The 56,829-nt window shown below is 64.5% G+C and carries 53 protein-coding genes and 1 riboswitch (2 of these 54 cut by a window edge); of the genes, 36 read left to right on the top strand and 17 right to left on the bottom strand.

The genetic code is table 11. The features are described from left to right. The 18 genes from mshE to tldD form a co-directional block, all read left to right on the top strand. Window positions 1-1,672 carry the 3' portion of an MSHA fimbrial ATPase MshE gene (gene mshE / locus BN1120_RS06970; protein ID WP_042015316.1) on the top strand. Its footprint begins 41 nt before the window's first position, so the window shows 1,672 of its 1,713 coding nt (coding positions 42-1,713); its start codon lies beyond the left edge, outside the window; its stop codon occupies window positions 1,670-1,672. A 47-nt stretch (window positions 1,673-1,719) separates the two neighbouring features. Further along, entirely contained in the window at window positions 1,720-2,943 is a 1,224-nt protein-coding gene (locus BN1120_RS06975) for a type II secretion system F family protein (RefSeq protein ID WP_042015317.1), read from the top strand. Between the two features lie 75 nt (window positions 2,944-3,018). Then, a complete protein-coding gene (locus BN1120_RS06980) occupies window positions 3,019-3,480 on the top strand; it encodes a hypothetical protein (protein WP_042015319.1) in 462 nt (153 codons plus the stop codon). A 77-nt stretch (window positions 3,481-3,557) separates the two neighbouring features. Next, a complete protein-coding gene (locus BN1120_RS06985) occupies window positions 3,558-4,217 on the top strand; it encodes a type II secretion system protein (RefSeq protein ID WP_042015320.1) in 660 nt (219 codons plus the stop codon). Between the two features lie 18 nt (window positions 4,218-4,235). Then, window positions 4,236-4,697, top strand: a complete 462-nt coding sequence (locus tag BN1120_RS06990; RefSeq protein WP_010672628.1) for a prepilin-type N-terminal cleavage/methylation domain-containing protein — start codon at window positions 4,236-4,238, stop codon at window positions 4,695-4,697. 65 nt (window positions 4,698-4,762) lie between these two features. Further along, window positions 4,763-5,245, top strand: a complete 483-nt coding sequence (locus BN1120_RS06995) for a pilus assembly FimT family protein (RefSeq protein ID WP_010672629.1) — start codon at window positions 4,763-4,765, stop codon at window positions 5,243-5,245. Beyond that, entirely contained in the window at window positions 5,232-5,807 is a 576-nt protein-coding gene (locus tag BN1120_RS07000; RefSeq protein ID WP_042015321.1) for a prepilin-type N-terminal cleavage/methylation domain-containing protein, read from the top strand. Before BN1120_RS06995 ends, BN1120_RS07000 begins: the two co-directional genes overlap by 14 nt. After that, on the top strand, window positions 5,807-6,679 hold the full coding sequence (locus BN1120_RS07005; protein ID WP_080767927.1) for a PilW family protein: 873 nt from the start codon (window positions 5,807-5,809) through the stop codon (window positions 6,677-6,679). The genes BN1120_RS07000 and BN1120_RS07005 overlap by 1 nt, the downstream gene beginning before the upstream one ends. Continuing rightward, the gene (locus tag BN1120_RS07010; protein ID WP_042015323.1) at window positions 6,669-7,136 is read left to right on the top strand and encodes an MSHA biogenesis protein MshP; all 468 of its coding nucleotides are present in this window, start codon (window positions 6,669-6,671) and stop codon (window positions 7,134-7,136) included. Before BN1120_RS07005 ends, BN1120_RS07010 begins: the two co-directional genes overlap by 11 nt. A gap of 25 nt (window positions 7,137-7,161) precedes the next feature. Continuing rightward, entirely contained in the window at window positions 7,162-11,520 is a 4,359-nt protein-coding gene (locus BN1120_RS07015) for a DUF6701 domain-containing protein (RefSeq protein WP_042015324.1), read from the top strand. A 216-nt stretch (window positions 11,521-11,736) separates the two neighbouring features. Continuing rightward, window positions 11,737-12,777, top strand: coding sequence for a rod shape-determining protein (locus BN1120_RS07020; RefSeq protein ID WP_005308111.1), 1,041 nt, complete (start codon window positions 11,737-11,739; stop codon window positions 12,775-12,777). A gap of 41 nt (window positions 12,778-12,818) precedes the next feature. Beyond that, entirely contained in the window at window positions 12,819-13,727 is a 909-nt protein-coding gene (mreC, locus tag BN1120_RS07025; protein ID WP_029313545.1) for a rod shape-determining protein MreC, read from the top strand. Beyond that, window positions 13,727-14,212: a rod shape-determining protein MreD gene (gene mreD / locus BN1120_RS07030; protein WP_010672635.1), complete on the top strand. Its 486-nt coding sequence runs from the start codon at window positions 13,727-13,729 to the stop codon at window positions 14,210-14,212. The genes mreC and mreD overlap by 1 nt, the downstream gene beginning before the upstream one ends. Window positions 14,213-14,264: 52 nt before the next feature. Beyond that, a complete protein-coding gene (locus tag BN1120_RS07035; RefSeq protein ID WP_010672636.1) occupies window positions 14,265-14,852 on the top strand; it encodes a Maf family protein in 588 nt (195 codons plus the stop codon). A 79-nt stretch (window positions 14,853-14,931) separates the two neighbouring features. Then, entirely contained in the window at window positions 14,932-16,401 is a 1,470-nt protein-coding gene (gene rng, locus BN1120_RS07040) for a ribonuclease G (protein ID WP_010672637.1), read from the top strand. Next, window positions 16,402-20,304 carry a YhdP family protein gene (locus BN1120_RS07045; RefSeq protein ID WP_042015326.1) on the top strand — a complete coding sequence of 1,301 codons (3,903 nt, stop codon included), beginning with the start codon at window positions 16,402-16,404 and terminating at the stop codon, window positions 20,302-20,304. It abuts the gene before it with no gap. Between the two features lie 192 nt (window positions 20,305-20,496). Next, a complete protein-coding gene (locus tag BN1120_RS07050) occupies window positions 20,497-21,303 on the top strand; it encodes a carbon-nitrogen hydrolase family protein (RefSeq protein WP_042015328.1) in 807 nt (268 codons plus the stop codon). Window positions 21,304-21,360: 57 nt separating this feature from the next. Continuing rightward, window positions 21,361-22,809, top strand: a complete 1,449-nt coding sequence (gene tldD, locus BN1120_RS07055) for a metalloprotease TldD (protein ID WP_042015330.1) — start codon at window positions 21,361-21,363, stop codon at window positions 22,807-22,809. A 103-nt stretch (window positions 22,810-22,912) separates the two neighbouring features. On the opposite strand, the gene BN1120_RS07060 is transcribed toward tldD, so the two are convergent. From BN1120_RS07060 to BN1120_RS07070, 3 genes are all read right to left on the bottom strand, one after another. Then, window positions 22,913-23,116 carry a hypothetical protein gene (locus BN1120_RS07060; protein WP_041212219.1) on the bottom strand — a complete coding sequence of 68 codons (204 nt, stop codon included), beginning with the start codon at window positions 23,114-23,116 and terminating at the stop codon, window positions 22,913-22,915. Window positions 23,117-23,281: 165 nt separating this feature from the next. Further along, window positions 23,282-23,998: a MarC family NAAT transporter gene (locus BN1120_RS07065; protein ID WP_042015331.1), complete on the bottom strand. Its 717-nt coding sequence runs from the start codon at window positions 23,996-23,998 to the stop codon at window positions 23,282-23,284. A 120-nt stretch (window positions 23,999-24,118) separates the two neighbouring features. After that, window positions 24,119-25,435 (bottom strand): MFS transporter, encoded by a 1,317-nt coding sequence (locus tag BN1120_RS07070; protein ID WP_039040437.1) that lies wholly within the window; start codon window positions 25,433-25,435, stop codon window positions 24,119-24,121. A 154-nt stretch (window positions 25,436-25,589) separates the two neighbouring features. Here BN1120_RS07070 and BN1120_RS07075 point away from each other — a divergent pair, with 154 nt between their 5' ends. After that, window positions 25,590-26,267: a Dph6-related ATP pyrophosphatase gene (locus BN1120_RS07075; protein WP_042015332.1), complete on the top strand. Its 678-nt coding sequence runs from the start codon at window positions 25,590-25,592 to the stop codon at window positions 26,265-26,267. A 73-nt stretch (window positions 26,268-26,340) separates the two neighbouring features. Here BN1120_RS07075 and ypfJ read toward each other — a convergent pair whose 3' ends face one another. Further along, entirely contained in the window at window positions 26,341-27,195 is an 855-nt protein-coding gene (gene ypfJ, locus BN1120_RS07080) for a KPN_02809 family neutral zinc metallopeptidase (RefSeq protein WP_042015333.1), read from the bottom strand. A gap of 74 nt (window positions 27,196-27,269) precedes the next feature. Continuing rightward, on the bottom strand, window positions 27,270-27,533 hold the full coding sequence (locus BN1120_RS07085; protein WP_039040440.1) for a hypothetical protein: 264 nt from the start codon (window positions 27,531-27,533) through the stop codon (window positions 27,270-27,272). Window positions 27,534-27,674: 141 nt separating this feature from the next. Here BN1120_RS07085 and BN1120_RS07090 point away from each other — a divergent pair, with 141 nt between their 5' ends. Then, window positions 27,675-28,196 carry a GNAT family N-acetyltransferase gene (locus BN1120_RS07090; protein WP_042015334.1) on the top strand — a complete coding sequence of 174 codons (522 nt, stop codon included), beginning with the start codon at window positions 27,675-27,677 and terminating at the stop codon, window positions 28,194-28,196. Between the two features lie 103 nt (window positions 28,197-28,299). Here BN1120_RS07090 and BN1120_RS21540 read toward each other — a convergent pair whose 3' ends face one another. Continuing rightward, window positions 28,300-28,476: a hypothetical protein gene (locus BN1120_RS21540; RefSeq protein ID WP_010672653.1), complete on the bottom strand. Its 177-nt coding sequence runs from the start codon at window positions 28,474-28,476 to the stop codon at window positions 28,300-28,302. A gap of 471 nt (window positions 28,477-28,947) precedes the next feature. Continuing rightward, entirely contained in the window at window positions 28,948-30,225 is a 1,278-nt protein-coding gene (locus BN1120_RS07095; protein WP_041214319.1) for a cation:proton antiporter, read from the bottom strand. Between the two features lie 204 nt (window positions 30,226-30,429). On the opposite strand from BN1120_RS07095, the gene metH reads away from it, so the two are divergent. The 3 genes from metH to rimK all read left to right on the top strand — a co-directional run bounded on the left by metH (window position 30,430) and on the right by rimK (window position 36,348). Next, window positions 30,430-34,125 carry a methionine synthase gene (metH, locus tag BN1120_RS07100; protein ID WP_042015336.1) on the top strand — a complete coding sequence of 1,232 codons (3,696 nt, stop codon included), beginning with the start codon at window positions 30,430-30,432 and terminating at the stop codon, window positions 34,123-34,125. Window positions 34,126-34,192: 67 nt separating this feature from the next. Then, on the top strand, window positions 34,193-35,260 hold the full coding sequence (locus BN1120_RS07105) for a Gfo/Idh/MocA family oxidoreductase (protein ID WP_042015338.1): 1,068 nt from the start codon (window positions 34,193-34,195) through the stop codon (window positions 35,258-35,260). 191 nt (window positions 35,261-35,451) lie between these two features. Further along, entirely contained in the window at window positions 35,452-36,348 is an 897-nt protein-coding gene (gene rimK / locus BN1120_RS07110; RefSeq protein WP_010672657.1) for a 30S ribosomal protein S6--L-glutamate ligase, read from the top strand. 154 nt (window positions 36,349-36,502) lie between these two features. Here the strand turns inward: rimK and BN1120_RS07115 are convergent, their stop codons facing one another. Together BN1120_RS07115 and BN1120_RS07120 are read right to left on the bottom strand one after the other, a co-directional pair. Then, window positions 36,503-37,759, bottom strand: a complete 1,257-nt coding sequence (locus tag BN1120_RS07115; protein WP_042015339.1) for a sensor histidine kinase — start codon at window positions 37,757-37,759, stop codon at window positions 36,503-36,505. Continuing rightward, window positions 37,756-38,424 (bottom strand): response regulator transcription factor, encoded by a 669-nt coding sequence (locus BN1120_RS07120; protein ID WP_042015340.1) that lies wholly within the window; start codon window positions 38,422-38,424, stop codon window positions 37,756-37,758. The genes BN1120_RS07115 and BN1120_RS07120 overlap by 4 nt, the downstream gene beginning before the upstream one ends. 90 nt (window positions 38,425-38,514) lie before the next feature. On the opposite strand from BN1120_RS07120, the gene BN1120_RS07125 reads away from it, so the two are divergent. The 8 genes from BN1120_RS07125 (at window position 38,515) to thiH (ending at window position 46,638) form a co-directional block, all read left to right on the top strand. Further along, window positions 38,515-38,943 (top strand): hypothetical protein, encoded by a 429-nt coding sequence (locus BN1120_RS07125; protein ID WP_039040447.1) that lies wholly within the window; start codon window positions 38,515-38,517, stop codon window positions 38,941-38,943. Between the two features lie 78 nt (window positions 38,944-39,021). Continuing rightward, window positions 39,022-39,510, top strand: a complete 489-nt coding sequence (locus BN1120_RS07130; protein WP_042015341.1) for a hypothetical protein — start codon at window positions 39,022-39,024, stop codon at window positions 39,508-39,510. 62 nt (window positions 39,511-39,572) lie between these two features. Beyond that, a riboswitch (TPP riboswitch) is annotated at window positions 39,573-39,686 on the top strand. A gap of 263 nt (window positions 39,687-39,949) precedes the next feature. Next, the gene (gene thiC, locus BN1120_RS07135; protein WP_042015342.1) at window positions 39,950-41,941 is read left to right on the top strand and encodes a phosphomethylpyrimidine synthase ThiC; all 1,992 of its coding nucleotides are present in this window, start codon (window positions 39,950-39,952) and stop codon (window positions 41,939-41,941) included. Continuing rightward, window positions 41,938-43,545, top strand: coding sequence for a thiamine phosphate synthase (thiE, locus tag BN1120_RS07140; protein WP_042015344.1), 1,608 nt, complete (start codon window positions 41,938-41,940; stop codon window positions 43,543-43,545). Before thiC ends, thiE begins: the two co-directional genes overlap by 4 nt. Further along, window positions 43,535-44,314, top strand: coding sequence for a HesA/MoeB/ThiF family protein (locus BN1120_RS07145; protein ID WP_042015345.1), 780 nt, complete (start codon window positions 43,535-43,537; stop codon window positions 44,312-44,314). Before thiE ends, BN1120_RS07145 begins: the two co-directional genes overlap by 11 nt. 2 nt (window positions 44,315-44,316) lie before the next feature. Then, entirely contained in the window at window positions 44,317-44,517 is a 201-nt protein-coding gene (thiS, locus tag BN1120_RS07150; RefSeq protein WP_010672666.1) for a sulfur carrier protein ThiS, read from the top strand. Window positions 44,518-44,602: 85 nt separating this feature from the next. Further along, the gene (locus BN1120_RS07155; protein WP_042015346.1) at window positions 44,603-45,370 is read left to right on the top strand and encodes a thiazole synthase; all 768 of its coding nucleotides are present in this window, start codon (window positions 44,603-44,605) and stop codon (window positions 45,368-45,370) included. Then, entirely contained in the window at window positions 45,367-46,638 is a 1,272-nt protein-coding gene (gene thiH, locus BN1120_RS07160; protein ID WP_042015348.1) for a 2-iminoacetate synthase ThiH, read from the top strand. The genes BN1120_RS07155 and thiH overlap by 4 nt, the downstream gene beginning before the upstream one ends. A gap of 644 nt (window positions 46,639-47,282) precedes the next feature. Here the strand turns inward: thiH and BN1120_RS07165 are convergent. The 3 genes from BN1120_RS07165 to BN1120_RS07175 are packed head-to-tail and all read right to left on the bottom strand — an operon-like array spanning window position 47,283 to window position 48,868. Next, on the bottom strand, window positions 47,283-47,786 hold the full coding sequence (locus BN1120_RS07165) for a hypothetical protein (protein ID WP_231959402.1): 504 nt from the start codon (window positions 47,784-47,786) through the stop codon (window positions 47,283-47,285). Between the two features lie 4 nt (window positions 47,787-47,790). After that, the gene (locus BN1120_RS07170; RefSeq protein ID WP_042015349.1) at window positions 47,791-48,204 is read right to left on the bottom strand and encodes a GNAT family N-acetyltransferase; all 414 of its coding nucleotides are present in this window, start codon (window positions 48,202-48,204) and stop codon (window positions 47,791-47,793) included. A gap of 28 nt (window positions 48,205-48,232) precedes the next feature. Further along, the gene (locus BN1120_RS07175) at window positions 48,233-48,868 is read right to left on the bottom strand and encodes a Vat family streptogramin A O-acetyltransferase (protein WP_042015351.1); all 636 of its coding nucleotides are present in this window, start codon (window positions 48,866-48,868) and stop codon (window positions 48,233-48,235) included. Between the two features lie 222 nt (window positions 48,869-49,090). Here BN1120_RS07175 and BN1120_RS07180 point away from each other — a divergent pair, with 222 nt between their 5' ends. Beyond that, complete coding sequence (locus tag BN1120_RS07180; protein ID WP_010672673.1) at window positions 49,091-49,675, top strand: hypothetical protein; 585 nt, start codon at window positions 49,091-49,093, stop codon at window positions 49,673-49,675. A 327-nt stretch (window positions 49,676-50,002) separates the two neighbouring features. Beyond that, entirely contained in the window at window positions 50,003-50,893 is an 891-nt protein-coding gene (locus BN1120_RS07185; protein ID WP_042015352.1) for a sensor domain-containing diguanylate cyclase, read from the top strand. Between the two features lie 71 nt (window positions 50,894-50,964). On the opposite strand, the gene BN1120_RS07190 is transcribed toward BN1120_RS07185, so the two are convergent. After that, window positions 50,965-51,603, bottom strand: a complete 639-nt coding sequence (locus BN1120_RS07190; RefSeq protein ID WP_010672675.1) for an exopolysaccharide biosynthesis protein — start codon at window positions 51,601-51,603, stop codon at window positions 50,965-50,967. Window positions 51,604-51,803: 200 nt separating this feature from the next. Between BN1120_RS07190 and BN1120_RS07195 the strand changes: the two genes are divergently transcribed. Together BN1120_RS07195 and BN1120_RS07200 are read left to right on the top strand one after the other, a co-directional pair. After that, window positions 51,804-52,418 carry an outer membrane beta-barrel protein gene (locus tag BN1120_RS07195; RefSeq protein ID WP_029313562.1) on the top strand — a complete coding sequence of 205 codons (615 nt, stop codon included), beginning with the start codon at window positions 51,804-51,806 and terminating at the stop codon, window positions 52,416-52,418. Between the two features lie 45 nt (window positions 52,419-52,463). Beyond that, the gene (locus tag BN1120_RS07200) at window positions 52,464-52,994 is read left to right on the top strand and encodes a GNAT family N-acetyltransferase (protein ID WP_042015354.1); all 531 of its coding nucleotides are present in this window, start codon (window positions 52,464-52,466) and stop codon (window positions 52,992-52,994) included. Here the strand turns inward: BN1120_RS07200 and BN1120_RS07205 are convergent. After that, a complete protein-coding gene (locus tag BN1120_RS07205; RefSeq protein ID WP_042015445.1) occupies window positions 52,975-53,280 on the bottom strand; it encodes a monooxygenase in 306 nt (101 codons plus the stop codon). The two genes, BN1120_RS07200 and BN1120_RS07205, sit on opposite strands and share 20 nt — an antisense overlap. A gap of 121 nt (window positions 53,281-53,401) precedes the next feature. Here BN1120_RS07205 and BN1120_RS07210 point away from each other — a divergent pair, with 121 nt between their 5' ends. Continuing rightward, complete coding sequence (locus tag BN1120_RS07210) at window positions 53,402-53,758, top strand: winged helix-turn-helix transcriptional regulator (RefSeq protein ID WP_042015355.1); 357 nt, start codon at window positions 53,402-53,404, stop codon at window positions 53,756-53,758. On the opposite strand, the gene BN1120_RS07215 is transcribed toward BN1120_RS07210, so the two are convergent. The 3 genes from BN1120_RS07215 to BN1120_RS07225 form a co-directional block, all read right to left on the bottom strand. Further along, a complete protein-coding gene (locus BN1120_RS07215) occupies window positions 53,730-54,767 on the bottom strand; it encodes an acyltransferase (RefSeq protein ID WP_042015356.1) in 1,038 nt (345 codons plus the stop codon). The genes BN1120_RS07210 and BN1120_RS07215 overlap by 29 nt on opposite strands. Before the next feature lie 176 nt (window positions 54,768-54,943). Further along, window positions 54,944-55,564, bottom strand: a complete 621-nt coding sequence (locus BN1120_RS07220; RefSeq protein WP_042015357.1) for a PepSY-associated TM helix domain-containing protein — start codon at window positions 55,562-55,564, stop codon at window positions 54,944-54,946. Between the two features lie 65 nt (window positions 55,565-55,629). Next, window positions 55,630-56,829, bottom strand: partial view of a TonB-dependent receptor gene (locus BN1120_RS07225; protein ID WP_042015362.1) — the 3' portion only. The gene runs 843 nt beyond the window's last position; 1,200 of the gene's 2,043 nt are visible here — the last part of the coding sequence; its start codon lies off the right edge, out of view — the gene reads right to left on this strand; it ends in the stop codon at window positions 55,630-55,632.

Consider the following 56,829-nt stretch of genomic DNA (forward strand, 5'->3'; position numbering starts at 1 on the left):
GGTACAGGAACAGATCATCTCGGATGATCAGCTGCAGCTCGCCCTGCAGCAGCAGCGCCAGACCGGCCGCAAGCTGGGGACCACCCTCATCGATCTCGGCTTCATCAGCGAGGTGCAACTGCTGACCTTCCTCGCCCGTCAGCTGGATGTGCCTTTCTTCGATCTCAACAACCTCACCATCGACGTCTCGGCCGTGGCGCTGTTGCCCGAGGTGCAGGCGCGTCGCTACCGGGCGCTGGCCGTCAACCTGAGCGACGACAAGGTCACCGTGGTGATGTCGGATCCGGCGGATCTGAGCGCCCTCGACGCCATCGCTGCCCTGCTCAGCCCGCGGGAGCTGGTGCTGGCCGTGGCCCGTGAAGGCCAGCTGCTGGAGTATTTCGACCGCCTCTATCGCCGCACCCGGGAGATAGAGAACTTCGCGGTGCAACTGCACGAAGAGCACCAGGAGACCGGCTTCGAGCTGGGGGCCGGCAGCCTCAATGCCGCAACCGACGAGGGGGAGGCGACGGTGGCCAAGCTGCTGCGCTCCCTGTTCGAGGACGCGGTACAGGTGGGTGCCTCCGACATCCATATCGAACCGGACGAGAAGGTGCTGCGCATTCGCCAGCGTATCGACGGCGTGCTGCACGAAAACATCCTGAGCGAGGTGCGCATCGCCCAGGCGCTGGTGCTGCGCCTCAAGCTGGTGGCCGGGCTCGACATCTCGGAGAAGCGTCTGCCCCAGGATGGCCGCTTCAATATGAAGGTGCGCGGCCGCGATGTGGATGTGCGGATGTCCACCATGCCGGTGCAGTACGGCGAGTCCGTGGTGATGCGGCTGCTGGATCAATCCTCCGGCATCTTGTCGCTCGCCGAGACCGGGATGCCCCCCGCCATCCTGACCCGCTTCCGTCGTCAGCTCAAACGCCCTCACGGCATGATCCTGGTGACGGGGCCGACCGGTAGCGGCAAGACCACGACGCTCTACGGCGCCCTCTCCGAGCTCAACCAGGCCAGCCACAAGATCATCACGGTGGAAGACCCGGTGGAGTACCGTCTGCCCCGCATCAGCCAGGTGCAGGTCAATCCCAAGATAGGGCTCACCTTCTCCCAGGTGCTGCGCTCCACCCTGCGCCAGGATCCGGACATCCTGCTGGTGGGGGAGATGCGGGACAACGAGACGGTGGAGATCGGCCTGCGCGGCGCCATCACGGGCCACCTGGTGCTGACCACCTTGCACACCAACGACGCCGTGACCAGCGCCCTGCGTCTCATCGACATGGGGGCGCCCGGCTATCTGGTGGCGAGCGCCCTGCGGGCCGTGGTGGCCCAGCGCCTGGTGCGGCGGGTGTGTGAACACTGCGCCTGCGAGACGGCGCCGGACGAGGGGCAGGCCACCTGGCTCTCGGTGCTCTCCGGTGAAGCGCCGGGGCAGCATCGCTATCGCAAGGGACGAGGCTGCCAGAGCTGCAACTTCACCGGCTATGCGGGCCGGATCGGGGTGTACGAGCTGCTGGAGCTGGATCAACCCATGATGGATGCCCTGCGCCGCAACGATGCCGAGGGGTTTGCCCGGGCGGCACGGGCGCACGAGCACTACCGTCCCCTGGCCCTGACGGCGCTCGACTATGCCCGCGAGGGGATCACCTCGGTGGACGAGGTGCTTCGGCTGGCCGAGGACCTGGGGTAACGCATGAGGCATCTGGATCGTACTGAATCACTCTGCCGGGGTCGCCCATGAACCGTTTTGCCTACAAGGGGCGTGACAGCCAGGGCCAGGCCGTCAGCGGCGTGGTGGAAGCGGTCAGCGAGCAGGCCGCCGCCGAGCAGCTGATGCGCCGCGGGGTGATGCCCACCGAGCTGAAGGCCGGCAAGGCCAGGTCTGCCAGCATCGACTGGTCGCTGCTGCTGGAAGGGAGCGTCAAGCTGGAGGAGCTGGTGGTCTTCAGCCGCCAGATGTATGCCCTGACCCGTGCAGGCATCCCTATCCTGCGCGCCATCGCGGGGCTGGAGGAGAGCGCCCACAGCAAGCCCCTCAAGCGGGCGCTTCACGCTCTGGGGGAGGATCTGGCCAACGGCCGGCCGCTGTCGAGCGCGATGCAGTCGCACCCGAAGGTGTTCAGCAGCCTCTTCGTGGCCATCATCCACGTGGGGGAGAACACGGGTCAGCTGGAGGAGGCCTTCCTGCAGCTCGCCAACTATTTCGATCTGGAGCTGGAGACCCGCAAGCGGATCAAGACCGCCATGCGCTACCCCACCTTCGTGCTGATTGCCATCGCCGTCGCCATGGTGATCCTCAACATCATGGTGATCCCCGTCTTTGCCGGGATGTTTGCCAAGTTCGGGGTGGAGCTGCCGCTGGCGACCCGTATCCTGCTGGCCACCTCCCACTTCTTCGTTCACTACTGGTGGCTGCTGCTCGCCATCCTGGTGGGCGCCGTCGTCGGCTGGCGACGCTGGGTCGCCACCACCAAAGGCAGGCTGGCCTGGCACAGATGGCAGCTGCGGCTGCCCATCGTCGGCTCCATCATAGAGCGCTCCCTGCTTGCCCGTTTTGCCCGCAGCTTCTCCATGATGCTCAAGGCCGGCGTGCCGCTCAACACGGCGCTGACCCTGGTGGCCGATGCGGTGGACAACGCCTGGATGGCGGGGCAGATCCGCGACATGCGGGGCGGCATCGAGCGCGGCGAGAGCCTGCTGCGCACCGCCGGCGCCAGCGGCCTGTTCACTCCCCTGGTGATGCAGATGATCGCGGTGGGGGAAGAGACCGGCCAGGTGGACGAGCTGCTGCACGAGGCGGCCGAATACTACGAGCGGGAGGTGGATTACGACCTCAAGAGCCTCACCGCCCGCATCGAACCCATCCTGATCGGCATAGTGGCCGTCATGGTGCTGGTGCTGGCGCTCGGCATCTTTACGCCCATGTGGGACATGATGCGGGCCGTGCGGGGTCAGTCGTGAGTTATCTGTGCAACCAGCATCTTCACTCTCCCAATGGCGGGGAGATGATGCGGGCCGTGCGGGGCAAGTGATGCGATGAGCAGACAGTCCGAGCAGGATGAGCGCTGGCTGGGAGGCTACAGGCGGTTGATCGCCTGCATCCTGCTGCTGGTCATCCTTGCCACCCTGGCCCTGAGCTATCGCAGCCACAGGGAAGAGGCGCTGGCGGTCAGCCTGACCCTGCTGGGGGAGCAGTTTGCCGAGCGGGTCCAGCGGCTGCACGGGCGCTGGCTCGATGAGCGGCGCCCCGCCGTGCTCCATGCAGAGGGGCGGGCCTGGCAGTTCGATGGGCGAGGCTGGCCGCTGGCGGTGTTGCCGCTACAGTCACCGTCCGAGAACTGCCGCGGGCTCTGGTCGGCCTTGCTCGGCCAGGAGGCGCTGTCGATGCCCACCCTGCAGGTGCTGGCTAGCCCGGATGGGGAGGGATGCGAATTTGGTTGGGAGGCTAACTGGTTGATCTATCGCTTCGCCGACGGCAGTTTGCTGAACAAATCTTGAACAGTATCGTTCTAGCGTCTCGGCGACATGATTTTTTTCTATCTGCATGAAATAATGCGGAACATTACGGAGGCAGCATGGCAACAAAGAGAGTGATACCCGGCCAGGGGCCCGGTCAGATGGCCGGTTTTTCCCTGATTGAGCTGGTGATCGTCATCGTGATCCTGGGGATCCTGGCCGTCACCGCCTTGCCCCGTTTTCTCGATGTGACCGACGAGGCGAAGAAGGCGAGCGTGGAAGGGGTGTCCGGCGGTTTCGCCACCGGGGTGTCCCTGGTGCGGGCCCAGTGGGAGGCCGAGGGGCGTGCCAGGCAGGATGGACTCAACACAGTGCTCTACGACGGCTCGCGTTTCTATCTGACCACGCCGACCGACAGTCAGGTCAGCAATGGCGAGCTCTCTCCCGGGTATCCCATGGACACGGCGGCGAGCGGCGCTCCCGATGTGGACCCGGCCAATCTGACGGCGGCCCGCTGCCTCAATATTTGGGAGGGGTTGTTGCAGAATCCTCCCAAGGCTACTGCCCGTTTTGACGAGGTGCGCGGTAGCGGCAATGACCTGAAGTTCTATGCCACGGTGAGCAACAATGGACTGGATTCGGTCTGCCGTTACTATCTGGTCAACAGCCTGAGCAAGGGAAGTGATGGACGTTATCAGGACCCGCAAGGGAGCACGGATGCGTTCATGAGTTTCAGTTATCGCCCGGCCTCCGGCCAGGTGACTACCAATATCAATTGATAAACAGAGGAAAACGTAATGAAGAAGCAAGCGGGTTTTACCCTGATCGAACTGGTGATTGTCATCATCATCCTGGGCATTCTGGCGGTCACCGCCGCGCCCAAGTTCCTGAACCTGCAGGATGATGCGCGTACTTCCACCCTGAAGGGGGTTGAAGGTTCCCTGAACTCTGCCGGTGCCATGGTGTATAGCAAGGCCGTTATCGCTGGTAAAGACACTACAGCTTCCGATACGTTGGATATCGGTAATGGTGTCGATGTCGGTATTGCCTTCGGGTATCCCAAGGCGACCAAGGATGATCTGGAGAAAGTATTGCAGCTGAGCACTAATGATTGGAGCTTTGGTACTCCTGCATCTAGCAGCATCAAGATCTTCCCGGCTGGTGTTTCCGCCAGTACTGCCACCGACTGTTATGTCACCTATACGCAAGCTATTACTTCTGGCTCTCAGCCAACAGCAGCAGTCACTGCTTGTAAGTAAATCTTATAAATGAACAAGATAGAGAGAGGCTGTCCTCTCTCTATTTCTTTCAAGGGTTGCTCATCATGACTGAACGGGACGAAGGTTTCACCCTGATTGAACTGGTGATCGTGATCCTGTTGCTCGGGATTCTGGCCGCCTTTGCCGTGCCCAAGTGGCTGGGCAAAGGCGGCTTTGAAACCCATACCCTGCGCGATGAGCTGGTGGCCCGGTTGCGGCTGGTGCAGACCATGAACATGCAGGAAGGGGAGGCGCGTTGCACCCAGCTGGTGCTGGAGCCGAGCCGCTTCGGTCATCTGACCCTGCTTGGCAGCTGTACCCCCAAGCCCATCTCCGGCTGGAGTGCGGACGAGCAGAGCCGGGGGCGAGTCATCACCGCCTCCGGCGGCCTCTCCCTGCCTCAAGGCAGCTTTTCTTTCGACAAGCGCAGCGGCCGTCCGCTCTCACCCTCAACCTGCGTCAATGGCTGCAATCTGGTGGTGAGCAGCGGGCAGGAGAGCGCCCGGCTGCGCATCGAGCCGGAAGGTTATATCCATGCCCTCCCTTAAGGCCCGGCGCGGCTTCACCCTGATCGAGTTCGTGGTCGGCATTGTGCTGCTGGCTATCGCCCTGACCGGCATCCTGGGGCTTCTCATCAATCAGGCACCCCAGGCGGTGGATCCGGTGCAGCAGGTACGGGCCGCCCAGCTGGCCCAGCGGATCTTAAGCGAGGTGCTGCAAAAATCCTTCGATGAGCACTCGGATCACAACGGCGGCCGTTTTCGCTGCGGTGAGACCGTCGGCACCCCTGCGGTGACCTATCCCCCCTGCACCGCCAGCGCCGACTACGGCCCGGAGGGGGGCGAGACCCGCCCCTATGCCTTCAACGACGTGGACGATTTCGACACCGGGGGTCACTGGGTGGACGCCAACCTGTTTACCCAGACGGATGCCGAGGGCGTCAGCGACCAGGAGTATCGCCACTATCAGATCAGGATCGCCGTCACCCCGGATACCCTGTTTGGCAGCACCGGGCCAGGGGCCGAGTCTATCGGCAAGCGCGTCGCCCTGACAGTGCGTCTGCCGGATGAGAGCGAGCTGGCGTTTGCCCTCTATCGGGGGAACTACTGATGGACCAGCCGCACTCCCGTTATGCCGCGTCCGATGACGCAGCTGTGACCATACCCCGTTACCGCGTCCGATCAGGCTTCGCTCATCGAGCCTGCGCCCAACCTGGGCGGGGGCGGGGCTTCACCCTGGTGGAGCTGGTGATGGTGATCCTGCTGCTCGGGGTGATGGCGACCTTCTCCAGCCAGTTTATCGGCATCGGCACCCAGATTTACGGGGATGCCAGCCGCCGCGAGCAGCTGATGAGCGATGCCCGCTTCGCCCTGGAGCGGCTCAACCGCGAGCTGCGCGATGCGGTCCCCGGCTCGGTGCGCATCGAGGATGAGGCGGGCAAGGGGGCGGATCAGGGGACCTGCCTGCGCTTCTGGCCCATCGCCACCGCCAGCCGCTATCTGGGCTCAGTGGCCAGCGCCGGGCTCAACATAGTGGTGCCGGACGCGCTGCCGCGAGAGAAGGACCAGGCCATCGTCTATCCTCTCGCCGATCCGGCACTCGGCCTGGATCAGGGGTGTCTCCATGGCAACTGCGTGGCCGCCGTCACCTCGGTGGGGAGCCCGATCTCGGGGGCCTTGCCGCTGACGGTGGATGGCACCTTCGCCAAGGAGTCCCCCGGGCAGCGCATCTATTTTGCCCGTCAGCAGGTGCGTTACTGCGTGACGAATGCCGCCCTGACCCGGGTCAGCGCCGCCATCGGTGCTGACATCAGCCTGGGCACCTCGGCCCTCATGGCCGAGCATATCCGCCCCGCGTCCTATTACTTCTACCGGGAGCCCGCCGCCTTCAACCAGAGCGAGGTGGGGCTGCGGCTGGAGTTCGAGCAGCGCGACGAGCGCGTCGTCTTCCACCACAAGCTGGAGACCCTCAATGTGCCCTGACACTCCCACCATGGTGAGGTCCCAGCGGGGCAGCTCCATCCTGATCGCGCTCTTTGTCATCGTCATCATGGCCCTGCTGGCGGCGGCCATGGGGCGTTTCCTGGTGGACAGCAGCGAGAAGCATACGGTGGAGGTGCGCGGCGTGCGTGCCCTGATGGCGGCCCAGAGCGGGCTCGAAGTTGCACTGTACCGGCTCTATCCCAATGGGGAGTGGCAGGGGCAGGCCAGCCGGTGCGTCCCCATAGCGCTCGACTTCACCGAGCCCGGGCTTGCCGGGTGTCAGGCCAGCATCACCTGCAACAGGGTGACGGTGAGTGCGGCCGGAGGGACCCAGACCGGATACCGATTCAGCAGCGAAGGGCGCTGTGGCCAGCCCGATGCCGGCAGCGGCCCGAACCCCGATTTTGCCGTCAGCCGCACCCTGGTGGCGGAAGCCTTTGATGGAGCGACGCCATGAGCCCCCTGCCAAGGAGCCAGACCCCATGAAGTCCAGCCAGCCTCTTCGCGGCGCCCTGTTGTGGATCTTGCTGGGATCCACCTCGGTGCAGGCCGCCAGCCAGTGTACCGAAGCCTTCCTCTTCCCGGTGCAGAGCCACGCCTCCCCCGGCGTGCTGAGCATGAACAATGAAAGCAAGATCATCAGCACCACTGTGGGGGCCAGTTACCCCTTCCTGACCAAAAACATCCAGCCCAACGCCAACTGCAACAACGGTGGTTTCTGGAACAACGGCACCTGGGTCTCCAATTGCAACGTCAGCGGCACCCTTGCCAGTGTGCTCAAGGATGTGACCTTCATCAGCGATCCCGACGCGTTTCCGGCCAACCCGGGGGGCTTCCCCTCCTACAGCGGGAAAAATGATCTCGCTTGCGACGGGACCACCTCTCCTGCTGCCGGTGACTACAAGAACGCCTCGTGGGGGGGCAACAGCTGCGTGGCGACCCTGAAATCGGGCCAGACCTATCGCTTCGATACCTTGTCTATCAGCGAAGGGGCGATGCTCAACCTCAACGGTGCGACCGTCTATGCCCAGAAGATGACCATCAAGAATGGTTACAACAGTGGCGTCACCGGGTCGGGAGATCTTCATGTGAACGATCTGACGGTGACGGGTCAGGGCAAGCTCAATGACGCCAGGGTCACCGTCTACAGCACCCTTGAGGTCTCGGGCAATGGCAATACCGGGACTGCCGTCTTCCAGCCGCACTACCTGGACAAGGTCACCATGGAGGTCTCTGCCAGTGGCCAGAGCGTGCTCATGGGGGCAGGGGACTGGTTTATCAAAAGCCTGGGGATGAAGAGCAACAGTGCCATGACCTTCCAGGGGCAGAGCTCCCTCGCCGTCTATGGGCTCAAGATGGAAAACGAGAGCCGGATCTCCGCTGCGGGGAGTCGCAGCGACCTGACGCTCCAGCTTCACCAGACCCTGGAGGTGAGTGGCAACGGCACCATCAACGGATATCTGCAGGCCCGCTACCTCAAGACGTTCAAACACCAGAGCACCTCCAACATCAATTTCTACTTTCGTGGCGGCAACCACTGGATAGACAAGATGGAGCTCGGTCAGAACGACAAGCTGATCTTTGACAGCGGCAGTGCCGCGAGGTTGTACATCAAGAGCGATCTGGCCCTGAGCGACCAGATGGAGGTCAATGCCGGGGGCAAGGCCAACGACCTGATGATGTATCACTTCGGCAAGGTCACCATGAGCGGCAACACCAAACTCAACGCCATTCTCTATGTGAACACCGGGGATCTGGCCATGAGTGGTCAGGCCGTGCTGACCGGTGCCGTGTCGGCGGTGAACGTCTCCATGACCAACAACAGCAAGGTGATCCACGAGCCCTTCAACGGCGACTGGCCGGGCATGTGTGAAGACCCACTGACCTGTTTCAGCGACGACTTCTCCGCCAGCACCCTTGGCAGCGACTGGGTGGTGGCTCAACGCAATGGCAGCACCTTGCCCTCTTTGCAAAACGGTCGCCTGCGGCTGACCCAGAATACGACCAACCAGGCCACCTCTGCGACCTTCCAGCGCCTCTTCCCGGGGGCCAGCAATCTGGTGACTATCGAGTTCGATCAGTATGCCTACAAGACCTCCGGCTCGAGCGGGGCGGACGGGATGGCGGTGGTGCTCTCCGATGCGACGATCACGCCCCAGCCCGGCGCCTTCGGTGGCCCGCTGGGTTATGGCTTCAAGACCGGGATCAGCGGTTTTGCCGGTGGCTGGATGGGGGTCGGTATCGACGAATACGGCAACTATGCCAACGAGGGGGGCTCCTATAATCCCGGGTCTCGTCCTCAGGCCGTTTCCATTCGTGGCTCCGGTGCCAGCTCGGGGACCTCGGGCTATCGCTATCTGGCGGGAACGGCGAGCAACCTGAGCCCGGCAGTGGACAGCGGAACCAATGGCAACCGCCCCCATCGTTACCGCATCACCATTGACTCGCGCACTGCCGGCAGTTCACTTGCGTCGGTTGAGCGGAACACGGGCTCGGGCTACACCATGCTGGTGGGGCCCATCAATATGGTGAACCAGACGGGGCAGGCGGCGGTGCCCGCCAACTTCCTGCTGTCGCTCACCGGCTCCACCGGTTCTGTGACGAACTACCATGAGCTCGACAACGTCCGGATCTGCGCCCTCAAATCCAATCCGGTGGGCACCCAGATCGATCACTTCGAGTTCGATCACTCCGGTCAGGCCCTGACCTGCAACCCGGAGACCCTCGTCATACGGGCCTGCGCCAACGCCAGTTGCAGCCAACTGTTCACGGACCCGGTGAGCGCCATCCTGACCCCCCTCAAGAATGGCAGCAACGGCTGGATAGCCGACAGCCAGGTGAGCTACAACGGCAACACGGCCACCGTGAATTTCAGCGGCGGCACGACCACCTTGCAGCTACGCAACAATCTGGCGACGGCCATCACAGTGGGGGTGAGCGGCTCGACGCCGTCCACCAAACCCCTGAGCACCACCCTGTGCCGCGCCGGCAGTGGTGCCCTGAGCGCCGCCGCCTGTACCTTGAGCTTTGCCGACAGCGGCTTCCTGTTCAATGTGCCGGATACCCTGGCCAACAGGCCCCAAGATGTAGTGATCAGTGCCGTCAAAAAGGACAATGCGACCCAGCAGTGTGTCCCCGGTTTTACCGGTGAGCGTTCGGTCGGCTTCTGGGGAACGTATGTCACCCCGAATGACAATTCTGCCGGGAGTCAGATGGCGATAGATGGCAAGACGATTTCGACTTATGCCGCCAATGTAGTCTCGCCAGCGGCGACAACCCTCAATTTGACCTTCGATGGTCAAGGCAAGGCGACGTTGAAGAGTGTTCGCTATCCGGATGCAGGCCAGATGCGGCTTAATGCCCGCCACGATGGCAGCGGGGATACCGCAGGGCTGGTGATGACGGGCTCGGATCTGTTCGTGAGCCGCCCGGTAGGGCTCTGCATCACGCCCACCCAGGGGACCTGTGCGGCAGGGGATATCACCTGCCCTGTGTTCAAGAGGACGGGAGACAGCTTCTCGCTCAATATCCAGGCCATGGCGTGGCAGAGCGACAGCGATGGGGATATCTGCATCGGCAATGGCACCACCCCCAACTTCGTGTTGTCCGACATCGCCCTGACCAGCGAGCTGGTGGCCCCTCAGGGTGGTGTGGCCGCCCAGGTCACCCCGACCAGGTACAGCCATGTTGCAGCCAGTGCCAGCCTCAATACACCCGCCCTCAGCCTCAATGAGGTCGGGGTCTTCAGGATCAAGGCAACGCCACCGGTGGCAACGTCGCCAGAGGGAAGCACAGTATCAACGGGCTATTTCGGTTACTCCATCCCTCCCGCCACCAGCGTGCCGCTGGGGCGCTTCGTACCCTGGGACTTCAACATGACGAGCGGTACCGTCACCCCGGCCTGCGGTGGTTTCAGTTATATGAGCCAGCCATTCGGGGTACAGACCGTGGTGGAGGCGCGCAACAAGGAAGGGAGTGTCACGAGGAACTACCGTGATGCCTTTGCCAGAGGGGCCCTCACCCTGGTGGCCGCCAACAATCAGGACGGGGTGGACAGATCCAATCGGCTGGCGCCGCTGGCCGCCAGCTGGACCGAAGGAACAGGCAAGCAGTCAGGTCAAACCCGCTTTATGCGGCTGCGCGAACTGACCCCTAGCCTGACCGCACCGGAAGAGCCCTTGCCGCTCCTGCGACTAGGGCTCAGAGTAACGGACGGTGAGACTCCTGAGACCAGCTTCCTCAGCGGTCGGAACATGAATCCAGCCGTCAGCGGCACTTGCCAGAGCGGGGTGAACTGCACCGCCAAACAGCTCTCCATTCCGAAGGGATCGGACGATACCATGATCGCCTACTACGGCCGGCTGCTCGCCAGCACCCGTCAGGGGGTCGATAGCGCCCCGCTGGCGCTGCCCCTGCAGGTGCAATATTTCGAAGGGGGCCTGTGGCGAGCCAATTCGCAAGATAGGCGAGCCAATTCGCAAGATATCTGTACCCAGATCTCCCTAGCGGGAGGTGGTATCGTCTTTACCGATGCGGAGCAACGCTATGACTCCGCGACGGGGGATCTGATCCTCAAAGACGGTACCCGCATTCGCCTTGGTCTCGGCAATGTGGCTCCGGGCGGTACTCAGGTCGGTTTCGACGCAGGCGAGACCCGGTTCCACTTCGCGCCGCCCAATCAGGCGGTGCGCATTCCCTATCGGATCGTGCTGGAGCAACAGCCATCCCAACCCGTCTGGTTGGCGGATCCCGCCACGACGGGTCATCTGCAGGGGGAGGCAATTTTTGGTCGGGATCGGGGCAATGATCGGATTATTTATCGCCGCGAAGTGATGCCCTGACACCCGGGCTGACACGGGGAGATAGACGCATTGCTGTACAGCGGCGTCTTATCTCCTTGTTTCGTAGTGTTTGTCGGCCTGAGCGGGTGAGTGATGACTCGCATTTTTGTCGCGCCTGATTGATTGGCGACAGTTTGAGCGCTTGCCCATTGGGGTGGGCATTGGTAAAGTTAGCCGGTTTTCTGCACCTCCAAATTCTTAGGATTTCCCGTAGCCATGTTCAAAAAGCTCAGAGGCGTCTTTTCCAACGATCTGTCGATCGACTTGGGAACTGCCAACACCCTGATCTATGTAAAAGATCAAGGGATCGTCCTTAACGAACCCTCAGTTGTCGCCATTCGCCAAGAGCGCGGGAACGCCAAATCGGTCGCTGCTGTCGGTCATGCCGCCAAGCAGATGCTGGGTCGTACCCCTGGTAACATCTCCGCCATTCGCCCGATGAAAGACGGCGTGATCGCCGATTTCTACGTGACCGAGAAGATGCTGCAGCACTTCATCAAACAGGTTCACGACAACAACTATTTCCGCCCCAGCCCGCGCGTGCTGGTGTGCGTGCCCTGCGGCTCCACCCAGGTGGAACGTCGCGCCATCAAGGAATCCGCTCTGGGCGCCGGCGCCCGCGAGGTTTACCTGATCGATGAACCCATGGCTGCCGCCATCGGTGCCGGCCTGCCGGTCTCCGAAGCGACCGGTTCCATGGTGGTGGACATCGGTGGCGGTACCACCGAAGTGGCCATCATCTCCCTGAACGGCGTGGTCTACTCCCAGTCCGTCCGTATCGGTGGCGACAAGTTCGACGAAGCCATCATCAGCTACGTCCGTCGCAACTACGGCAGCCTGATCGGGGAAGCCACCGCCGAGCGCATCAAGCACGAGATCGGCTCCGCCTATCCGGGCGAAGAGGTGCGCGAGATCGAAGTGCGCGGTCGCAACCTGGCCGAGGGTGTGCCCCGCAGCTTCACCCTGAACTCCAACGAGATCCTGGAAGCGCTGCAAGAGCCACTCTCCGGCATCGTCTCCGCCGTCATGGTGGCCCTGGAGCAATCCCCGCCCGAGCTGGCGTCCGACATCTCCGAGCGCGGCATGGTGCTGACCGGTGGTGGTGCTCTGCTCAAGGACATCGACCGTCTGCTGATGGAAGAGACCGGCATCCCGGTCGTCGTGGCTGAAGATCCCCTCACCTGTGTCGCCCGTGGCGGTGGCAAGGCGTTGGAGCTGATCGATATGCACGGTGGCGATCTGTTCCACTACGAATAAGACCCAAAGCCGGCCGAGCGCCGGCTCTTTTTTGACGACTCATGAAACCCATCTTCGGTAGAGGCCCTTCGCTTCAGTTACGGTTGTTTCTCGCCGTCATCATCTCCGTCGCTGCCATCGTCGCGGATTCCCGCTTCGGTGTGTTCAGCCATGTCCGCGTTTATCTGAGCTCCCTGGTGAGCCCGCTGCAATACATCGCCAACGCCCCCGGCACCCTGCTCGACACCATGTCGACCCAGGTGCAGACCCGCGCCGATCTCATCGAGCAGACCAAGCAGCAGGAGCAGCAACTGTTCACCCTGCGCTCGCGCCTGCTCAAGATGGATCAGCTGGAGCACGAGAACCAGCGTCTGCGCGAGCTGCTGGGGTCGCCGGTACACAAGGAGTCCCGCAAGATGGTGGCCGAGCTGCTGTCGGTGGATTCCGACCCCTTCAGCCATCAGGTGCTGATCAACAAGGGGGCGCTGGACGGCGTCTACAACGGCCAGCCGGTGATCAACGATCAGGGGGTGGTCGGTCAGGTGCTCCACGTGGGCTCCACCACCAGTCGCGTCCTGCTCATCACCGACTCCAGCCACGGCATCCCGGTGCGGGTGCTGCGCAACGACCTGCGCGCCATCGCCTCCGGCAGCGGCGAGCTGGACAAGCTGGAGCTGCGCAACCTGCCCCGCAACACCGACGTCCAGGTCGGCGATCTGCTGGTGACCTCGGGCCTCGGCGGCCGCTTCCCGGAAGGCTATCCGGTGGCGACCGTGACCCGCTCCGACTACGTAGAGGGCAAGCCCTTCGCCCAGATCGAGGCCAAGCCGCTGGTGGCGCTGGACCGTCTGCGCTACCTGCTGCTGCTGTGGACCGACAAGAAACCGGAAGTACACGACAAGGATGCCCTTGAGCCTGCGGCAAGCGCCTCGGCGGCCACGGCAACCTCGGCGGCGGGGGCGACGCGCTGATGCTGCAACCCGCCAGCGGCAGGATCTGGATCTGGTGTTCGATCCTGCTGGCCCTGTGCCTCTCCATCCTGCCGCTTCCCTTTCAATTCGAACCCTTCCGTCCGGACTGGCTCGCCATGGTGCTCATCTACTGGGCGCTGGCGCTGCCGCACCGGACCAACGTCGGCACCGCCTGGGTGGCGGGCCTGCTGCTGGACGTGCTGCTCGGCAGCACCCTCGGCGTGCGGGCCATGGCCATGGCCATCACCACCTACCTGGCGGCCTTCCAGTTCCAGAAGATCCGCAACTTCTCCCTCTGGCAGCAGGCGCTGATCATCGGTCTGCTCTCCCTGGTGGGGAAGATCACCGTGTTCTGGGCGGAACATCTGTTCAGCCGGGCCAGCCTCAACTTCGCCTACTTTTGGTCGACGTTGACGACGATGTTAATATGGCCCTGGATTTTTATGGTCTTGCGCAAGGTGCGGCGTCGCTTCAATATCAAGTGAATGTGAATAAAAACAACGCATTGTAACTGCGCATCGTCTCATTGAGTGAAGTATGAACAAGCACAACGAACTGCAACTCTATCTCGCCTCGGGCTCCCCCCGCCGGCACGAGCTTCTGACCCGCCTGGGCTACCGTTTCGAGGTCCTCAAGCTGGATGTGCCGGAGCTGCGCAACGACGGTGAGAAGCCCCAGGATTACGTCTGCCGGCTGGCCCGCGACAAGGCGATGGCCGGTGTGGCCGCGGCGCCCACGGCGCTGCCTGTGCTGGGGGCCGACACCATAGTGGTGCTGGGGGAGCGGGTGCTGGAGAAACCCTCCGACCTGCTGGACGCCAAGGACATGCTGGAAGCCCTCTCCGGGCGGGTACACCAGGTGATGACGGCGGTGGCCCTGGCCACCCCGGAGCGGTGCGATGTGCGGCTGGTCACCACCAACGTGGCGTTTCGCAAGCTGGACGAGGCCGAGATCGAAGCCTACTGGCGCACCGGTGAGCCGTGCGACAAGGCGGGCGCCTATGCTATCCAGGGCATTGCCGGCAAATTCGTCAGTCGCCTCGAGGGGAGCTACAGTGCCGTGGTCGGCCTGCCCCTGCTGGAGACGGACCTGTTGATCAAGCAGCACCTCGAGCAGACCCGGTAATCCTCTCGTCAGCAGTGCGCTGCTGAGTTACCCGTTGTTCGTCGTGCCAGAATTCAAAACTAGAAAGGCAAGGTAACTTATGTCGGTAGAACTGCTGGTAAACGTCACCCCCTCCGAAACCCGGGTCGCCCTGGTCGAGAACGGTCTGCTGCAGGAAGTGCATGTGGAGCGTCAGGCCAAGCGCGGCATCGTGGGCAACATCTACAAGGGCAAGATCAGCCGCGTGCTGCCCGGCATGCAGGCCGCCTTCGTCGACATCGGCATGGACAAGGCCGCCTTCCTGCACGCCTCCGACATCGTCCCCCATACCGAGTGCGTGGCGATCAAGGAGAAGGAGCAGTTCCAGGCCGGCAACATCGCCGAACTGGTGCGCCAGGGGCAGGACATCATGGTACAGGTGGTCAAAGACCCGCTCGGTACCAAGGGGGCCCGCCTCACCACCGACATCACCCTGCCATCCCGTTATCTGGTCTTCATGCCGGGCAGTGCCCACGTGGGGGTCTCCCAGCGCATCGAATCCGAGGCGGAGCGCGAGCGCCTCAAGCGCACCGTGGCCGGCTATGTGGACGAACTGGGCGGCTACATCATCCGCACCGCCGCCGAAGGGGTGGGGGAGCAGGAGTTGGAGCAGGACGCCGCCTTCTTGAAGCGCCTGTGGCGCAAGATCCTCGAGCGCAAGCAGAAGTACCCCCCCTGCAAGATCCTCTACGAGGATCCCAGCCTGGCATTCAGGGTGGTGCGTGACTTCGTCGGTGCCGAGCTCGACAAGATCCGGGTCGACTCGCGCCAGAGCTTCGATCAGCTCAAGCGCTTCACCGAGGAGTACGTGCCCGAGCTGGCCAACAAGCTGGAGTACTACACCGGCGAGTCGCCGATCTTCGATCTCTACGACGTGGAGAACGAGATCCAGCGGGCGCTGGAGCGCAAGGTGGAGCTGAAATCCGGCGGCTACCTCATCATCGATCAGACCGAAGCCATGACCACGGTGGACATCAACACCGGCGCCTTCGTCGGCCATCGCAATCTGGAAGAGACCATCTTCAACACCAACGTCGAGGCCACCGCCGCCATCGCCCGTCACCTGCGCCTGCGCAACCTCGGCGGCATCATCATCATCGACTTCATCGACATGCAGTCCGAGGATCACCGTCGCCGGGTGCTGCACAGCCTGGAGCTGGCGCTGGCCAAGGACAGGGCCAAGACCAACGTCAACGGTTTCTCCCAGCTCGGGCTGGTGGAGATGACCCGCAAGCGCACCCGGGAGAGCCTGGAGCACGTGCTCTGCGCCGAGTGCCCCGAGTGCAAGGGGCGCGGCCGGGTCAAGACGGTGGAGTCGGTCTGCTTCGAGATCCTGCGAGAGATCATCCGGGTCAACCGCGCCTACGACGCGGATCAGTTCACCGTCTATGCGGCCCCCTCGGTGGCCGATTACCTGCGGGGGGAGGAGTCCCACAGTCTGGCGGAGCTGGAAGTCTTCATCGGCAAGCAGGTCAGGGTGGTCTCCGAGCCGCTCTGTGGGCAGGAACAGTTCGATGTGGTGATGATGTAATTGGTCTATCGCTGGCTGAGTCGGGGCTGGTTGGCCCTCGGAGTCTTCTTCGTGCTGCTGGCTGTTCTGGTCAGCGTGGTACGACTGGGCGGCCCCTTGCTCAACCAGCACCGGGCGGCCGTGATAGGGACCCTGCTCGGGGAGAGCCAGCTCGAGGTGAGCGTGGATCACGTCGGGCTGGACTGGACTCCCCGCGGCCCGGCAATCGGGCTGGAAGGACTGGCCATCGCCCCCGATTCGGGGCGTTTCTCCCTGCGCCTTGGCAAGGTGTGGGCCCACCTCGACTTCTGGCGCTCCCTCAACGAACTCAGGCCGGTGTTTGGCCAGTTGATCCTGAGCGACGGCAACATCGCGCTGGACATGACCCAGCCCGCCACCCCCGTCAGCGGGAAGAGCGCGAACCAGCAGGAGGCCCTGCTGCGCTTCCTGCTGACCCAGCTCTCCACCTTCGACATTCACGACACTCGCCTGAGCCTCACCACGGCACTGGGGGAGGTGCGCGCCCTCGACATCGCCCAGTTGCGCTGGCAGAACCGCGGCAAGCGGCATCAGGGGGTCGGCAAGGCCTATCTCATCAACGGGGTGGGGGAGAGCACCCTGGACCTCATCATCGATGTGGATGCCCCCGAGGTGCGGCTCGACCGCCTCAAGGGCCAGCTCTATCTGGGGGCCAGAGAGCTGGACATCAGCCCCATGCTGGCCCGGATCCACGCCGGCGCGCCGCCGGTGAGCGGCCAGCTCGACTTCCAGCTCTGGAGCGAGTTCGAGAAGGGCAGGCTCGGCAACTCCCTGCTGGCCTTTGGCAACAACCACCTGATCTGGAAGGACGAGATCAAGGGGGAGCCGCATCGCCTCGACCTGCAGGGGGGCAAGATCCAGCTGCGCCGGGACGGCGAGGCGTGGCAGCTCGCCAGCCACGACGTCATCTTCAAGCTCGATGGCGCCACCTGGCTGCACAGCCGCCTGCAGCTCGAGCGCATCGGCTCGCGCATCCAGGGTTATGTGCCCGCCATCGATCTCGACCAGATTGCCAACCTGAGCCAGCTAGTCTCCGGCCTCTATCCCGAGCTGACCGAAACCCTCAAGCGCACCCGGCCAAGGGGCCAGTTGCAGGAGCTGGTCCTGCAGGCCGACGGGGACTGGCAGGGGCTCTCTTTGCAGGGGCAACTGCGCGGCTTCGGGACCCGGGCCTGGCACGATGTGCCCGGTCTGCAAAAGCTGGACGGTGACTTCTGGCTGACCCCGAACGGGGGGCGTGCCCGCCTGACCCTGGGCAAGGGCAAGGTGGATCCGGCCCGCCACTTCAAGGAACCCATCCCGGTGGACAGCCTGAGTGCGGCCCTCGACTGGTGGCGGGCGCCCCAAGGCTGGGTGCTCTATGGCCAGGACATTGCCCTGGACAACCCGGATCTGCGCCTCGCCAGCCGGTTTCGCCTCGAGCTGTTCGAGCACCCCTTCCTCGCCCTGACCGGGCGCATCGACGTCAAGAACGCGGCCCATGCGGATCGCTACTACCCCCTGGCGGTGATGGATGAGGGGCTGGTGAGCTACCTGAGCGGCGCCATCAAGGGGGGCAAGGCCAAGGGTGCAGACTTGCTCTGGTACGGCGAATTCCGTGACTTCCCCTACGACAACGGCAAGGGCGTCTTCCAGGTGGCGGTGCCGCTGCAACAGGCCACCTACGAGTTTTTCCCGGGCTGGCAGCCGCTGACCGACCTGCAGATCGATCTGCTGTTCCAGAACGCCAGCCTCGACATGAACAGCCGCGCCACCCAGCTCGGCAAGGCCAGCTCCGACTCGGTGCACGCCTGGATCCCGGACCTCTATCCGGGTGCTCACCTCTACGTGGATGCCAGGGTTGAGGGCGAGGGCAAGGCCATCAGCGACTATTTGCAGGACTCGCCGCTGGGGGGATCCGTCGGTCAGGCGCTGCGGGAGGTGGAGATCCGCGGTCCCATGAAGGGCACGGTGAAGCTCGACATACCGCTGGATGGCGAGGGGGAGGTCAAGGCCAGCGGGGAAGCCAGCTTCAAGAACAACAAGGTGAGGATCGCCTCCCTGGATCTGCCCCTCGACGGGGTTGCAGGGACGCTCGAGTATGACAACGAGCAGACGCGCATTCACAACCTCAAGGCCAGCCTGTGGAACCAGCCGCTGACCCTGGATTATCAGGGGCGGCAACTGCCCCACGGCTATCAGGCCGACCTCAAGTTCCAGGGGCAGTGGGACAGCCGCCGCCAGCGCCGGGATATACCGGCCCTCGAGATGCTCCAGGGGCGCAGCAACTGGTCAGGTACCCTGGGGCTGACCCTGCCCGAGAACAAGGCGTTCAGCTTCCAGCTGGCGCTGGACTCCAACCTGCAGGGCATGGGGCTGGATCTGCCCGTGCCCCTGACCAAGGCGGCGGGTACCCGGCTGCCCCTCAAGGTGACGGCCCGTGGGCGGGATGGCAGCGCCGACATCCGCGCCGTGCTGGGGGCGGACATCGACATGCAGAGCCGCCTGGTGTACGGCGACGGCGTGCCCTACCTCAGCCGGGTGCGGGTCAATATCGGCCAGCCCGGGGCGCGGGTGATGCAGGACAAGCCCATGCTGCTCGCCATCAACCAGCAGCAGGCGGACGTAGCCGGCTGGCTGGCCCGTCTCAAGCAGTGGCTGCCGGCCAAGGCGCAGGCGACGCAGGGCAATGCGGTGGTGGGTCCCGCTTTCTTGCCCCAGGAGTGGTGGGTGGATGGCCAGCTGGCCCGTGCCGACATCGGCAGCGCCAGCCTCAAGGCGGTGCACTTCACCCTGGGGCCGGTGAACCAGGCCACCGAGGTGATGATCGACAGCCCCGACGTGATGGGGGTGGTGCGGGTGCCGGTGGCCGATGGGCGCCCCATCGATGCCAAGTTTGCCCGTATCTACTGGTCCGGCAAGGGGACCGATCTCAGCCCGGATCCCGATGAGCGCCAGGACAGGGCCATCATGAATGCCATTCCCTGGCTCACCTTCAGCTGCGTGGATTGCCGCTTCGGCGAGCTGCCCCTGGGTGAGGTGAAGGGGGAGCTGCTGCCCGGGGCCAACCGGCTGGATCTCAAGGGACTGGAGATGCGCCTGGCGGGCAGCACCCTGCGCGGCAGCGCCGAGTGGCTGGCCCGTGGCAGCCAGATGCAGACCCGTGCCAGGGTGAACCTCGAGACCCGCAACAGCGAGCTGCTGCTCAAGCGGCTCGGCTACACCTCACCCATCGGGGATGCCCCGGGCAAGCTGGCGCTGGATCTGAACTGGCGTGACGTGCCCTACCGCCTGAGCCTGCCGACTCTGGCGGGCAGCGCCGACTACCAACTGGAGGGGGGGACCCTGCGGGAGGTCAACGACAAGGGGGCCCGGCTGCTCTCCCTGCTGAGCCTCGACTCCCTGATGCGCAAGCTGCGCCTCGATTTTCGCGACGTCTTCGACAAGGGCTTCTATTTCGAGTCCATGTCCGCCTCCGCCAAGGTCAATCAGGGGGTGGTGGAGAACAACGACTTCTACATGAAGGGGGCGGCGGGCAACCTGCGGGGCAAGGGCATCGCGGATCTGGTGCGCTGGCGGCTCGACTTTGATCTGAGCTTCTCTCCGAACCTGGGGGGCACCCTGCCCGTGGTGGCGGCCTTCTCCCTGACTCCCATCACCGGACTCTATGTGCTGGCCCTCTCCAAGCTGCTGGAGCCCGTGGTGGACGTGGTGACCCGCATCGATTTTCGGGTCTCCGGCCCGCTGGACGCCCCCAAGCTGGTGGAGGCGGGGCGGGATCGCGCCCGCATCAAGCTCAACCAGCAGCAGAAGGAGGCGGTGGATGCGGTGGCGCCCGGCCTGCCCGCCAAGGAGGTCACCCCCTTCCTGCTCAATCCCAAGCATCAGGGCTCGGGTCAGCGCTGAGGGCCAGCGCCGGGCTGGGGGACTTTCCCCCGGCCGCCAAACCCCTCATAGTGCAGATATTGCCCCGCGAGCCGAGAAGGCCTTGTGTCACCGGTTACCGGCTCGCCCAACAGAAGAGTGCGGATATTGCCCCGCGAGCCGAGGAGGCCTTGTGTCACCGGTCACCGGCTCGCCCAACAGAAGGAGCGCATCATGTGGCTAGCCGCCATGCAGTTGATTTCGGGTCGTACCTGGCAGGATAACCGGGAGCGGATCGCCGCCGAGCTGGCGAGTCTGCCCGGGGAGCGCCCCTTGCTGGTGCTGCTGCCGGAAAACTTTGCCCTCTTTGGCGAGCGGCAGGGGTATCTGGACGGGGCAGAGCCATTGGGAAATGGCCCAATCCAGCAGCAACTCTCTGATTGGGCCAAATCCCACGGCATCTGGCTGGTGGCCGGGGCCATGCCCACCGCCATCGCCGGTGCCGACCACATCCACACCAGTACCCTGGTGTTCGATCCCGACGGCGAGCTCAAGGGGCACTACCACAAGATCCACCTGTTCGACGTGGACGTGGCGGACAATCACGGCCGCTACCGGGAGTCGGAGACCTTCAGCCCGGGTGATCAGCCTGTGCTGGTGGACTCCCCCTTTGGTCCCCTCGGCCTCTCTATCTGTTATGATCTGCGCTTTCCCGAGCTGTACCGCCAGTTGGCCCGGGCCGGTGCCCGGGTGCTGCTGGTGCCTGCCGCCTTTACCGCCGTCACCGGCGAGGCGCACTGGGAGCCCCTGTTGCGGGCCCGTGCCATCGAGAACCAGTGCTACGTGGTGGCCGCCAACCAGGGGGGCACCCACGAGACGGGGCGCAAGACCTGGGGCCACAGCATGGTGATCGACCCCTGGGGCCGGGTGCTGGCCTGTCGGGCGTCGGGGCAGGGCACCGTGCTGGCGCCGCTGGATGGGGCCCTGATCGATGAATTGAAACGCACCATGCCGGTGCTGCAACACGCCCGCCTGCTGTGAGCCCGCGGCCGTGGATTTAACCGTTACGACATCTCGCATGAGAGTGGAGAGAAAGATTTGAGTCTATTGAGCCAGGTTAGTGCCTCCCTGTTGGCCCCGAACGATCTCGACGAAGGGCGGCTGCAACAGCTGCTCGGCAGCCTGATGAGCCATCAGGTGGAGTTCGGCGACCTCTATTTCCAGCGCAGCTGGCACGAGTCCTGGATGCTGGAGGACGGCATCGTCAAGGATGGCAGCTACAACATCGATCAGGGGGTGGGGGTGCGCGCCGTCAGCGGCGAGAAGACCGGTTTCGCCTACTCTGACGAGCTGAGCCTGCTGGCGCTGCAGCAGTCGGTGACCGCCGCCCGTGGCATCGCGGCCGCCGGTGCGCAGGGCAAGGTGAAGGCGTGGGCTCGCACCGAAGCAAACCTGCTCTACCCGGCGCTGGATCCGCTGCAGACCCTCGACAAGCAGCAGAAGATCGCCCTGCTGGAGCAGATGGACAAGTTCGCCAGAGGTCTGGATCCCGCCATCAATCAGGTGATGGCCTCCATCAGCGGCGTCTATGAAGAGGTGCTGGTAGCCGCCACCGACGGCACCCTGGCCGCCGACGTGCGTCCGTTGGTGCGCCTCTCGGTGACCGTCATCGCCGAGAAGGGGGATCGCCGTGAGCGCGGCAGTGCCGGTGGTGGTGGCCGCTTCGGCTACGACTATTTCCTGGCGCTGGACGGACTGGAGAGCCGGGCGTTTGGCTATGTGCGCGAAGCGGTGCGCCAGGCCCTGGTCAACCTCGACGCCATCGACGCCCCGGCCGGCACCATGCCGGTGGTGCTCGGTGCCGGCTGGCCCGGTGTGCTGCTGCACGAGGCGGTGGGTCACGGTCTGGAGGGGGACTTCAACCGCAAGGGCTCCTCCGCCTTTGCCGGGCGCATCGGCGAGCAGGTGGCTTCCAAACACTGCACCATCGTCGATGACGGCACCCTGCCGGGTCGGCGCGGCTCCGTCTCCATCGACGACGAGGGGACGCCGGGCGGTTACAACGTGCTGATCGAGAACGGCATCCTCAAGGGCTATCTGCAGGACAAGCAGAACGCCCGCCTGATGGGGGTGCCGCTCACCGGCAACGGCCGCCGCGAATCCTACGCCGCCCTGCCGATGCCGCGCATGACCAACACCTACATGCTGGCGGGTCAGTACGATCCGGCCGAGATCATCGCCTCGGTGAAGAAGGGGATCTATGCCCCCAACTTCGGTGGCGGCCAGGTGGACATCACCTCCGGCAAGTTCGTCTTCTCCGCCTCCGAGGCCTACCTGATCGAGGATGGCAGGATCACCGCGCCCATCAAGGGGGCGACCCTGATCGGCAACGGCCCCGAGGCGATGAGCCAGGTTTCCATGGTGGGCCGTGATCTCGCGCTGGATCGCGGGGTCGGGGTCTGCGGCAAGGAGGGGCAGAGCGTGCCGGTCGGCGTCGGCCAGCCCACCCTCAAGCTGGATCAGCTCACCGTGGGCGGCACCCAGTAAGGTCACACACCTTTGTAAACCCCGGCCCGGCGCCGGGGTTTTTATTGGAACGCGCAAGCAATAAAAAGCCCCGGCAGGCGCCGGGGCTGGGAAAGGGGTCGGGTCAGTTGACCGAAATGGCGCGGGCGTCGATGAAGAAGCGGGCGTGGCCGTGGTCATCCACCCTTATCTGGGCGAGCAGGCGATCCTTTCGCTTGAACTCCCATCCTGTCTTGATCCGGGTCAGCGCGGGGCTGGCGGCACCGACCACGTTCAGATACTCATGAAACAGGCTGTAGCTTCCAATCTCGGTCAGCATCTTTTCCATTTGCATATCTCCTCAAGTGATGGGGTCAGCACATGCCACGCTAGCGGCAACCTTCTGAACCCTGCCTGTACAAAAACCAGACTACCCCATCAAGATGAAGGCAATATGATCAGGCGCAAGATCAGGAGGGATTTGCACGAAAAATGACACCGTTTTCAATCAGGGCTAGCGCGGCACGGCAAGATGATCGAGGGTGGTAGATCCGGCATGGGACGGCAAGGCGGCAGCGGGTTGTTCCATCACCTGGCCATGGAAGACGGGATCCTGCGCCACCTCCTTGACGCCGTTGATGCAGAACTGCATACCCATGCACACCAGCAGGAAACCCATGATGCGGGTCATGGCGTCGATGCCGGTGGCTCCCAGGATCTTGCACACGGGATCTGCCAGCTTGAGCACACCCCAGCTGATCAGGCTCATCAGGGCGAAGGCGGTGACCATGGCGGCATAGATGACGACGCGATCGGCCTCGGCCGGCAGCTCGGCGATCTGGGCCGCGCCGCTGATCACCAGCGCCATGGTGCCGGGTCCGCACATGCTGGGCATGGTCAGGGGCACGAAGGCGATATTCTGGTTGGCCTCGACCCCGGCAGACTGGTTTGGCGAGGGGAACAGCATGCGAAAGCCGATGAAGGCGATGATGAGGCCACCGGCCAGGCGCAGGCCGGGAATGGAGATCCCGAACAGATCCAGGATGGAGGATCCGATGAAGAAGCTGACGCACAGGGTGGCGAACAGATAGAGGGCGGCCATGTTGATCTGGCGGCGAATGTGCTCGCGGGACATGCCCTTGCTCAATCCCAGCAGCAGGGTGGCCGTGGTGGGCGGGTTGACCATGGGCAGCAGGGCCAGCAAGGCGAGAAAGACGACCTGGAAGAACATAGTGGACCTCGGGCAGATGGACGGATTGGGGTGAGCTGGCAGGTCCGCAGCGGACCGCCACCCGGTCGATGATATCCGCAAAGAACAAGCCCCGACAGTGCGGGGCTTGCTTGGGAAGGATCAGGCGGCCTGCGGGGTGGCCTGGCGTTGGCCGCGCTGGCGCAGCCAGAGCCAGATGCCGAGCACGAAACCGAGGGCGGCCAGGCTGACCACATAGTGGGAGGGGGCCAGCACGTCCTCCTTCATCCAGAGGGTGACCAGCATGGGGGTGAGGCCGCCGAAGATGGCGTAGGCCACGTTGTAGGAGAACGACAGCCCGGAGAAGCGCACCACCGGCGGGAAGGCATTGACCATGACGTAGGGCACGGCGCCGACGATCCCCACCGCAAAGCCCGCCAGCATGTAGAGGGGCACCAGCTGATCCGTGCCGGCTGCCAGGCTGTGGTAGAAGGTATAAGTGGCGCCGGCCAGCAGCAGGGAGCCCAGGATGAAGGTAGGACCGCTGCCGATGGCATCGATCAGCCGGCCATAGACGATGCAGCCCAGGGTGAGGGCGACGATGGCCAGGGAGTTGGCGGTCAGGGCATCGGCCGGGCTGATGCCGTGCACCTTCTGCAGATAGGTCGGGGTCATCAGGATCACCACTACTATGCCGGCGGAGAGCAGCCAGGTCAGCAGCATGGAGACGACGACGCTGCCCTTGTGTTCACGCAGCACCGTCTTGAGGGGCAGCTCCTCGGCCAGGGACTTGTTGGCCTGCATCTCGGCGAAGACCGGGGTTTCGTGCAGCCAGCGACGCAGGTACATGGCGACGATGCCGAACACGCCGCCGAGCACGAAGGCCAGACGCCAGCCCCAGTCGCTCACGTCGCCCGGGCTCATGCCACGGTTGATGGCGGTCGCCACCAGGGAGCCGAGCAGGATGCCGGCGGTCAGCCCTGCGGTGAGGGTGCCGCAGGCGACACCGACCCGGCGGGCGGGCACATGTTCGGCCACGAAGACCCAGGCACCGGGGACTTCCCCGCCGATGGCGGCCCCTTGCAGGATCCGCAGCAGCAGCAACAGCAGGGGGGCGGCGATGCCGAGCACGGCGTAGGTGGGCAACAGGCCGATCAGCAGGGTCGGCAAGGCCATCAGGATGATGCTGAGGGTGAACATCCGCTTGCGGCCGATGAGATCGCCAAAGTGGGCCATGATGATGCCCCCCAGGGGGCGGGCCAGGTAGCCGGCGGCGAAGATGCCGAAGGTCTGGAACTGGCGCAGCCACTCGGGAATGTCGGCCGGGAAGAAGAGCTCGCCGATGACCACGGCGAAGAAGACGAAGATGATGAAGTCGTAGAATTCGAGGGCGCCGCCCAGCGCCGCCAGGCTCAGGGTCTTGTAATCCTGTCGATTGAGGGGGCGACCGTGGTCGTGCGATGTGCTGACTTTACTCATATCCTTATGTTTCCCATCGTTTTTTTAGTTATTCTCCCCGGTGTGCTGCGGGGATACGCTCACCCACGAGGGTATGCTTTTGTGTCCCGCAATGTAAATCGCACAATTCGCAACACTGTCTTGCAGCACGGTGCGGCAAGTAGCTGGAGAGATCATGACGAAGAAAAAGGTACTGCTCTCCTGGAGCAGCGGAAAAGACAGCGCCTGGGCCTTGCATCGCCTGCGCGAGGATCCGGCCATCGAGGTGGTGGGGCTGTTCACCACCCTCAACCAGGCGTTCGAGCGGGTGGCCATGCACGGGGTGCGCAAGCAGTTGTTGTTGGCACAGGCTGAGTGCGTGGGCTTGCCGCTGATCACCATCGACCTGCCCTGGCCCTGCAGCAACGAGGAGTATGGGCGCATCATGACGGGCTTCATCGCCGATGTGCAGGCCAAGGGCATTCACCACATGGCGTTCGGGGATCTCTTTCTTGAGGATGTGCGCGCCTATCGGGAGCGGCAACTGGCGGGGACCGGCATCACGCCGCTCTTCCCGCTCTGGGGCAGCGACACGACCGAGCTGGCGCAGGCGATGATCGACGCCGGGCTCAAGGCCAGGGTCTGCACCCTGGATCCGGGCAAGCTGGACGCCGGGTTAGGTGGTCATGAATTCGGTCCGGCCTTCCTGGCTGCCCTGCCCGCCGGGGTGGATCCCTGCGGCGAGAACGGGGAGTTTCACACCCTGGCCTGGGACGGCCCCATGTTCCTGCATCCCCTGCCCATCCGGGTGGGGGAGACGGTGCTGCGGGACGGCTTCGTCTTCACCGATCTGCTGGCGGAGGATCCCGAATGAGGGAAGACCCCCTCGGGTGAGAAAGGAAAGGGGCCGGCTCCGTGAGGAATCGGCCCCTTTGCGTTTGCCCCCTTCAGCGGGCGGCGAAGGTGTCGCAACTGGCGGGCTTGCCGCTGTCAAAACCGCGTTTGAACCAGGCGAGGCGCTGGGCCGAGGTGCCGTGGGTGAAGCTGTCGGGAACGACCCGGCCCTGACCCTGCTGCTGCAACCTGTCGTCGCCGATGGCCTGGGCGGCGTTGAGCGCCTCTTCCAGATCGCCGCGCTCCAGCACCTGCTCTTTTTCCATGTAGTGGCCCCAGACCCCGGCGAAGCAGTCCGCCTGGAGTTCGAGCTTGACCGACAACCGGTTCTGGGCGACCTGGCTCAGCCCCTGTTGCTGCTGGCGCACCTTGGTGGAGATGCCGAGCAGGTTCTGCACGTGGTGGCCCACCTCGTGGGCGATCACATAGCCCTGGGCGAAGTCGCCGTCGGCCCCCAGCTTGTCGCGCATGTCCTGATAGAAGGAGAGATCGATGTAGACGGTGCTGTCGGCCGGACAGTAGAAGGGCCCCATCACCGACTGCCCCTGGCCGCAGCCGGTGCGGGTCGCACCGCGATAGAGCACCAGTCTGGGGGCCTGATAGTGGTTGCCGCTTTGCTGGAACATCTCGCCCCAGGCGTCCTCCGTGGAGGCGAGCATCACCGAGGTGAAGCGGGCGAGGGGATCGTTGGCAGCCTGGGACGAGTTCTGACGCTGGGGCTGGCTCTGCGGGGCCGGATCCTGCAGCAGGGGGCCGAGGTCCACGCCGTAGTACCCCGCCACCATGACCACCACCAGCAGGATCAGACGCCCCTTGCCACCGATGGGCAGGCCGCCGCCCCCGTTGCCGCCGCCTTGCTGGCGTCGGTCTTCCACATTGTTGCTCTCACGGCGATCTTGCCAGCGCATATCCCCATACTCCCGTCATTGGTGGTGGCGGTAATGATAATGGCTGGCGCCGGGGCTTGCCTAATCGGCCCGGGTCATTCGGCCCAGGGCATCTCGGGCAGGCTGTCGAGGAACTCGCCGTAACGGACGAGGTTGAAGGGGCCCTGTTCGGCCTCCATGGCCATGAGTTCGGCGCCCAGGGCGCAGGCGATGTATTGCAGCGCCTCTTCCCGCGGGGTGCCCTTCATCACCAGGCGCATCAGGGTGGCTTTCACCTGGAGGGGATGGCCGTCGGCGAGCTGGTTCTCCACCATCTCCAGCAGTGTCTCTTCATCAAAAAATTCGGGGGTATCGGTCATGGCCGTTCTCCTGCCTGTTCCATGGGGTGGGCAGTATAGCGGGGACGCGGCTCCCGGGGGCGAAAATATCCTCCGGGTCTTGCCAAGGAAGCGGGGCGGGAGCAGTCTTGGACACTCTCTACTGCCGAACGAGCCCATGTCATGATCCTCTCCGAGCGCCTGGAACTGCGCAAACTGACCATTGTCGATGCCCCCTTCATTCTCGAACTGCTCAACGATGGTGATTTTCACCGCTACATCGGCGATCGCGGGGTGCGTACCCTGGCGGATGCCGAAAACTACATCCAGCAGGGGCCTGCGGTCAGTTATGCCCGCCACGGTCACGGACTCTATCTGGTGGTGCGGCGGGAAGACGGGGCCAGGCTCGGCATCTGCGGTCTGATCAAGCGCGATACCCTGCCCTGTGAAGACATCGGCTATGCTTTCCTGCCCGCCTGGCGCGGCCAGGGCTATGCCATCGAAGCCGCGCGGGCGGCCATGGCAGATGGCCGTGAACGGCTCGGCATCGAGCGGGTGGTCGCCATCGTCACCCCGGGCAATGAGCGCTCGGTCCGGCTACTCGCCAAGCTGGGGCTGAGTCAGGGCAAACGGGTCAGGCTGGGAGCCGGCGAGGAGGAGTGCCTGCTGCTGGAGGCGCCGGACAAGGAGACTTGCGGGGTCTAGTCATCGCTCGGGTGGTGGGACCATGCAGACTATGACGTCAGGCAAGGAGGCCGCCGTGAGTTGCGGCCTGTCTGCATCGGGCTCTGCCGGTGGGCAGGCAAAGTCAGTTGAGCTCTTCGATGGAGAACTCGCCGGCGATACCATCACAGGAGATGGCGAAGCCGCCGCTGAAGCGGGTGCTGAACTGGATCAGGAACGCATCGTCGTCGTGCTCTTGCACGGGCAGGTTGATGGGTTTGCTGCGACGCAGGGGTTTGCGGATCTGTACGTGTTTCATCATGGTATTTCTCTATATAAATTAAGTGTTTGCTCCTTGTATTGGCAAATGTCAGGTCAATGGGCGCGGTCAGCACGATGGCGGACGAGCGCGCAGGAATACCCAGCCCGGTTCAGGGGCGTCTGCACTTTCAAGGAAGGCGCCAAGGACCACGCGGATGCATGATGCTACTTGGGAGTGGGCAGATCGGGTCTGCACCGTGAGAGCCGGGCAACGCAGGCAGACAGCCTGAACGGTTCTCAAGGCGAGTAAATCAGAAGAAGGTTATGCGGGTACTGGCAGGATTCATCGTGAGGTGAAGCATTGCGAACATAATCAGGGCTGATTAACTAGCCGGCGCGCATTCTCTCCTCGAAATGTGTAAAAAGCAAACACTAATTGTGCGTTCACCCAGTCATTCCCTGTTTTTCACGGCCACGGGGACGGCAAAAGGGCTCCCGAGGGAGCCCTTTTCATTGCCGGTCAGGGACGGGCTCAGGCGTCGCCGCAGGCCTTCTTGGCGGCGGTGATCATGGGGGTAATGGTCATGCCCTGTACCACGATGGAGAACATCACCACCGAGTAGGTCATCACCAGGATCACCTGGCGCAGATCGACGTTGTGCTCCGGGATCATCATGACACCGGATGGCAGTGCCAGGGCCATGGCCATGGCCAGACCGCCACGCAGGCCGCCCCAGGTGAGGATGCGCACCGAGAAGGTGTTGTAGCTGCGGAACTTGCGGAACGTCACATAGGGCAGGGAGACGCTGATGAAGCGGGCAGCCAGGCAGAGCGGCACCGCGATGACCAGCAGGATCCAGTCGCGCCAGTCGAGGTCCAGCAGCACCAGTGCCAGACCGATCAGCAGGAACAGCAGGGCGTTGAGGAACTGATCCATCAACTCCCAGAAGTGATCCAGGTGGTGCTGGCTCTGCTCGGAGAAGCCGGAATGACGGGTCCAGTTGCCGATCATGATGCCGGTCACCACCATGGCCAGGGCGCCGGAGACGCCGATCATGTTGGCGAAGGCGAAGCCCGCGGTCGGGATGCAGAGGGTCAGCAGCAGCTCCAGGGAGCCGTCGTCGGTGGCGCTGATCATCACGTGGGCGATGAGTCCCAGCACGGCCCCGAACAGGATGCCGCCGAGAGCCTCATGCAGGAACAGACCGGCCACGCTGCCGAAGGTGGGCTCCACGCCGCCAAAGGCCACGGCAAACACGGTGGCGAAGATGACCAGACCGACACCGTCGTTGAACAGGGATTCCCCCTCGATCTGGATGGCGATCTGGGGTGGCGCCTTCATCTTCTTGACGATGGCCAGTACGGCGATGGGGTCGGTGGGGGAGATCAGGGCACCGAACAACATGCAGTAGACCAGCGGCACATCCCAGCCCAGCAGCTTGGCGATGAACCAGAAGCCGTAGCCGATGAGGAAGGTGGAGAGCAGGGTGGCGGCTATGGCCAGAATGGTGATTTCCCACTTCTGGCTACGCAAGGCCTTGAGGTTGATGCCAAGGCCGCCGGCGAACAGCAGGAAGCCCAGGATCCCCTTCAACAGGAAGTTCTGGAAGTCGATGCTCTCCATGGTCTTGATGGCGAGAGGCTCCAGATTGAACCAACCCAGTTTGCCAAACAGCACCAGCAGCGCGGAGATCAGCATGGAGCCCGCAGTGATGGCGATGGTGGTCTGGATCTTCACAACATACTGGTTGGCAAAGGCGATGAAGATCGCCAACGCTGCCAGGAAGCAGAGTGTGTAGTAGACGCTCATAGTTATTTTTCTCTTTGGTAAACAGCAAGCACGTATCCCTCTTGAGGACGGGCATAGGGTACTCCCGGGTTAGATCATGCTCATTACCTATTTATGGTTATATTTAATCGCTATCATGGACAGATAGACGGCTAGATTTCCATTTAATTTGATTGCTGCTAGGATGGGCATCACGCAGTTGCATGGATGTAAGGGGTACGAGCGGTGTCGAGCAGAGAGTCGAACAAGAAAGCGGATGTCACAACCAGGCTGGAAGCCTGTCTCAAGGAGCGGATCCTGATCATCGACGGGGCCATGGGCACCATGATCCAGGGTTACAAACTCGGTGAGGCGGACTATCGGGGGGAGCGGTTTGCCGACTGGCATACCGACATCAAGGGCAACAACGACCTGCTGGTGTTGAGCCGTCCCGCCGTCATTCGCGAGATCCACGACCAGTATTGTGCCGCCGGGGCCGACATCCTCGAGACCAACACCTTCAACGCCACCCGCATCGCCATGGCGGACTACGAGATGGAAGCGCTCTCGGCCGAGATAAACCGGGAGGCAGCCCGCCTGGCCCGCGCCGTGGCGGACGAGTGGACGGCCAAAGACCCAGCCAAGCCGCGCTTTGTGGCAGGGGTTCTGGGCCCCACCAACCGTACCGCCTCCATCTCGCCAGACGTGAACGATCCGGGCAAGCGCAACGTCACCTATGACGAGCTGGTGGCCGCCTACACCGAATCGACCCACGCCCTCATCGAGGGCGGTGCCGACATCATCCTGATCGAGACCATCTTCGACACCCTCAACGCCAAGGCGGCCGCCTTCGCGGTGGACCTGGTGTTCGAGGAGCTGGGTTACAGCCTGCCGGTGATGATCTCCGGCACCATCACGGACGCCTCCGGTCGTACCCTCTCGGGCCAGACCACCGAGGCCTTCTACCACTCCCTTCGCCACGTCAAACCGGTCTCCTTCGGCCTCAACTGTGCGCTGGGGCCGGACGAGCTGCGCCAGTACGTGGAGGAGCTGTCCCGCATCAGCGAGACCTATGTCAGCGCCCACCCCAACGCCGGTCTGCCCAATGCGTTTGGCGAGTACGATCTGGACGCGGTCGAGATGGCGGAGCATATCTGCGAGTGGGCTTCGAGCGGCTTTCTCAACCTGGTGGGCGGCTGCTGCGGCACCACCCCAACCCACATCCGCGCCATGGCGGACGCCGTGGCGGGCATCAAGCCCCGCGCCCTGCCGGATCTGCCGGTGGCCTGCCGGTTGTCGGGCCTGGAGCCTCTCATCATCACGGCGGACTCCATGTTCGTGAACGTGGGTGAGCGGACCAACGTCACCGGCTCGGCCAAGTTCAAGCGCTTGATAAAAGAAGGGCTCTACGACGAGGCCCTGGATGTGGCCAAGCAGCAGGTGGAAAACGGCGCCCAGATCATCGACATCAACATGGATGAGGGGATGCTGGACGCCGAGGCGGCCATGGTGCGCTTCCTGAACCTGATTGCTGGCGAGCCGGACATCGCCCGGGTGCCGGTGATGATCGACTCCTCCAAGTGGGAGGTGCTGGAGGCGGGCCTCAAGTGCGTGCAGGGCAAGCCGGTGGTCAACTCCATCTCCATGAAGGAGGGGGAGGACAAATTCATCGAGCAGGCGAAACTGCTGCGCCGCTACGGCGCCGCCGTCATCGTCATGGCGTTCGACGAGGTGGGCCAGGCCGATACCCGGGCCCGCAAGTTCGAGATCTGCCAGCGCGCCTACCGCATTCTGGTGGACCGCGTCGGCTTCCCGCCGGAAGACATCATCTTCGACCCCAACATCTTCGCGGTGGCGACCGGCATCGACGAGCACAACAACTACGCGGTGGACTTCATCGAGGCGGTGAAGGACATCAAGGAGCACCTGCCCCACGCCATGATCTCCGGCGGCGTCTCCAACGTCTCTTTCTCTTTCCGTGGCAACGAGCCGGTGCGCGAAGCCATCCACGCTGTCTTCCTCTACCACGCCATCAGGAACGGCATGGACATGGGGATCGTCAACGCGGGCCAGCTTGCCATCTACGAAGACATCCCGGCCGAGCTCAAAGAGAAGGTCGAGGCGGTGGTGCTGAACCTCAACGACAACGCCACCGAGGCGCTGCTGGCCATCGCAGAGAAGTATCGCGGCGCGGGTGCCCAGGCGGAGGATCCGCGGGATCAGGAGTGGCGCAGCTGGCCGGTGGGCAAGCGGCTCGAACACGCCCTGGTCAAGGGGATCACTGATTTCATCGAGGAGGACACCGAGGAGGCGCGCGCCCAGGCCGAGAAGCCGCTGCACGTCATCGAGGGGCCGCTGATGGACGGCATGAACGTGGTGGGCGATCTGTTCGGCGCCGGCAAGATGTTCCTGCCCCAGGTGGTGAAGTCGGCCCGGGTGATGAAGCGGGCGGTGGCCTACCTGCAACCCTACATCGAGGCGGAGAAGTCCGGCGGTTCCAGCAACGGCAAAATCGTGCTGGCCACCGTCAAGGGCGACGTGCACGACATCGGCAAGAACATCGTCGGGGTGGTGCTCCAGTGCAACAACTTCGAGATCGTGGATCTCGGGGTCATGGTCTCCTGCGAGACCATCCTCAAGACGGCCCGGGAAGTGAACGCCGACATCATCGGCCTGTCGGGCCTCATCACTCCGTCCCTGGACGAGATGGTGCACGTGGCCAAAGAGATGGAGCGTCAGGGGTTCAAGCTGCCGCTGCTCATCGGCGGAGCCACCACTTCCAAGGCCCACACCGCGGTGAAGATAGAGCAGAACTACTCCGAGCCCGTGGTCTATGTCTCCAACGCCTCCCGCGCCGTGGGGGTGGCCCAGAGCCTGCTGAGCCCGGAGCTCAAGCCCGCCTTCGTGGCCCGCATCGACAAGGAGTACGAGATTGCCCGGGATCAGCATGCCCGCAAGCAGCCGCGCTCCAAGCCGGTCAGCCTGGCCCATGCCCGCGCCAACCGCCATCAGCTGGACTGGGTGGGCTATGAGCCCCCGGCGCCCCGGGAGCCCGGCGTGCAGACCTTCGAAAACGTGCCCATCTCTGTGCTGCGCCCCTACATCGACTGGACGCCGTTTTTCCTGAGCTGGGAGCTGGCGGGCAAGTTCCCCCGCATCCTGGAAGATGAGGTGGTGGGGGAGGAGGCGACGCGCCTCTACGCCGACGCCAACGCCATGCTGGATCAGCTGGAGAAGGATCAGAGCGTGCGCTGCGCCGGTATCGTCGGCCTGTTCCCCGCCAACGCCGTGGGGGACAGCATCGAGGTCTACACCGACGAGACCCGCACCCAGGTGCGCAAGGTGCTGCACCACCTGCGCCAGCAGAGCGAGAAGCAGGGCTTCCCCAACTACTGTCTGGCAGACTATGTGGCGCCGAAAGAGAGCGGCAAGCCCGACTGGATCGGCGCCTTCGCGGTGACCGGCGGCATCGGCGAGGAGGCCATCGCCAAGGCCTACAAGGCGGACCACGACGACTACAACGCCATCCTCATCCAGGCGGTGTGCGATCGCCTCGCCGAGGCCTTTGCCGAATACCTCCACGAGCAGGTGCGCAAAGTGCACTGGGGCTATGCCCCGGACGAGGCGCTCAGCAACGAGGAACTGATTCGCGAAAATTACCAGGGGATACGTCCGGCGCCGGGCTACCCGGCCTGCCCGGAGCACACCGAGAAGGGGAGCATCTGGGAGCTGCTGGACGTGGAGCAGGCCATCGGCATGCAGCTTACCGAGTCCTACGCCATGTGGCCGGGGGCGGCGGTATCCGGCTGGTACTTCTCCCACCCCGAGAGCAAATACTTCGCGGTGGCCCAGATCCAGCAGGATCAGGTGGAAGACTACGCCCAGCGCAAGGGGATGACCCTGGCAGAGGCCGAACGCTGGCTGGGACCCAACCTGCATTGATCCCCGTCTGCCTCGCCTCACGCGGTGCGGGGCAGACGCCGGGTATGCACGCCATATCGAGGTTGCCATGAAGATTGGATTTGTCGGTCTGGGGGCCGTGGTGCAGACAGCCTATCTGCCTGCACTCGCCGCACTGGCGGAAAATACCGAGATATGGGGTTTTGATCCCGCCATCACCCTGCCCGGCGTCATGTCCGCCTCGACCCTGGAAGCCCTGCTGGCCGAACCCCTGGATCGGCTGGTGATCGCCACGCCTTCCCTGCTGCATCTGCCTGTGCTGGAGCAGGCACTGGCCAGCGCCATTCCCCTCATCCTGGTGGAGAAACCCGTGGTGGCCACCCTGGCCCAGCACGATCGCCTGCACGCCCTGCTGGCGGACCCCGAGGTCGCAGCCAGGGTGCTGGCGCTGGATCACTGGATGGCCCGCAATGCCGTCCAGCAGTTGCTGCTGAGCGGCAAACTGGATGAAGGCTGGCAGCCTCGGGAATCAGACGGCGCCGGGGGCGGGCTGGCCACCCTCGCCGATATCAGCGCGGTGGAGGGCTTTTTGCTGGAACCCTGCGGCCTGGACGAGGCGGGGGAGCCCTATGCCCTCAACTTCGCCACCGGGGAGCCGGATCGGCGGGTCCTGCGCCATCCAGACGGGGTGATCCTCGACATCGGCACCCATCTGCTGGCGATGATCCGGGAGCTGCTGGTGGCCCTGGGTGGGGACGACCGCCTGCACCTGATCGCGGAGGGCGTCTGCGACCGGCTGGGGCAGCCCATCCGGCGCGGGGATCTGGAGACCGCCGAGGGGCGGGCCTGCCTGCGCGGCGAGGCGGCAGGGGTGCCCCTGACCCTCTGGCTCGACAAGTATGCCGGTCCCGGGGTGGAGAAGAAGGGGCTTTGCCTGCACTTCAAAGACGGGCGGCGCATCGAGCTGCTTCGCCGCGGCAACCTGGAGTGGCTGCACCATCACGACGTCGACGGGATGCGGGGCTGGCAACGTGAGGGGCCCCTCTATCGCCACTGCATCGCCCAGACCCTGCTGGCCCCCGTGCCTTTGGGAGGCTGGGCCGGCACCACGGCGCGCCGTTTGCAGGAGGTCGCCCTGCTGCTTGAGTTGCAGCAAGGGCTGCGCGGCCCCCATTGACGTCGCTGGCGCCATCCGGCATGAGGGCTGGTGGCTGGCGCCGTCTTGCAGAACGGTCCGTTCTTGAGTGCAGCACTCTCGGTTTTTGCCTGTTCTTGCAGAACCGCGCATGGTGAGGGGAAAGGATTGGCGTTGCCAGTCGTTCATGGCACCTTATACTCTCCAGTCCGATTATCAGGTCTGCCATTTCCATGAATATTGCCATTTTATCCCGTGAGCCCAACAACTACTCCACCCGCCGTCTGGTCGAGGTGGCCCGGGCCCGTGGGCATCAGGTCGAGGTGCTCGACACCCTGCGCTGCTACATGAACATCGCCTCCCACAGCCCCTCCATCCATTACGAAGGACGGGAGCTGGAGAGCTATGACGCCGTGATCCCGCGCATCGGTGCCAGCATCACCTTCTATGGCACCGCCGTGCTGCGCCAGTTCGAGATGATGAGCACCATGGCTCTCAACAGCTCGGTGGCCATCTCCCGCTCCCGGGACAAGCTGCGCGCCATGCAGCTGCTCTCCCGCCACGGCATCGGCCTGCCGGTGACCGGCTATGCCCACAGCACCCACGACGTACCGGATCTCATCACCATGGTGGGGGGCGCCCCCCTGGTGGTGAAACTGCTGGAGGGCACCCAGGGGATTGGCGTGGTGCTGTGCGAAACCCAGAAGGCCGCGGAGAGCGTCATCGAGGCCTTTATCCAGACCAACAACAACATCCTGGTGCAGGAGTACATCCGCGAGGCTAACGGCGCCGATATCCGCTGCCTGGTGGTCAACGGCAAGGTGGTGGCCGCCATGCGCCGCCAGGCCCAGCCGGGGGAGTTTCGCTCCAACTTGCACCGGGGCGGCACCGCCGAAGCCATCAAGATCACGCCGGAAGAGCGTGCCACCGCCGTGCAGGCCGCCAAGATCATGGGGCTGGACGTGGCCGGGGTGGATATTCTGCGTAGCGCCCGCGGCCCGCTGGTGCTGGAGGTGAACTCCTCCCCCGGCCTGCAGGGGGTGGAAGCCGCCTCCGGCAAGGACGTGGCGGGCAAGATCATCGAGTTCCTCGAGCTCAAGGCGAGCCGCAAGCACAAGCCGGCGGAATGAGTCCCAAACGAGTGTCAGACAGGTAAACACAGGGCGCCCTCGGGCGCCTTGTTGCTATCTGGCGGGTGGGCTGGAAGGCAGCGGGCTTGCCGGGAAGTGTCTCCCTTCTCCCGCTGTGTTGAACAGCCGGGGAGAAGGGCCGGGGATGAGTGGGTTATACCGCCCCGGGGGCGTCGGGGATCATCACCAGCCGGGCGCTGAAGACCCCCTCCACCAGGTGGGTCTCAATCTGCCAGCCCAGCTTCTCGCAGATGCGCTGGATGATGGTGAGGCCGCAGCCGTAGCCGAGGATCTGATCCGGCGCGGCGGCGGTGGGGTTGCTGATGGTGAGCACCTGCTCGTGCAGGGTGATCTCGATGTGCCCCTCGGCGTAGCTCAGGGCGTTTTTCAAGAGGTTGCCGAGGGCGATGGCGAGCAGGGAGAGGGGGGCCTGCACCTCGCTCTCCTCGTCCAGTTGCAGGCGAATGTCCAGCGTCTCCCGTTGCAGCAGGGGGGCGAGGCGGGTCAACTCCCGGCGAATGAGCGGCGCCACCTGCTGGGGCGGGCGCTCCACGGCCTCCTTGCGTCCCAGCAGCAGGAAGGTTTCGGTGAGCAGGGCCATCTCGTCGGCGGCGGCGCGGATGCGGCTGACGGCGCGGGCTGCCGGGGCGGGCAGGTCATTCACCTTGCCGAGCAGGGCCGCGGATCCTTGGATCACCATGTTGGGGGTGCGCAGCTCGTGGCTGGCAAAGCGACTGAACTCCTGTTCACGGGCAAACACGGCGGCTACCTCGTGCTTGCCCGCCAGCAGCGCCTGCTCTATCTCTCGCAGCTCCTGCCAGGGGGCATCGGGCACGAAGTCCCCCTGATCCGGGGTGAGGTGGGTGACCCGCTGGCGCAGCCGCTCCAGCGGCCTGGTGATGTGACGCACCAGCCAGATGCCGAAGGCGAGGCTCCCCAGCAGCAGGGCCAGGCCGATGAGGCGGGTCACCAGATGCAGCTTGGCTTCGTAAGGGTCCAGGTAGTCGTCCGCATCGTCGTTGAACACCAGATAGAGCAGCCCCTGACCCGAGGGGTGGGCGCGTACCAGGAAATGCTTGTCCTCCCGGCCCAGCTGATGCTCGAAGAAGCCGGGGCTCTGGTAGGCCTTGAGCCAGGCGGGCAGGCGGCCCGCCTCTGTCCAGTAGCTGGAGAACTGGCGCGGGCTGGGGGCGGGGGCCGCCATCCCGAGGCGCAACCAGTCGTCGTCATAACGGGTTGCCTCCGCCTCCAGCCAGTGGCGCAGGCTCAGCTCCTCCATCTTGTTCTCGGCCACCACCATCAGCAGGCTCAGGATCACCAGCAGCAGCAGACCGGCCCCTCCCAGCGCCAGCACCAGGCGCCGGCGCAGGCTCGGCAGACCGGAGGCAAGGGGCGGCGTCGGGTTCGTCATGGGGTCACCAGCCGGTAGCCCTGGCCGTGCAGGGTCTCCAGCATGGGGGTGGGGAAGGGCTTGTCGAGGGCGCTGCGCAGGGCATAGATGTGGCTGCGCAGGGCGTCTGAGTCGGGCTCCTCGTCGCCCCAGACGGTGTCGAGCACCTCCTGGCGCGTCACCAGCTGTGGCGCGCGCTTCACCAGCAGGGTGAGGATCTGGAACGGGATCTTGCCGAGTTTGAGCTCCACCCCGGCGCGGGTGGCGCGGCCGCTGGCGGGATCCATCGTCAGATCGCCAAAGCAGAGCACGCCCATGTCCCCTCTGGGGCCACGCAGGCTGAGGGCCTCCAGGCGCACCTCCAGCTCCTCCATGGCGAACGGCTTGACCAGATAGTCGTCGCCCCCCGCCCGAAAGCCTGCCAGCTTGTCCTCCAGGCTGTCGCGGGCGGTGAGAAAGAGCACCGGGGTCGCGATGCCGTCCGCACGCAGCCGCTCCACGGTACGCAGGCCGTCGAGGCGCGGCATCATGACGTCCATGATGATGACGTCGAAGCGCTCCTGGGCCAGCAGTTGCAGCGCGGCCTGGCCGTGATAGGCGCAGTCCACCCTGTGCCCGGCCAGCGCCAGATAGTCCATGATGGTCTCCGCCACCTGGGGACTGTCTTCCACCACCAGTATTTTCATGCTCTGATCTCCTGGTCTGTGCCGCTATTTCACGGCCATTTCACACCGGATGGGTCATCCTGTGTGCCAGTGTAACCCCGAGGATCCCCGATGAAGAAGTCTCTCCGCGCCTTCTGGTTATTGATTCTATTGCCTTTTGGTCTGGTGCAGGCGGCCGAGTTCAAGCTCACGGGCCGCACTACCTGGCAGCTTGGCCAGTTGATGGTCAACGGCATTCCCTTCGTGATCGATGAGCGCACCCGCTTCAAGGATGGCCTGGATGAGGATGATCTCGGCGGGACCTGGGTCGATCTGGAAGGGGTCGTGCAGGAGACGGCGGCAGGGGCGCGGCGGCTCGTTCGCGAGGTGGAGGCGCTGGAAGAGGAGGACGAGATGGAGCTGGAAGGGCCGGTGGAAGGGGGGCGGATCTGGGGTTATGTCACCTCGGATGGGAGCCTCTCCCCGTTCGAGGGACGCTGGCTGGAGCTGGAGTGCAAGTTTGACGGCATGCGCCTGAGCCAGTGCCGGGAGGATGACTGACCGGTCAGGGCGGACCGGGAAAAATTGCCCGTCCGGGGCCATAGTTAAACCTCACCCCGTGACCCCGGACCGCCTGCCATGACCCGAACCGCACTCTGCCTGCTGCTGTTGCCCTTCTGCACCCTTGCCGACGACGCCGAGCTCTGGCTGGTGGAGCTGGAGCACAACGACGGGGTGCGCCTGCAATTCCAGGGGGCTGAGCTGGAGCTCGGCAGTGCCGAACTGCACGGCGTGGCGCAGCCGGACGGGCTCGTGCCCGGCATGCACCTCGCGATCCTGAGCCGCTACGGCGTCGCCGAGACGATCCGGGTGCTCGACGGGGCGCCGGATCCGGCGCTCGGGGCCAGCTGGCGGCGGGCGGAGGATCGACTGCTCACCCATAATCAGCAGGCATTGCTGCTACAGGATCTCGGCGTGCTGGTGTTTGATGCTGACACTCGCTGGATCAACGGCAGCGCCGCCGATCTGCAACCGGGTCGCCGCCTGGTGCTGAGCCGGGATGAAGAGGGCCGCCTCACCGATATCCTCATTCCTGACCCCGAGGATCCCCTCGACGCCGAAGAGTGAGACCTCTCTCCCTTTCCCCTTGTTAATGGCTTGTACTTTAAATTTCCCCACTTATACTGGCGCACATCTTGTCGGAGTGCTGACCGTCGAACGACGCTAAGCTGAGACCGTTAATTCGGGATCCGTGGAACCTGATCAGGTTAAGACCTGCGAAGGGAAACAAGGGTAACTTGCGGGTTACCGCGCCGGGGAAGGCACACCTTCCCGCCAGCTGGAGGCAGACCGCCTCTGGCTGGCACAGGCGCACAGGGGGAGGTTGTCCCGTCCGGTTGTCCTTAGGGCGCCGGGTTTCCAGACTAGGGAAACACCGGGACGGCAGAGCAGGGAAGATCCATGCCCGGCTCACTCCCCCGAGCACACCCCGCCGCAAGTTCATCTTCTCCTCGAACTCCAGACAAGCAAACACCCATAACTTCAACCAGTTAATGTGAGTTTTGCTATGTCTACCAATGTTTCTGATACCACCAAATCCAGCCGCCGCGAGCAGCGCTCCAGCGCCCAGACCTTTATCGACAACCTCAAGGGGATGGCGCACCCCAACTCCCGCCGCATCTTTATCCAGGGTTCTCGCCCTGACATCCGGGTGCCTTTGCGGGAGATCCAGCTGGCCGACACCTTCGTCGGCGGCACCAAGGACGCTCCCCAGTTCGAGCCCAACGAGCCGGTGCCGGTTTACGATACCTCGGGCCCCTATGGGGAAGAGGCCGCCCCCATCGACGTGCGCCGTGGTCTGCCGCGCCTGCGCGAAGCCTGGGTGCTGGAGCGTGCTGACACCGACGCGCTGGACGGGCTGAGCTCCACCTTCACTCAGGAGCGCCTGGCGGACGAGGGGCTGGATCACCTGCGTTTCGAACATTTGCCGAGCGCCCGCCGCGCCAAGCCGGGCCGCCGGGTCACCCAGCTGCACTATGCCCGCCAAGGCATCGTCACCCCCGAGATGGAATTTATCGCCATCCGCGAGAACATGGGCCGCGAGCGAGTGCGCTCCGAGCTCCTGCGCACCCAGCACCCGGGTCAGGGCTTTGGCGCCAGACTGCCCCAGAACATCACCCCCGAGTTCGTGCGCGATGAGGTGGCCGCCGGTCGCGCCATCATCCCCAGCAACATCAACCACCCGGAAGCGGAGCCCATGATCATCGGCCGCAACTTCCTGGTGAAGATCAACGCCAACATCGGCAACTCGGCGGTCACTTCCAGCATCGAAGAGGAAGTGGAGAAGCTGGTGTGGTCCACCCGCTGGGGCGCCGACACCGTGATGGATCTCTCCACCGGCCGCTACATCCACGAGACCCGCGAGTGGATCCTGCGCAACAGCCCGGTGCCCATCGGTACCGTGCCCATCTATCAGGCGCTGGAGAAGACCAACGGCATCGCCGAAGACCTCACCTGGGAGCTGTTCCGCGACACCCTGCTGGAGCAGGCCGAGCAGGGGGTGGACTACTTCACCATCCACGCAGGCGTCTTGCTGCGCTTCGTGCCCATGACCGCCAAGCGCCTCACCGGCATCGTTTCGCGCGGTGGCAGTATCATGGCCAAGTGGTGCCTGTCGCACCACAAGGAGAACTTCCTCTACGAGCACTTCCGCGAGATCTGCGAGATCTGCGCCGCCTACGACGTGAGCTTGTCGCTGGGTGACGGTCTGCGTCCGGGCTCCGTCTACGACGCCAACGACGAGGCCCAGTTCGCCGAGCTGCGCACCCTGGGCGAGCTCACCAAGATTGCCTGGGAATACGACGTGCAGGTGATGATCGAGGGGCCTGGTCACGTGCCCATGCACATGATCGAGCGCAACATGACCGAGCAGCTCGAGCACTGCCACGAGGCGCCCTTCTATACCCTGGGCCCGCTCACCACCGACATTGCCCCGGGGTACGATCACTTCACCTCCGGCATCGGCGCCGCGCTCATCGGCTGGTACGGCTGCGCCATGCTCTGCTACGTGACCCCCAAGGAACACCTGGGCCTGCCCAACAAGGAGGACGTGAAGCAGGGGCTCATTACCTACAAGATCGCCGCCCACGCTGCTGACCTTGCCAAAGGCCACCCGGGCGCCCAGATCCGCGACAACGCCATGTCCAAGGCGCGCTTCGAGTTCCGCTGGGAGGATCAATTCAACCTAGCCCTCGACCCCGACACCGCCCGCGCCTACCACGACGAGACCCTGCCCCAGGAGTCCGGCAAGGTGGCCCACTTCTGCTCCATGTGCGGGCCCAAGTTCTGCTCCATGAAGATCACCCAGGACGTGCGCGACTACGCCGCCAAGCTGGAAGCCGTAGAGATAAAGCTGGTCGGCATGGACGGTCAGCAGGAGCGGGTGGTGGCCGAGGTCGAGAGCGGCATGGCCCGCATGGCTGAAACCTTCAAGGAGACCGGCGGCGAGATCTACCATCAGGCGGCGACCCTGAAGCAGGCCGCAGGGGAGGAGGCGTGAGCAGCGAGCGCGGGGCTGTCAGCCCCGCCGACCTGTCCGCCGTGACGCAGGCCCGCCCCGTGGTCTGGACCATCGCCGGGTCCGACTCCGGCGGCGGGGCCGGCATTCAGGCCGACTTGCACACGATGCATGACCTCGGCGTGCACGGCTGCTCCGTCATCTCCGCCATCACGGCCCAGAACTCGGTGGCGGTGAAGATGGTCGACCCCGTGCTGATGCAGACCTTCGCCGCCCAGATCGATGCCCTGGGGCTGGATCTGCCACCCGCTGCCATCAAGATAGGCCTGCTGCCGACCCGGCTGCACGTGGAGGTGCTGGCCCGTCGCCTGTCGACCGTCGAGGCTCCCTTCGTGGTCTACGACCCGGTGGCCATCGCCAGCACCGGCACCCCCATGGCGGAGCCCGGCATGCTGGTGGCGGTGCGCGAGCACCTGCTGCCACGTCTGTCGCTCATCACCCCCAACGGTCCCGAGCTGGAAGCCCTGACCGGCCTGCCCGCCACCAGTCCCGAGCTGGTGCGCCTCGCCGCCCGGCGGCTGCGCGAACTCGGCGCCCGCGCCGTGCTGGTCAAGGGGGGCCACCTTGAATGGGGCGGGGATCTCTGCCTCGACTACTACCAGGACGAGAGCCGCGAATTCTGGCTCGCCGCGCCACGCCTCGATACCCGCCACGGCCACGGCACCGGTTGCGCTTACGCCAGCGCCATCGCCGCCGTGGTGGCGCAGGACTATCCGGTGGAGGACGCCATCACCCTGGCGCGCGCCTACCTGCAACAGGGCTTGGCGGCGGCGCAGGGGGTGGGTGCAGGCCCGGGGCCCATCGCCCATCTCGGCTGGCCCGCCGACCTGGCCCACTTCCCCCGTGCCGTGCTGGCGGGATCACCGCTCGATCGCCGCTTCGGATTGTATGAAACAAGCAGCGCCCGCCTGCCGCAGGGCCCCTTCGCGCCGACCGAACACAACCTCGGTCTCTATCCGGTGGTGGATTCGGTCAAGTGGCTCAAGCGTCTGCTGGGGGCCGGGGTCAAGACCATCCAGCTACGGATCAAGAATCTGCCCGCCACAGAGGTGGCGCCGGCCATTCGTGATGCGGTCGCGCTCGGTCGCCGCCATGGGGCGCGGCTCTTTATCAACGACCATTGGCAGCAGGCCATCGAGGCGGGGGCCTGGGGCGTGCATCTGGGGCAGGAGGATATGGAGACCGCCGATCTCGCCGCCATTCAGGCGGCGGGGCTGCGCTTTGGCATCTCCACCCACGGCTACTTCGAGCTGATGCGGGCCCGCGAGCTGGCCCCCTCCTATATCGCGCTCGGCCATATCTTCCCGACCAACACCAAGGCGATGCCTTCGCGCCCCCAGGGGCTGGCGCGGCTGCACCACTACCGCGCCCTGATGGCGCAGTGGCCCACGGTGGCCATCGGCGGCATCAGCGAGGAGCGGGTGGCGGCGGTCAAGGCAAGCGGGGTCGGCAGCATTGCGCTGGTCTCGGCCATCACGGCGAGCGATGACTGGCAGGGCGCGACCGAGCGGCTGCTCGCTGCCGTGGGGGCGGGGGATGAGCCGTGCTCGGCCAGCGTGATACGGGAGGCAGAACATGCGCTCTGATGCCGCTTCTCTTAGTGACAAAGAGTATCTGAGATACGGCCGTCAGCTGATGCTGGCGGAAGTGGGCGAGGAAGGGCAGGCGCGGCTCAAGGATAAGTCCGTGTTGATCGTGGGCCTCGGCGGGCTCGGCTCGCCGCTCGCCCTCTATCTGGCCGGGGCCGGGGTGGGCACCTTGTGGCTCGCCGATGGCGACACGGTGGATTCCAGCAACCTGCCGCGCCAGATCCTGTTCGATAGCGAGGCGGTCAACCACTCCAAGGCGGAGCTGGCCCGCGAGCGCTTGGCCGCCCACAACCCGCTGGTGGAGCTGATTGCCATCAACCAGCGACTCGATGCCGCCAGCCTGCCGGAGTTTGTGGCCGAGGTGGATCTGGTGATCGACTGCTGCGACAACCTCGCCACCCGCCAGGCCATCAACGCCGCCTGCGTGGCCCAGGGCAAGCCCTGGATCTGTGCCGCCGCAGTGGGTTGGCAGGGGCAGCTGATGGCGCGTACCAGCAGTGATCACGCCTGCTACGCCTGCCTCTATCCGCTGGATACCGAGATCAGGGAAAGCTGCGAGACCAGCGGCGTCACCGGCCCGCTGGTGGGGGTGATGGGCTCTTTGCAGGCGCTGGAGGCACTGAAACTGCTGCTCGGGATGCCAAGCCCGGTGGCGGGCACATTGCGCCGGTTTGATGCCCTGACCCATCAGTGGCAGACCCTCACGCTGGCTCCCGATCCCGATTGCCCGGTCTGCGGCAGCACCCACCCGGCCCTGGAGAATTAACCATGAAGATCCGATTGAACGATATCGAGCTGACGCTGCCCACCGGCCAGCGCCTGACTGAGCTGCTGGCGGTGCAGGAGATTTCCCCTCAGGGGGTAGCGGTGGCCCTCAACGGCGCCGTGCTGCCCCGTGGCCGCTGGGCCGAGACCCGTCTCAATGACGGGGACGAACTCCACCTCTTCACCGCCATCGCGGGAGGCTGATCCATGATGCTCGCAGTCCCATCTTCGAACGCTCTGCCTTGCGGCGGGGCCTCATCTCTTCTTATCGCAGTGGCCGGAGGCTGACATGCTGACAATTGCCGATCACACCTTCTCTTCGCGCCTCTTCACCGGCACCGGCAAGTTTGCCCGCCCGGAACTGATGGCCGCCGCCATCGAGGCGAGTGGCTCCCGGCTGGTCACCATGGCCATCAAGCGGCTGGAACCCGGCAAGGCCCACGACGATATCCTGAGCCCGCTCCTGAAACTCGGGGTCAAGCTGCTGCCCAACACCTCGGGGGCCAAGACCGCCGCCGAGGCGGTATTTGCCGCCCACCTCGCCCGTGAGGCGCTGGGGACGAACTGGCTCAAGCTTGAGATCCACCCCGATCCTCGTTACCTGCTGCCAGACCCCATCGAGACGCTCAAAGCCGCCGAACAACTGGTGAAAGAGGGCTTTGTGGTGCTGCCCTACTGCGGTGCCGACCCCGTGCTGTGCAAACGGCTCGAAGAGGTGGGCTGCGCCGCCGTGATGCCGCTGGGCGCCCCCATCGGTTCCAATCAGGGGCTGGTGACCCGGGAGTTTCTCTCCATCATCGTCGAGCAGGCCAATGTGCCCGTGGTGGTGGATGCGGGGATCGGTGCGCCGAGCCATGCGGCGGCCGCCTTTGAGCTGGGCGCCGATGCCGTGCTGGTCAACACCGCCATCGCGGTGAGCGGCGACCCGATCGCCATGGGCCGCGCCTTTGCGCTGGCCTGCACCGCCGGTCGCAGCGCCTATGAGGCAGGCCTTGGCGCTCGCGCCCAGCAGGCGCAAGCCTCCAGCCCGCTTACCGATTTTCTGGGGGCGTTATGAGTCAGCATGCCAATGACCCCACCCCGACCCTCCCCTTGCCAGGGGAGGGAGTGTCGACTTCGCCCTCTTGTGAAGTAGGAGATCGGGGGGGCGGATTAACACCTCCCCCTTGTGAAGGGGGAGGCCGGGAGGGGGTTGAGAGAAAGTCGGAGAGTTTTCTCGATAGATGGCAGGAGCTGGAGTGGGACGATATCGGCATGCAGATCCGCGCCAAAACTGCCGCCGATGTGGCCCGCGCCCTGAGCGCCCCCCGCCGTACCTTGGCCGATTTTATGGCGCTGATCTCCCCAGCCGCCGAAGCGTACCTGCCGCAGATGGCGGCCGAGGCCGAGCGGCTGACTCGCCAGCGCTTTGGCAACACCATCGGCTTCTATGTGCCGCTCTATCTGTCGAACCTCTGTGCCAACGACTGCACCTACTGCGGCTTCTCCATGAGCAACCGCCTCAAGCGCAAGACCTTGAATGCAGAGGAGATTGAGCGCGAGTGTCTGGCCATCAAGGCGCGCGGTTTTGACAGCGTGCTGCTGGTGACCGGCGAGCACGAGCACAAGGTGGGGCTCGCCTATTTTCGGCAGGTGTTGCCCATCATCCGCCGTCACTTCAGCACGGTGGGGATGGAGGTGCAGCCCCTCTCTCAGGACGAATACGCCGAGCTGAAAACCCTCGGCCTCGATTCGGTCATGGTCTATCAGGAGACCTACCACGCCCCCACCTATGCCCGCCATCACCTGCGCGGCAACAAGCAGGACATCGCATGGCGCCTCGCCACGCCGGATCGGCTGGGCCGCGCCGGTATCGACAAGATAGGGTTGGGGGCGCTGATCGGTCTCTCCTCGGACTGGCGTGCCGACAGCTACTTTGTCGCCGAGCATCTGAGCTGGCTTGAGCGCCACCACTGGCAGAGCCGCTACTCGCTCTCCTTCCCGCGCCTGCGCCCCTGCACCGGCGCTCTGGAGCCTGCCGTGGTCATGTCGGATCGCCAGCTGGCCCAGCTTATCTGCGCCTGGCGCCTCTTCTCGCCCACGCTGGATTTGTCGCTCTCCACCCGCGAGTCGGCCACCTTCCGCAACGGCGCGGTGCGCCTTGGCATCACCCAGATGTCGGCTGAGTCGCGCACCCAGCCGGGTGGCTATGCCGAGGGGGATAAAGAGGAGCTGGAGCAGTTCGCCATCCACGACGACCGCCCGGTGGGGGAAGTAGCCGCCGCGGTGCGGCAGGCGGGGTTGCAGCCGGTGTTCAAGGACTGGGAACCCTTCTTGGGCCGATAGAGGCGGCCACGCCCCCCTTTGCCGGTGGCATCCGGCATGGTTGGGCGGTGTTCGGCCACACACCTTGCTGGTGGCGATGCTTTGGCTCCCTCCCCTGCGAAGGGGAGGGCTGGGGAGGGGTCTTGATGCGATGTTTCATTGCCATCGTAGGGTCGATTAGCCGTCAGGCGTAATCGTCCGTTCCAAGGCATGGTGTTGGCGGAAGGAGCCGTTGTGTGGTGGCACGGCTTTGCCGTGCAGGACGCGAGGCCGCTGGCCTCGAAGGGTTTTCGCCCGCCCTTCGGGCTTGGGCGAGTGACTTTGGAAAGACCCAAAGTCACCAAAGGTCTTCTCCCCCGCTTATTCGCCCGACTGCGTCGGGTTCCTTCGGCTCACCCACTTGTCCGGCGGCACGCGCCGACGGGCCTTTGGCCTTCGCCATCCATGGCTTCGGCCAAAGTCCGCTTCGAACATCCCTGTTCTCGCGCCAAATCGGGTCGAGCGGCGCTCGCCCTTGCCCGATTTGGCCCATGGTCTGGCGCCGCTCGCTCGACATCCTGTCTCGCGGCCTGGACAAGCGGGCTCGCCTCAGCGAAAAAGAGGGTAACCAAGACCGTGCCCGCCCGGTAGATAGTGGAGGGTGCAGTTGATATGCGAGATGGTGCTTAGGGTAGTTGCTTGAGGTAATTGGTTAGCGAGAAGGGCTGAGCAAATTCTTTCATCCCGGCCAATCTATCCAGCTCTGCTTGGCCGACTTGCTGCAACTGAGCTTGCTGGGCGGGAGTTAGCGTGGTGGTTCTCGCCTTGATCAGGGTGTCGAGAAAACTGCTGTCTCCCTCTACGGCTTGATGGAACGCCTTGAGCGCCAGCGCATCCACTTCTGCTGCGGTGCAGCGCTCCATGCTTTTCTCATGCAGATAGATAAGCACGGTTACTAGTTGTCCCCTCTCCAGTGACCAGAAGGGGTCACTTTTGACAGGCAGTGTGGCGCTGTGTTGTGACTTGATGGCTTCGCACCGCTCAAATGCCGGATCCAGATCGTGTAGTGACAGGGCAAAGGCGCTGGAGCTGGTTGCAAGCAGCGCAAAGAGCAAGGCAAGGCGTCTGTAGAAGGAGAGACTCCAGCTATCCGGCGCCTTGTCTATTACAGGGCTGTTGCGGCCGCTCATCGGCTTATGACTGCTTTTTCAGAAAGTAACTGATATGCCCCGGCGGCATATCGGGCAGCTGACCAAAGACTTCGTAACCCTGCTTCTGGTAGAAGGGGAGGGCCTGAAAACTGGTGGTTTCCAGATGGTAGTTGGTGATGCCCTTGCTTTGGGCGTACTGCTCCATGGCGCCGAGCAGGCGGCCGCCCCAGCCATCGCGGCGGATGCGTTCGTCGATCCAGAGCCAGTCGACGTGCAGCCAGCCCCACTTGATGTCGGCGATGATGCCGCCGTGAACCTTGCCCTCTTCATCCTTGATAAAGCTGGCGATCCGCTCGCGCAGATGGGTGCCGGCGTGATCCTTGTTGTAGCCCGAGAGGCCAATGCGCAGCGCTTCGATCTCATCGTCCTGAGGCGGTTGGGGTGGGGTGAGTTGCATAGTGCTTCCTGCTTGATGGTGGTTGTCTCTAACGGGTTGCCGCTTCCAACGCGGCTATCTCGCCGCCGCTGATGAGCGGCAGGTTGCGGCTGACCTGCTCTACCGGCCAGTCCCACCAGGCGATGGCGTTGAGACGGGCGATGGTGTCGTCGTCGAAGCGGTAGCGGATCACTTTCGCCGGGTTGCCACCGACTACGGCATAGGCGGGCACGTCGCCGGTGACCACGGAGCGGGCGGCGATGATGGCGCCGTTGCCGACTTTGACCCCTGGCATGATCAGGGCGTCATAGCCTATCCAGACATCGTTGCCGATGACGGTATCCCCCTTGTAGGGGAGGCTGCCCGGGGCAGGGGCGGCGCTCTCCCAGCCGTTGCCGAAGATAAAGAATGGGTAGGTGGAGAAGCCGGAGGTCTGGTGATTGGCGCCGTTCATGATGAACTTGACCCCGCGGGCGATGGCGCAGAACTTGCCGATGATGAGCTTGTCGCCGATGAAGGGGAAGTGGTAGAGGACGTTGCGCTCGAAGCCCGCCGCATCCTCCGGATCGTCGTAATAGGTGTAGTCACCCACCTCGATATTGGGTCCCTTGATGGTGTTCTTGATAAAGCACACCTGGGGGAAGCCGTTCATGGGGTGGGGGTTGGCGGGATCGGGTCCGTGCATGGGGGCTCCTCTGGGGTCTGGGCTCAGGCTACCCTAACGGAATCGGGTGGAGCCTTGCCACCCTTTTGTGCCCTCCGCTTCGCCAGTCTCTGTCGCCCCCTGCCCATGTGCGCATCGACCCGGGGCGGGTTTGTCTCTAGCATGGAGGGGCGGCGGAGTCTGGCTCCGTCAAAATGGATGATGGACGAAGTGCGCCTTGCACACTTCTGGCGGAGAGAAAAGATGAAGCTGCGTTCCTTGTTGATGGTGGGTGCCCTGCTGCTGGGCGGATGTGCGGTCAATCCCTATGGGGGGACGCCTGCGCCGGTCGGCGAGCCGGACAAGCCGGTGACCAAACCAGAGAAACCCGTGGCCGAGCCTGACAAGGCCGAGCCGGTGCCTGCTCCCAAACCCGTGGCACCGACGGGGCTGGCGGTCGCCCTGGCCGATGACTTCCTTAAGGCCGCCGATGTGCAGGCACTGGCGGGCAGCAGCCCGGTACTGCTGCTGATGGCGCCCCAGAACGGTACAGGTGAGCCCTTCAGCACCCAGCCCCTGGCGGTGGCCATGATCCAGCGCATTCAGGCCAATAGCGGCTTTCGTTTCGCAGACCCGGGCCAGGTGGCGGCCATCACGGGTCAGCTCGAATACCAGCAGGGGGGCATGAACCCCGCCTCCCTGGTGCGTCTGGGTCGCCAGACCGGGGCGGGTTACATGCTCTACGGGGATCTCCTTTCTGAAGGGGGCCGCTACCGGCTCGCCATGAGCCTGATGGATCTCAAGAGCGGTGAACTGCTCTGGAACGCCAGCCGATCCGCTGCCCGCTGATGCCGGCTCGCCGGATCCCTCTTGACCGGGATCCGGCCTTGCCCCCTTGTCCGGGGGCGGGAATACCCCTGTGGCGCCCCTGACGTCACAGGGGTTGGCATGTCGCACTGCCTGAGGGCAAAAAAACCTTCCTGACTGTCTGACAATTATGGTTCTGACAGCATCCCCGATTGCTACCATTCACTTTGCCGGAGGCTTGTCCGGTGAACACGTCACCGACCGCATTCTTCCCGCCCGGCAGGCAGCTTTCTGCCCCTGTGCGATACTCCATGAGTCTTGTATAACAGGAGTACAGGGACCCACTCCCATGGATAGCAAGGAGCTCGGATGGCGCTCTCAGTGGCACAACTCTACGAAGTGATGGCCCAGTTGCCGGATCCCGTCTTCATCCTCAGCGAAGATGGCTACTACATCGAGTACATCGGCGGGATGGAGCAGCAGTCCTACCAGAACGGCAACCCGCTGATCGGCAGACAATTGCTGGACGTGCTGCCCGAGGACAAGGCGCAGTGGGTGATGGCGCAGGTGGCTCAGGCCCTCGCCAGCGGCCAGGTGCAGGTGGTGGAGTATGACCTCTCCCCCGCCGAGGTGGACGGCATTGACGCCGACGCCGGGCCCCAGGGAATGCAGCGTTTCGAGGGCAAGATAGCGCCCTTGCCATCTTTATATGAAGGGAAGCGGGCGGTGGCCTGGATGACCCGCAGCATCACCCGCCAGCACGAGCTGCAACAGCGGCTCAAGCGGCTCGGGGAGACGGATCAGCTCACCGGCCTCTACAACCGCCACTTCTTCTTCGACCAGTATCACCACAGGGTGCAGGGGCAGCATCTCACCGGCCTCATCATGCTGGATCTCGATCACTTCAAGCAGATCAACGATCGCTTCGGCCACCAGACCGGTGACAAGGTCCTGTGCCGGGTCTGCGAGTGCGTCTCCGCCCAGTTGCGGGGGGAGGATCTCTTCGTGCGCAGCGGTGGCGAGGAGTTTCTGATCCTGCTGCCGCAGATCGACGAGGGGATATTGCTGAAGGTGGCGGAGCGGATCCGCGCCGCAGTGGCGGCCATGGCGCCGGATCCCGCCCCCGTGACCGTGAGTCTGGGCACCACCCTGATCCGGCCGGGAGAGGATCTCGGCACCGTGCTGGCCCGGGCGGACGAGTGGCTCTATCGGGCCAAGCGGGGCGGGCGCAACCGGGTGGCCCACGATGGGGCGCCCTGAGGGGCGCAGTGAACAGGAAAGAGGGCGACCCGGGGTCGCCCTCTTTCATTTGTCTGCGTCTTGGCGCCGTCTCAGCCAAACAGTGTCGAGATGTTCTGGCCCGCCATCAGCAGGCCGATGGCCAGGGCGCTGAACCAGACCAGGGTAGCAGCGACCAGGGCATAGCCAAGGGCGACGAAGAGCCCGTCCCGCTGCAACATGCCGATGGCCAGCAGCAGGATGGCCCAGGCGGGCATGGCGTTGGTGAAGGGAATGGCGCCCAGCGGCAGCATCAGCAGCAGGGCGGCCAGCATGATGAGCAGGCCGTTGCAGCGGTTGATGGTCACGCTGCCGGTCAGGATGAGCAGGCGCGGGCGGATGAAGCGGTCGATGCGGGCCAGCAGATCCGCCCCCTTGTGCAGGGTCGGCTTGAGGTGCTCGGCGGCGAAGCGGCGCTCCATCAGGAAGGCGGGCAGCCAGGGCACCCGGTTGAGGGTGATGCCGATGCCGATGAAGAGGATCAGCAGGCCAAAGGGGGTGCTGACGCCGGGAATGGAAACCGGCAGCAGGAAGGGAACCGTGAGCAGCACGCAAAACAGCAGCATGCCCTGCTCGCCCACCAGGGCCAGCATCTGGCGCAAGCTGATGTGGCTCTCCTCGATGGCGTGGGCGGTGGCCCTCAGGGTATCGGAGAGCGTGCTTTGGGGGTCGTTGAGTTGCGCGGCAACCATTCCTGAGATCCTCGTCTGTTGATGCCACCGCTGTGGCGCCGTCAGCTTACGGGGGCGAGGTTAATCCCGGATGAATAACCCCGGGGAGCACAGATATTTCCATCGGGAGCGGGGCAATGGGGCTGGTACAGCCCCCGTCCAGTGTGGGAGACGGGCGCTCTGATATGCTTTGCGCAGGTCTTTCACCAAAGGATGAGCATATGAGAGGAGCGATGGGGATGGTGCCGGGGCTGCTGCTGCCCCTGGCGGGCTGGGCTGCCGAGCCCCCGGCGACGGGCTGGCAGCTGACTCCCTTTGCGGGATACAGCTCGGCCATCGACTTTCGGGCCATGGACGAGCCGGCCCCCACGCCGCACGGGAGCGACATCGACACCCTGCAAGGGGAGCACTCCGGCAGCTGGGGGCTCTTCATCAGCAGGGAGGTGGATGACCCCGGCATGGTGGAGCTGCTCTACAGCCACCAGTCGACCCGGGTGTCCCCCGAACTGCCCGACAGGCTGACGGTGGACACCCTGCAGTTTGCCGGGGCCCTGACTCTCTCGGACAACCTGATGGCCCCCTATATCGGTGCCGGGATCGGGGTCACCCGCTTCGATGCCTACGACAGCGAGACGGCCCCTTCCATGTCCCTGGCCCTCGGGGTGCAGCCGCGCCTGACCGAACATCTGGCCGTGCGGGCCGAGGTGCGCGGTTATGGTGCCTTGGTCAACGACGACAGCCAGTTTCTCTGCAACCCCGAGATTTGCGCCTTTCGGGTGCGAGGGGAGCTGATCACCCAGTGGCAGGCCAATATCGGCTTGACCCTGAGGTTCTGAGCCTCATGATGGGACTCCTTTGACCAGACAAGGCGATACGACTCCGTGCCATCCCTGCCCCGTGAACTGCCCGTACTGCTGACCCCAAGGGGGCGACTGCGCCCCTTCGATGGGCGGGATGCTGCCGATCTCTTCGCCATCTACGGGGATCCCCTGGTGATGCGCTTGGTCGGGGAGCCGCCGTTTCCCTCCCTTGCCACCGTGTCGCAGATGCTGGCTAGCGTCGAGCGGTTGCTGGCTGGCGGCGAGTCGCTGGAGTGGGGGCTGGTGTTACGCGGCAGCGGCCGCCTGGTGGGTACCTGCGGCTTGCACAGCTTTGCGGCCGGCGCCAGCCTGCGCCAGGCGGAGGTGGGCTGCATGCTGGCCCGCAGCCACTGGGGACAAGGTCTGATGGGGGAGGCGCTGAGCGCCCTGATCGCCTATGCCCGCCAGCTTGGCATCGTCACCCTGCTTGCGGATATCGAACCGGACAATCTGCCCAGCCAGCGGCTATTTGAGCGGCTGGGCTTCATCTGGCAGCAGGATACCTGCTACCGGTTGCTGCTGGGCGAGGAGATCACACCAGACCGCGCGTGACGCGGCTGAGGGGCTCGTTGACGTCGAACACCTTGTACTGCACCGCGCTGGCGCCCATGGCGAGCACCCGCTGCTCGTGCATGGTGGCGTAGGCGAGGGCACTCCCCTCATCCTCGAACAGATAGATGCCGCCCGCTTCGCCGGTGCGCGGGTTCTCGGTCCAGATCTTGGAGATGAAGCCCGGCTCCCGGGTGATGGAGTCGGCCAGCGGCATGGCCGCATTAGTGAGGGCCGGTCCCATCATCTCGGCGGGGAAGTTGAAATGGATTTGCAGCAGGCTGGGCATGATAAACCTCTCGTGGGCGTTGATTGACGGAATCCGCATCATAGGAAGCCGGCATCTTGGCTGCAAGAAGGCACATTTTCGTGGCATAGTTACCGCAAAGTAACCACTCGCGAGCCATACCGTGCCCTCACTGCCCTGTCCCGCCTATCAGGTATTGCGCCTGCTGACCGGCAAATGGAAGCCGGCCATTCTGTTTCATCTGCGCGAACAGACCCTGCGTTTTGGCGACCTGCGCCGCTGCCTGCCCGAGGTGAGCCAGAAGGTGCTCACCGCCCAGCTCAAGGAGCTGGAGAGCGACGGTGTCATCATCCGCACCCTCTACCCCGACGTACCGCCCAGGGTGGAGTACAGCCTGAGCCCCCTTGGCGTCGCCCTGATCCCCCTGCTTCAGCAGATGCACGATTTTGCGCTGAACCACGTTGATCTGCTGGCTGGTCAGGGTCCTGTTTCTAGCGAGCCCGCAGCAACCAGCGGCTGAGGGCGGTGGCCGCCAGCAGTCGGTAGCCGAGCAGAGTGAGCGCCAGCAGCGCGGGTACCTTGAGGAGTTCCCACCACACCTGTTTGCCCTGGGGGCCGAAGATCATCAGCCACACCACCAGCATCATGTGCAGACAGTAGAGGCCGAGCACCTTGGGGGCCTGGCGCTCCAGCCAGCTGCCTTTGCCCCATGCGGGGTTGGCCAGCAGCAGGCCGAACAGCCCCAGCGCCCAGGGGAGCGAACCCAGCAGGAAATCGTGACGAGCGAGGGGGACGGCGGCAACGCGCAGCAGCCCTGCGGCCTCCAGGGCGTAGAGCCCCATCCCCGCCATCATCATCAGGGCGCAGCGCCTGGCGTCCGGCTGCCAGGCACGCAGGCGCAGCTCGGCGCCAAGCGCTACGAACAGCAAGGAGAAGAAGGGGCCGTTGCGGGTCAGCAGGGCCCACTCGCCCCCCGGCAGCAGCGAGCCATAGGAGCCGCCGATCAGGGCCAGGGCGTAGAGCAGGGCTCCCAGCAGCAGGGCCAGCCTCGGCAGGCGGACCTGCTGGCGGAGCCCCAGGATCAGCACCGCCACCATCAGGGCGGGCAGGAACCAGAGGTGGATCATGCCGCCCACCCACCAGACGTTGAGATGATCCCCGAGCTGCATCTGCCACTGGCCTGCCATGGCGTGCAGGTAGCCCTCGCTCACCGCCGCGAGCGGGTTGAACGGTATCAGCACGTAGAGCAGGCTCCACGCCAGCCAGAGCCCCAGCAGGGGTCGGCAGTAGCGCAGTGCGACCGTCAGCGGGTGGCCCGCGGCGAGGGCGGGTTGCAAGAAGTAACCGGCGCACAGGAAGAACAGCGGCACCGCGAAGCGGCAGAGCTGGTTGATGACGGCTCCGACCAGAGGGTAGGGCGTGCCGTCCCACAGGGCGGGGTCGAAGGGGTTGCTGAAAGGGGAGAGATGGATGGTCATCACGGCCAGGATGGCCACCACTCGCCCGCATTCAATGCTGGAGATGCGCATGATTCCTCGTGGCGTTCGGGAGCTGGGCGCACCCTATCAGCCGCAGGCGTTCCCTATCCAGCCGCCTGGTCGCCAACTGTGACCCCCATCGGCGGCCGGTTACCCTTTGTTACCCGAGGTGCGGGCAAGGTTACCGCCGCCGGGAGCAGGATCCCGTTTTGGTGTCGGTAAAAGGGCTAGAGCAGGGCCACCAGCACGGTGACCAGGGCGCCCAGCAGCAGCAGGGCGATGCCGCGACCGGCGGGGCCGTGCAGCTTGTTCCACATCAGCAGGCTGGTGAGGGCCAGCAGCAGCATGGCCAGGGCCGCCAGATCTCCCACCAGTTGCCAGGGCAGGCCGGTGCCCATGCCACGGTGCAGCCGGTTGAGGCTGGCAGCGAAGTTGGCCTGCTGCAGCTCGGTGCGCACCAGCAGAGTGCCTTCCACATAGCTGGCGGCCACGCTCTGGCTGAGGGTGACGCCGCGCAGCTCCCAGCGGGCCGGCAGGGTGAGAGAGCCGGATGGTGTGGGCAGGGTCTGGGGCGGGGTGATCTGGGGTCGCCCCTCCTCGAACATGTCTGCATAACGCTGTTGCAGCAGGGCTTTCAATTCATCCGGGCTGGCCAGCGGCGTGCTCAGTACTATCTCTTCGCTCGATTTGGCGGTGTGGGGACCGGGCAGGGGCAGCACGGCCCTGTGTTGCAGCCAGAGGCCGGTGAGGCCGTAGAGCAGCATCAGGGTGAGGGTGGCAAAGCCTGCCCAGGCGTGGATGCGGCGCACCCACTTGTTGTTGTGCAGGGGGAGTTTTCTGCGTGTCATCGTTCGGTGCTTCATAACAATCTGGCCAGCGAACGCTGGCCAGAGGGGTCGGTAAACAGGGAGGATCAGAAGCGGTAGGCGGCGGTCAGGTGCAGCTGACGGGGCGTGCCCGGCATGATCTGGGCCGCGCTGGTGGCGCTGACGAAGTAGTCGTGATCGGTCAGGTTCTCCACGCTCAGCTGGGCTTCCCACTGGGGCCAGCGGTAGCCGGCACGGGCGTCGAAGCGGGCGTAACCGGGCAAGGTGGTGGTGTTGGCGTTGTCGGCGAAGCGATCCCCCACCGCCGTCATCCCGGTCTCGCCGAACCAGCCCTGCTTGCCGCTCTGGTAGCCGGCGAACAGCTGGCCGTTCTGGCGGGAGACGTTCATCGGTCGCTTGCCTTGCAGGTCCGCGTCTGCCTTGACCTGCTCGGCATCCTGGATGGCGACGCCGCCGCGCAGATAGATCTCGTCGGTCAGCTGGGCACGGGCGCTCAGCTCGATGCCGTCGGTGCGCTGCAGACCGGTGAGGATCACCCGGGTGGGATCCAGCGGATCCTTGCTGCGTTTGTTGTACATCTCCAGCCGGTAGAGAGAGAAGGTGGTGGCGAGGCGGCCGTTCAGCCAGTCGCTCTTCACGCCCCCTTCATAGAGCCGGGTGTGCTGGGGATCCAGGTTGTTGTTCTTGTCCCCCGGGGTGATGCCGATAAGCTCACCGCCCACCGGGGTGAAGGTCTTGCTATAGGAGGTGTAGAAGGCATGCTCCTCGATGGGGTTCCACACCAGGCCCAGGCGCGGACTCAGGCTGGTGACCGAGAGGGTCTCTTCCTTGTCGAGGTCGTTGCGGCGGCTGGTGACGGTGAAGTCGTCGCGGCGCAGGCCTGCCAGCAGGTGCCAGTCGCCCAGGCTGAGCTGATCCTGCACATAGAGGCCGACACCGCGCACCCTGTGATGGGCGTCGCTGGAGAGTTTCATGGCGCCGTCGTAGGTGGGCAGGGAGCCCGGATCATAGAGGTTGCCTGCCGGGATCGGGTTGGCGTTCTGGTAGAGCTTGGGGGTGCGATCCTGCCAGCCCTGCTCCAGGCCCACCAGCAGACGATGGGCGACGGGGCCGGTTTGCAGCTGGCCCTCGGCCTCGGTGTTGCTGGTGAGGCTGCTGGCCTTGAGATCCTGCTGCCAGCGGGCGCGGGTCACCTTGTCACCCTTGACGCTGGTGACATAGGTGTTGTCGAACTGGCTGTCGAGGGTGGTGTAGCCGAGCTGCTGGCGCAGTTGCCACTGATCGTT

The sequence above is a fragment of the Aeromonas caviae genome, from assembly GCF_000819785.1.
Taxonomy (GTDB): Bacteria; Pseudomonadota; Gammaproteobacteria; order Enterobacterales; family Aeromonadaceae; genus Aeromonas; species Aeromonas caviae.

Coding starts and splice junctions, on each gene's coding strand:
- BN1120_RS07175 (WP_042015351.1), bottom strand. CDS start 48,868: ATGCACGGACCCGATCCCGCCAACCCCCACCCCATGAACGGCTTCCCC.
- mreC (WP_029313545.1), top strand. CDS start 12,819: ATGAAACCCATCTTCGGTAGAGGCCCTTCGCTTCAGTTACGGTTGTTT.
- BN1120_RS07170 (WP_042015349.1), bottom strand. CDS start 48,204: ATGCAACTCACCCCACCCCAACCGCCTCAGGACGATGAGATCGAAGCG.
- BN1120_RS07195 (WP_029313562.1), top strand. CDS start 51,804: ATGAGAGGAGCGATGGGGATGGTGCCGGGGCTGCTGCTGCCCCTGGCG.
- BN1120_RS07010 (WP_042015323.1), top strand. CDS start 6,669: ATGTGCCCTGACACTCCCACCATGGTGAGGTCCCAGCGGGGCAGCTCC.
- BN1120_RS07065 (WP_042015331.1), bottom strand. CDS start 23,998: ATGTTCTTCCAGGTCGTCTTTCTCGCCTTGCTGGCCCTGCTGCCCATG.
- BN1120_RS07060 (WP_041212219.1), bottom strand. CDS start 23,116: ATGGAAAAGATGCTGACCGAGATTGGAAGCTACAGCCTGTTTCATGAG.
- BN1120_RS07015 (WP_042015324.1), top strand. CDS start 7,162: ATGAAGTCCAGCCAGCCTCTTCGCGGCGCCCTGTTGTGGATCTTGCTG.
- BN1120_RS07215 (WP_042015356.1), bottom strand. CDS start 54,767: ATGCGCATCTCCAGCATTGAATGCGGGCGAGTGGTGGCCATCCTGGCC.
- BN1120_RS07185 (WP_042015352.1), top strand. CDS start 50,003: ATGGCGCTCTCAGTGGCACAACTCTACGAAGTGATGGCCCAGTTGCCG.
- BN1120_RS07035 (WP_010672636.1), top strand. CDS start 14,265: ATGAACAAGCACAACGAACTGCAACTCTATCTCGCCTCGGGCTCCCCC.
- BN1120_RS07095 (WP_041214319.1), bottom strand. CDS start 30,225: ATGAGCGTCTACTACACACTCTGCTTCCTGGCAGCGTTGGCGATCTTC.
- BN1120_RS07130 (WP_042015341.1), top strand. CDS start 39,022: ATGACCCGAACCGCACTCTGCCTGCTGCTGTTGCCCTTCTGCACCCTT.
- BN1120_RS07020 (WP_005308111.1), top strand. CDS start 11,737: ATGTTCAAAAAGCTCAGAGGCGTCTTTTCCAACGATCTGTCGATCGAC.
- BN1120_RS07220 (WP_042015357.1), bottom strand. CDS start 55,564: ATGACACGCAGAAAACTCCCCCTGCACAACAACAAGTGGGTGCGCCGC.
- BN1120_RS06995 (WP_010672629.1), top strand. CDS start 4,763: ATGACTGAACGGGACGAAGGTTTCACCCTGATTGAACTGGTGATCGTG.
- BN1120_RS07005 (WP_080767927.1), top strand. CDS start 5,807: ATGGACCAGCCGCACTCCCGTTATGCCGCGTCCGATGACGCAGCTGTG.
- rimK (WP_010672657.1), top strand. CDS start 35,452: ATGAATATTGCCATTTTATCCCGTGAGCCCAACAACTACTCCACCCGC.
- ypfJ (WP_042015333.1), bottom strand. CDS start 27,195: ATGCGCTGGCAAGATCGCCGTGAGAGCAACAATGTGGAAGACCGACGC.
- BN1120_RS07190 (WP_010672675.1), bottom strand. CDS start 51,603: ATGGTTGCCGCGCAACTCAACGACCCCCAAAGCACGCTCTCCGATACC.
- rng (WP_010672637.1), top strand. CDS start 14,932: ATGTCGGTAGAACTGCTGGTAAACGTCACCCCCTCCGAAACCCGGGTC.
- BN1120_RS06980 (WP_042015319.1), top strand. CDS start 3,019: ATGAGCAGACAGTCCGAGCAGGATGAGCGCTGGCTGGGAGGCTACAGG.
- mreD (WP_010672635.1), top strand. CDS start 13,727: ATGCTGCAACCCGCCAGCGGCAGGATCTGGATCTGGTGTTCGATCCTG.
- thiH (WP_042015348.1), top strand. CDS start 45,367: ATGAGTCAGCATGCCAATGACCCCACCCCGACCCTCCCCTTGCCAGGG.
- BN1120_RS06975 (WP_042015317.1), top strand. CDS start 1,720: ATGAACCGTTTTGCCTACAAGGGGCGTGACAGCCAGGGCCAGGCCGTC.
- BN1120_RS07155 (WP_042015346.1), top strand. CDS start 44,603: ATGCTGACAATTGCCGATCACACCTTCTCTTCGCGCCTCTTCACCGGC.
- BN1120_RS21540 (WP_010672653.1), bottom strand. CDS start 28,476: ATGATGAAACACGTACAGATCCGCAAACCCCTGCGTCGCAGCAAACCC.
- thiS (WP_010672666.1), top strand. CDS start 44,317: ATGAAGATCCGATTGAACGATATCGAGCTGACGCTGCCCACCGGCCAG.
- BN1120_RS07145 (WP_042015345.1), top strand. CDS start 43,535: ATGCGCTCTGATGCCGCTTCTCTTAGTGACAAAGAGTATCTGAGATAC.
- thiC (WP_042015342.1), top strand. CDS start 39,950: ATGTCTACCAATGTTTCTGATACCACCAAATCCAGCCGCCGCGAGCAG.
- BN1120_RS07205 (WP_042015445.1), bottom strand. CDS start 53,280: ATGCCCAGCCTGCTGCAAATCCATTTCAACTTCCCCGCCGAGATGATG.
- BN1120_RS07085 (WP_039040440.1), bottom strand. CDS start 27,533: ATGACCGATACCCCCGAATTTTTTGATGAAGAGACACTGCTGGAGATG.
- BN1120_RS07000 (WP_042015321.1), top strand. CDS start 5,232: ATGCCCTCCCTTAAGGCCCGGCGCGGCTTCACCCTGATCGAGTTCGTG.
- BN1120_RS07070 (WP_039040437.1), bottom strand. CDS start 25,435: ATGAGTAAAGTCAGCACATCGCACGACCACGGTCGCCCCCTCAATCGA.
- BN1120_RS06985 (WP_042015320.1), top strand. CDS start 3,558: ATGGCAACAAAGAGAGTGATACCCGGCCAGGGGCCCGGTCAGATGGCC.
- BN1120_RS07105 (WP_042015338.1), top strand. CDS start 34,193: ATGAAGATTGGATTTGTCGGTCTGGGGGCCGTGGTGCAGACAGCCTAT.
- BN1120_RS07165 (WP_231959402.1), bottom strand. CDS start 47,786: ATGAGCGGCCGCAACAGCCCTGTAATAGACAAGGCGCCGGATAGCTGG.
- BN1120_RS07075 (WP_042015332.1), top strand. CDS start 25,590: ATGACGAAGAAAAAGGTACTGCTCTCCTGGAGCAGCGGAAAAGACAGC.
- BN1120_RS07090 (WP_042015334.1), top strand. CDS start 27,675: ATGATCCTCTCCGAGCGCCTGGAACTGCGCAAACTGACCATTGTCGAT.
- BN1120_RS07125 (WP_039040447.1), top strand. CDS start 38,515: ATGAAGAAGTCTCTCCGCGCCTTCTGGTTATTGATTCTATTGCCTTTT.
- BN1120_RS07180 (WP_010672673.1), top strand. CDS start 49,091: ATGAAGCTGCGTTCCTTGTTGATGGTGGGTGCCCTGCTGCTGGGCGGA.
- BN1120_RS07115 (WP_042015339.1), bottom strand. CDS start 37,759: ATGACGAACCCGACGCCGCCCCTTGCCTCCGGTCTGCCGAGCCTGCGC.
- BN1120_RS07120 (WP_042015340.1), bottom strand. CDS start 38,424: ATGAAAATACTGGTGGTGGAAGACAGTCCCCAGGTGGCGGAGACCATC.
- BN1120_RS07050 (WP_042015328.1), top strand. CDS start 20,497: ATGTGGCTAGCCGCCATGCAGTTGATTTCGGGTCGTACCTGGCAGGAT.
- BN1120_RS06990 (WP_010672628.1), top strand. CDS start 4,236: ATGAAGAAGCAAGCGGGTTTTACCCTGATCGAACTGGTGATTGTCATC.